Below are 57,671 nucleotides of genomic sequence, written 5' to 3'. Positions count from 1 at the left end.
GATCCTGATTCCAGTGGGCACCATGGTGGCCGGCTTCCTGTGGACCCTGTCGCCGCGCGTATGGCGCAATCTGCTGCCGGAAAACATGGCGGCCTTCGGGCTGTTGCCGCTGCTGTTCGTGCTGCTGTGGCTGGATGTGACCATCGCCGGCCAGGTCGAGCAGTGGTGGTTCGACGGCGACCTCCGTCAGTGGCTGTTCAGCCACTACGGTATCGACTATGCCCAGCGCAATACCCTGGTGACCGGCATGGCGCTGGGACTGGCGGTGATGCCGACCCTGTTCACGCTCAGCGAGGATGCCCTCTCGTCGGTGCCGCGCGGTCTGGCCGCCGGCTCCGCGGCGCTTGGCGCGACGCCATGGCAGAGTCTGCGCCGCGTCATCCTGCCTGCCGCCGCCGTCGGGCTGTTCTCGGCGATGATGATCGGCATGGGGCGCGCCGTCGGTGAGACGATGATCGTGCTGATGGTGGCCGGCAATACGCCGCTGGTGGATGCCAGCCTGTTCGAGGGCCTGCGCTCACTGGCCGCGACCCTGGCCATCGAGCTGCCGGAGGCTGAGGTCGGCAGCAGTCACTACCGCTTGCTGTTCCTCGCTGCCCTGGCATTGTTCGTCTTCACCTTCGTGGTCAATACGCTGGCGGAAGTGCTGCGACAGCGCTTCACGCCGCCCAATCAGGGGAGCTGGGGATGAGTCATCCTGACACCAAGCGTGCCAGCTCCTCCTTGCTGCGCCCGCGCGAGCCGCTGGTCGGACGTCTGCAGCGCTACTGGCGCGACGGCGGCCCGTGGGGCTGGCTGAATGCCATGGCGGTCAGTGTCTCGCTGGTGCTGGTGCTGGGTCTGCTCAGCCTGCTGGTGGTGGGCTCCTTCAGTCACTTCTGGCCCTCCCGGCTGGTCGAGGTGGAGCTGACGGCACAGCCTGGCCAGAGCCCTACGGCCCTGACCACCACGCGGGGTGAGCCGGCGGCCGACAATCGCCATCTGCTCGGCGAGCTGATGCACGAGGAGATGCGCCGTGTCGCCTCGGGCGAGGGAGATGACGCTCGCCAGCAATGGTGGTTGCTGCAGACATCCTCGCGTGACGGGGCCGCGGCCAGCTGGCAGTGGCTGCCGGAGACGCTGCTCGACAGGATGGCCTTCCCAAGCCAGGCGCTGATGCTGGAAATGCGCGATGGGCGCACTCTCTACGGCATGCCACGGGCGCTGAGTGACCCGATGACAGGGGAGATGGACCACACGCCTGATGTCGACGACGGGCCTGCCCGGCCCTTGTCCGAGGACGCCGAACCGCTGTTTGCGCGCCTGAAGATGATCGAGAGCGAGCGCCGCCAGTTGCAGGCGCTGCGCCTGGACAGTGAAGCCTTGAGCAGTCGCTATCAGGCGCTGCAGCAGTCTCTCGAATCACGGCGCAGCGCCATTGCTGACGGCGACGCGGCGCAGACTCAAGAGGACGCTGAGCTCGAACAGGAGATGCAGGAGGAGTTGGTGGAGGTACGCAGCGCCTTCATCGAGCGTGAAGGTCAGCTGAGTGCCCTGCGTGATGCGCTGGCGGGTGGTCAGTTGCTGCTGGGCGGCAATGGCGGCTACGAAGGCCGCATCGCGCTCGATGATATCCGCAATGCCTGGCGACCCAATGCGATGGGCTTCAGCGGCCGGCTGATGATGACGCTCAAGCGTTTCCGCGACTTCGTGGCCGGCGCGCCCACCGAGGGCTTCGGTGGCGTCTGGCCCGCCATCTTCGGCACTGTGCTGATGGTGGTGCTGATGTCGATCATGGTGATGCCCTTCGGCGTGATGGCGGCGCTCTATCTGCACGAGGTGGCCCACCAGGGACGCCTGACGCGCCTGACGCGCATCGCGCTGCGCAACCTGGCCGGGGTGCCCTCCATCGTCTATGGCGTATTCGGTCTCGGTTTCTTCGTCTATGGGCTGGGCGCCGGAATTGACGAGCTGTTCTACTCCGAGCGGCTGCCGACGCCGACCTTCGGGACCGGCGGCATTCTGTGGGCCTCGCTGACGCTGGCCCTGCTGACCTTGCCGGTGGTGATCGTCGCTACGGAAGAGGGGTTGGCGCGCGTGCCGCGTCGTCTGCGCGAAGGCGCGCTGGCGCTGGGGGCGACACGCCTGGAAACGCTAAAGCGCGTGGTGATTCCGGCCGCCTCGCCGGCGCTGATGACGGGGCTGATTCTGGCCGTGGCGCGTGCGGCGGGTGAAGTCGCGCCGCTGATGCTGGTCGGGGTGGTCAAGCTGGCCCCGGATCTGCCACTGGATGACAGCTTTCCATGGTTGCATCTGGACCGGAAATTCATGCATCTGGGGCATCAGGTCTATGATCTGGCCTTCCAGAGCAGCGATGCCTTCAGCAGTCGGCCACTGGTCTACGCGACCGCGCTGGTGTTGGTGGTCGTGATTCTATGCCTCAATCTGAGTGCCATTCGCCTGCGGCACATGCTGGCACAACGCTACAAGGGAGCCACCGAATGAGGCGTGACTCTGAACAGCCCAAGCCCCAGTTGTTTCTTGAGGAGACGCCTGCGCGGCCGGCTGAGGACATCTGCCTGGAAACCCGTCACCTGAGCCTCGATTATCAGGCACGTGTCGGCAAGGAGAACCAGACACGCCGCGCACTGGAGGATGTCAGCCTGCAGATCGCACGCAAGCGCGTGACGGCCTTCATCGGCCCTTCCGGCTGCGGCAAGTCGAGTCTGTTGCGTACCTTCAATCGCATGACCGATCTCGACGAACAGTCACGTCTTTCCGGCAAGGTACTGCTCGAGGGCGAGGACATTCATGCGCGCGGCGTGGACGTGCCGATGCTGCGCCGCCGGATCGGCATGGTCTTCCAGACGCCCAATCCCTTTCCGATGTCGGTCTACGAGAACGTGGCCTTCGGACTGCGGCTGGTCGGCGAGAATGACAAGCGCCACCTCGATGACAAGGTCGAAGCCTGCCTGCGCTCCGCGGCGCTGTGGGAAGAAGTGAAGGACCGCCTGCACGACAGCGCGCTGGGGCTCTCGGGGGGCCAGCAACAGCGGCTGGTGATCGCGCGGACACTGGCGGTCGAGCCGGAGGTGCTGCTGCTGGATGAACCGGCCTCGGCGCTGGACCCCATCTCGACCCTCAAGATCGAGGAACTGATCCGTTCGCTGCGCTCGCGCCTGACGCTGATCATCGTCACGCACAACATGCAGCAGGCCGCGCGGGTGTCAGACGATACCGCCTTCCTGCACGAGGGCCGGCTGGTGGAATTCGCCCCGACCGACCAGCTGTTCACCAATCCGCGGCGCCGTCAGACGGAAGACTACATCACGGGGCGTTTCGGTTAGCGTTCTCATGCGCGAATGTGCAGCCAGGTAGCCTTTTCGCCCTGATATTGCTGACGATGGCGGCCAGATACCGCTTTCGCGCCATGGGTGAAACATTACTGCAATCAAGTGTCGGCATGCTGAGGGGGAGCCCGCTGTGTCAGTCAGCAGTGGGCCATACTTGTCACGTCATTCATGTCACGCCCCCTGACTCGGTGGGCGACTTTCCGGGAGAGGGAAATGGATATCACCAGCGATTCGCACGGCAAGCATATCTCAGAGCAGTTCAATCACGAGCTGGATGCACTGAAGACACATCTGCTGGCCATGGGCGGACTGGTAGAGAAGCAGCTGCAGGATGCCGTCACGGCATTGCTGGAAGGCGACAGTGAAACCGCCACGCGGGTGCGCGACAACGACAAGGCTGTCAATGACATGCAGCTCAAGATCGATGACGAGTGCACTCGGGTGCTGGCCCGCCGTCAGCCGGCGGCCTCCGACCTGCGCCTGGTGCTGGCCGTCATCCGCGCCACCTCCGATCTCGAGCGTATCGGTGATGAATCGAGCAAGATCGCACGCAACGCCATCTCGCTGGTCGAGAATGGCCAGAGTCCGCGCGGCATGGTCGAAGTGCGTCATCTCAGTCAGCACGTGCGCAGCATGGTGCGTGACTCCCTGACGGCCTTCGCGCGCTTCGATACCGACCTGGCGCTCAAGGTGCTGCGTGAAGATGCCTCGGTGGATCTGGAATATCAGAGCGCCATGCGCTCGCTGATGACCTTCATGATGGAAGACGCGCGCCAGATCACGCCGGTGCTCAACGTGATGTGGATTCTGCGTGCGCTGGAACGTATCGGGGACCACGCCGACAACCTGGCCGAGTACGTCATCTTCCTGGTCAAGGGCGTGGACGTGCGTCACACCGATACCCATGACCTCAAGCCGCAGGACCTGGACAAGAAGTGAGCTGACACGCTTCCCTGCCCCTGTGTCGCCTCTTTCGCCTCTTTCGCCCCGCACCTGCCCACCGGCAGGCCGCGGGGCGATTGCGTCGTGGGAGCGCGAGCGGTGTCAGTCGGCCGACAGCTGCGCCGCGCAGGCGGGAGTGCTAGGGTGTGGCTCCGGTCAGCCCGCTGGCTGGCCGGTTCTTTTGAGATGACGAGGACGTCGCATGATTGATGCCGTATCGGCGCTGGTCCGCGGGACCCGCATGGTCTATACCCCCGGGCTGCGCCGCTTCGTATTCGTACCGCTGGCGATCAACCTGGTGCTCTACAGCATCACGCTGTGGGTGTTGTTCAACCAGTTCGGTGGCTGGATCGATTACTGGATGCTCAAGGTACCGGCGTGGCTGGACTGGCTCAGCTGGTTGATCTGGCCGGTGCTGGTAGTGAGTCTGTTGCTGGTGGTGTTCTTCACCTTCAGCCTGGTGACCAACCTGATTGCCGCGCCCTTCTACGGCATTCTGGCCGAGAAGGTCGAGCATCGTCTGGATGGCACCCTGATCGATGATGACCGTGGCCTGATGAAGATCGGTGTCGACTCGCTGGGGCGTGAAATGGCCAAGCTGGGCTACTTCATCCCGCGCATGATCGCGCTGTTCATCATCGGCTTCATCCCGGGCCTGAACCTGCTCTCGCCGCTGTTGTGGGGGCTGTTCTCGGCCTGGAGCATGTCGATCCAGTATCTCGACTACCCGATGGACAACCATCAGGTCAGCTTCGGTGACATGAAGCAGCGCCTCAAGGCGCGCTGGTGGCCCTCGTTGACCTTCGGTGCCGCGGTGTTCGTCATGACGCTGGTGCCGCTGGCCAATCTGCTGTTCATTCCGGGCGCCGTCGCCGGGGCGGTGTTGATGTGGCAGAGCCACTACCGTCAGTTGCCGGCACCGCGTCGCTGAGACAGCCTGTCGCAGCTGGTTCATCGCTGAACTGGCTTGTCGCTGTACTGGCTTGTCGTCGAGGTCGCCGCAGCGTCGTCTGGCGGACCAAAGGAAACGCCCCGCAATCGCCTCCTTTCGAGGTGGCTGCGGGGCGTTCTGCATTGGGCTGGCGTCCGCTCAGGGACTGATTCAGGCCATCACTGGGCTAGCGCACTGCTGGCTTGGGAAGCGCTCGCCTGGCAGGCGCGCTCGCCGGGGAAGTGACAGCGGAAGCGCGCGCCCTCACCGGGGTGGCTGTCGATCTCCAGATGGCCCTGATGGCGAATCAGCACATGCTTGACGATGGCAAGTCCGAGGCCGGTGCCTCCCGTGGCGGTGCTGCGGCCCTTGTCGATGCGATAGAAGCGCTCGGTCAGGCGCGGCAGGTGGACCGGGTCGATGCCATCCCCGTCATCTTCCACCTCGACCAGCAGACCCTGGTCATCCGCCTTCCAGCGCAGGGTGATATGGCAGTCTTCGGGGGTGTAGCGCACCGCATTGAAGACCAGATTCGAGATCGCGCTGCGCAGCTCCTGCTCCTCACCGCGCAGAGACAGGCTGGTATCGGCCTCGATGGTGAAGGTGTGGCGTCCCTGGGACAGGCCTTCAGCATCGTCGCGGATATGGGCGAGCAGGGCACTCATGTCGATGCAGCGACCGTTGTCGGACAGTTCGTCGGTTTCCAGGCGTGACAGGGTCAGCAGGTCCTCGACCAGGTGCTGCATGCGGTCGGTCTGGCTCTGCATCTGACCAAGCCCACGCTGCCAGCGTGGGGGCAGGTCATCGGCGTAATCGGAATAGGTCTCGAGATAGCCGGCCAGCACGGTCAGCGGCGTGCGCAGTTCATGGGAGACATTGGCCACGAAGTCGCGGCGCATCTCTTCAAGACGATAGAGGCGGGTGACGTCACGCAGCATGACCAGACGCTCGTTGTCACCGAACAGGGTGATGGAGATCTGCAGCGTCAGGTTGTCAGACAGCGGTGACTGGAGTGTCAACGGCTCGCGATAGGCCAGCCGATTGAAGTAGTCGATGAAGACGGGGTCACGCAGGTAATTGGTGATGTGCTGGCCGCGGTCGTGGCTGGCCTTGAGACCGACCAGCTGCTCGGCCGCGCTGTTCCACCATTCCATGTCACCGTGGTTGTCCAGCATCACCAGGCCGTCGCGCATGGCCTCTGAGGATTCCTGGATACGGTTGAGGATGCTGCGCAGTCGCTCCTGAGCCTGACGCTGGCCCTTCTGGTAGCGGTAAAGACGATCGAGCAGGTCTCCCCAGACGCCATCGCCGGGCGGTGGCTCTTCATGGGGATTGGTGATCAGCCAGGTGTAGAGGCTCTTCAAATGCTTGAGATGGACGAACAGATACAGCGAAAGCCCCAGCGCCAGGCCCCAGCCAAGATGGCCCAGCAGGCCACCGATCAGGCCGAAGCCACCGGCAAGGTAGCCGAGGCGCCATAGCTCGTTGGTCCAATAGCGCATGAATTCCTCAGGCCTGAGCGCTGAAGCGGTAACCGGTGCCGCGGACGGTCTGGATCAGATGCTGATGGCCTGTGCCCAGCGCCTTGCGCAGGCGGCGGATGTGCACGTCCACGGTGCGCTCCTCGACATAGACGTTACCGCCCCATACCTGGTCGAGCAGCTGGCTGCGCGTGTAGGCACGCTCCTGATGCGTCATGAAGAACTGCAGCAGGCGATATTCGGTCGGGCCGACATCCAGCGAGTTGCCGTGGGCGGTGACGCGGTGGCTGGCCGGGTCGAGCATCAGGCCTTCGACTTCCACCGCCTCCTCGACTCCCTTGGGCGTGGTGCGACGCAGCACGGCCTTGAGACGGGCGACCAGCTCGCGCGGCGAGAAGGGCTTGGTGATGTAGTCATCGGCGCCGGCTTCCAGGCCTTGAATCTTGTTGTCTTCCTCGCCCTTGGCGGTCAACAGGATGATCGGCAACTCCGAGGTAGTCTCGTCTCGCTTGAGACGCCGCGCGAGCTCCAGGCCACTGGTGCCCGGCATCATCCAATCCAGCAACAGCAGATCGGGCTTTTCATCGACGACGATGGCGTGGGCGTCCTGGGCATTGTCTGCCTCCAGTACGCGGTAATCCGCCATTTCGAGGGCAACGGCGATCATCTCGCGAATCGAGGATTCATCGTCGACAATCAGTACGGTCTTGGAGCTCATCGCTAGATCCCATGCAGCAGTCGGCGCACGCGCCAGAATGACAAGTCGATGACGATTACAACCCGCTTATATGACAACGAGATGACAACTGCCAGCATGGCAGCTTGCACGCAAGCCTGCCAGCCGCCTCTGAAGGGTGGGCGGCCGGCATGAACCGTGGGCTGGGGAGTAACCGGGGGCAGGGGTCGCTTTAAATCAAATAAAACTGATGTTCATGCAGACGTCAGCTCATCGGCCAGGTCGCCAGGGCGATACCGGCGAAGATCAGCAGACCCGTCCAATGATTGTTGAGGAAGGCCTGGAAGCAGGGTGAACGCTCACGCTCACGGATCAGACGTTGCTGCCAGACGAAGGTGACAGCGGCGGCAGCCAGCCCCAGCCAGTAGAAGATACCCAGCGCCAGGTGCAGGCCGATGCCGATCAACACCGCCAGCATGCCCAGCTGCAGAAGGCCGATCATCAGCTTGTCGGCACGCCCGAACAGCACGGCGGTGGACTTGATGCCTACCTTGAGGTCGTCGTTGCGATCGACCATTGCATAGGCGGTATCGTAGGCCACCGTCCACATCAGATTGGCCGCGAACAGCCACCAGCCGTAGGTCGGCACTTCCTCCAGCGTCGCGGCGAAGGCCATCGGAATCGCCCAGCCGAAGGCGGCGCCCAGCACCACCTGGGGCAGATGGTGGAAGCGCTTCATGAACGGGTAGCTGGCCGCCAGCAGCACGGCGACGATCGACAGCAGTACCGTGGTCAGGTTGGTGAAGCACACCAGCACGAAGGCGGCCGCGACCAGCCCCCCGAACAGCGTCAGCGCCTCGCGCTCCGAAATGCGACCCGAGGTCAGCGGCCGGTCACGCGTGCGCTCGACATGCTTGTCCCAATGGCGGTCGGCGTAGTCGTTGATGACGCAGCCGGCGGCGCGCATCAGATAGACCCCGGCGATGAATATCAGCAGGGTCGTGCGCTCGGGAATGCCATCTGCCGCCAGCCACAGCGCCCATAGAGTCGGCCACATCAGCAGCCAGGTGCCGATGGGGCGATCCAGCCGTGTCAGGGCGAGGTAGTCGGCCAGTCTGGAAGGACGCGAAGCGGCGGAAGTGGATGACGCGGTCATCGGGGCTCCTGGGCGGGTGGTAGTGGGCAAGGAAAGAGAGGGAAGCGAGGCCGGTCGGCCGCAAGACTCAGGCCAGCTGCAGCGCGTGCTGGAAGGCTGGGGTGAAGCCCTCCTGCACCAGCACCTTGAAGCGACCATGCGAGAACATCGAGCGGCGCATCCACAGGCTGGTGGTTCGGGCCAGCGGTCTGCGGCTCGAAAGCACCAGCGGGGCGCGGCTGACATCGATGGCGCTGCGGGTCAGGTCCGGCTGGCGAAACAGCCAATGGCCCAGCGAGCGCTCGCCCAGCGTCGAGAGGCGATGACCGTGAGCCAGGTCCAGCGCCGCCAGCGAACGTGCGATCACCCATGGCGTATCGCCATGACAGAGCGCCACTTCACGCCGCCAGACATGCCGACGTGGGCCGATGCCCAACAGGCGCGCTTCATCCAGGCGTGCGGGGCCGGTGTCCTGCAGCAGCAGGCGCACGCGCACGCCCTGAATGGGCTGGTCATTGCGTTCATCCTGCTGCTGCATGGCGCTGGCAAGACGCTGGGTCAGCGAGTCCGTCGATGAGAGCCACGCCCACCAGCCGCCCGGCATGACCCCCTGCAGCGCGGCAGCCGGCTGCCAATGACGGCGCACCGCTGCTGAAGCAGCGGGCGCGGCGCGCGTGGATGAGGGCCAGCGAGTCGCAGGCTGGCACAGGGACTTGGCTGACGAATGAGGCGCCTCACAGGTGGAGGTCAGTGACGTGAGCGCTGCGCGATGAGGCTCGCCTGCTGGGCATCGGACCACGGTGAATTCCCTGTCAGGATGACGAAATGGCGAGTCTAGCATGGCAGGGCGACAAGGCCTCCCGCTCAGGCATGCCGGCACTGCTGGTGGGCTGGTATGCTGGGCGCATTCTTTGGCGTTCATGACTGACGCTGCTGGCGCTCTTTCATCAGCGCTTCTCTCGGATCGATCTCAGGAGATGGTGCCATGCGCGACCCTCGCACCCTTGTCATCATTGGTACCGGCATGGCGGGCATTGCTCTGGCGCGCGCGCTGCGTGCGCGTGACAAGGACAGCCGGCTGATCCTCATCAGCCAGGACAGCGGCCACGATTACGCCAAGCCCATGCTGTCCACCGCCTTCGCCAAGAAGATGTCGGCCACCGACCTGTCGCGTCAGGCACCGGTGGCGCTGGCGGACGAGCTGAATGCCGAGCTGCGTACCCATCAACGCGTCACTGCCATCGATGGTGATGCCCGCCAGCTCTGGCTGGGCGAGGAGTGTCTGGCCTATGACGAGCTGGTGCTGGCACTCGGTGCCGCGCCGCGTCGTCCCTTCTCCGTCGCTGCGGAAGTGGCTTCGCGGGTGCAGAGCATCAATGATCTCGACGACTATGCGGCCTTCTGCGCGACGCTGGCGAAGGCCCGCGAGCGCGGGGAAGACGGGCACGTGGTGATTGTCGGTGCCGGGCTGGTCGGCTGTGAATACGCCAATGATCTGACGGCCGCCGGCCACCGCGTCACGCTGGTCGCGCCGGAGGATACTCCGCTGGACGGATTGCTGCCGCAAGCGCTGGGGCAGCGTCTGGGGGCGGCGCTGGATGGACTCGGCGTGACGCGTCGCCAGGGCGAGATGGTCGAGACCATCGCCGCCAGCTCGGGCGAGGAGGCCGAACGCCAGGCTGCGCCGGTCGAAGTGCGCCTGCAGAGTGGTCGTCGCCTGACGGGCTCCGTGGTTCTGCTGGCCACCGGCCTGGCACCGCGCATTCGTCTGGCGCAGGCCGCGGGCCTGAGTGCAGGTGGTGACGGCATCCGTGTCGACCGCCACCTGGCCACCTCTCAGCCGCATATCTGGGCACTGGGCGATTGCGCCAGCGTCGAGGGCGTCAATGCCATGTACGTCCAGCCGCTGCAGATGGCTGCGCGCACCCTGGCGGCCAACCTGTGTGGCGAGCCGAGCGTGCTCGACTGGAGGGCGTGGCCGGTACTGGTCAAGACACCGGTCTTGCCGGTGGTGGCCTATCCGCCGCGTTCGGCCGTGGCGCGCTGGGAAATCACCGGTGAAGGCGATGACCTCGAAGCGCGTGCACTAGATATGAACGAACGCTTGATTGGATATGCGTTGACAGGCGCCGCCGTTCGCAGGAAAGTCGAGCTAGCGCGGCAGGCGCCGCCGTTGCTAGGCTAGGCGATGCCATGATCGATGGTCGTAAATCCCTTGCTGCCAGCGCGGTCAGGCACGATAGTGAATGCTCCGTCAGACATGCTGCTCAGCGTGCGTCGTCTGACAGATTGCTGCCATCGACAGGTTGATACGGCAAAGCTTGCCGGGAGCGGATCGCGTCGCCGCCATACGCCACCGCTAGCAAGTGCAAGAACAACAATGGAAACGGCGGCTTGGCCGCCCGTGCAGAATGCCAAACCAGGAGGGCTTTTCATGCGCAAGCCAGAACTCGCTGCGGCCATCGCCGAGCGTGCGGATCTATCCAAGGACAAGGCCAGTCAGGTACTGAACGTGATTCTCGATGAGATCACTCATACCGTGGCCAAAGGCAATGACGTCTCACTGATCGGTTTCGGGTCATTCACCGTGCGCCAGCGTGCGGCGCGTACCGGCAAGAACCCTCAGACAGGCAAGCCGCTGACCATCCCGGCCAGCAAGACCGTTGCCTTCAAACCCGGCAAGTCGTTGAAGGATGCAGTGACCAAGTAACCTCGGCTCGTGCTTCAGCGCAGACCCGGGGTGGCTGTCGCCATGGCTTTCAATCGTCGTCATCAAAAGCCCTGTCGGCTGTCATGCTGATGCCATCGGTTCCGCCCTGCGGGGCCGGTGGCATTTTCATATGGCCTGCGTGAACGACGCTTCGCGATTCAAGGAATGACACCATGAAGCTCAAGATATTGCTGTGGGTGCTGGGTCTGCTGCTCAAGCGGGCCTTCAAGCGCGACCCCGAATTTCGTGCCGAGCTGGAAAAGCGCCCGCTGGACTGGGGCGTCGCGACCGAAGACATGAGCATCGCGCGTCACTACCGCATGTCCCACGCGGGCGTCACCACCGGCAGTGGCCTGCCGGTGGATACCGAGCTTGAGCTGCGCTTCGCCGATAGCGACAGTGCGGTGGCCTTTCTGCTCAAGCCCTCGCCGCGTGCCTTCCTGCAAGGCCTGATGGACCAGCGTGTGCGTCTGGTCGGCGATTCGGCCCAGCTCAACCGCTTGCAGTCATTGCTCAAGCGCATTCGCTGAATGGTCCTGTGTCGTGCCTGCATGAACGAAAGACGCCCCGCTGATTCTCTCAGCGGGGCGTTCTTTTTTGCGATGAACCTTTTTGCCACGAGGCTTTCGTTTGTCGCGAGCCTTTCTTTTGTCGCGAGGCTCTCTTGGGGGGCGTCACAGCAGCTGCTTGAGGCCCGGAATGCCTTCGAGCACCTGATCGACCACGCCATCGCCGGCTTCTTCGCGAGCATAGCTCAGCGTCTCATCAGCCACGCCACGCGCCTGGTCCATGTTCAGGTCCAGCCCCATCAGTTTCTGGCCCAGTTCCAGCGCACCGCCACCGCTGCCGCCGGTGAAGGCGCTGACGGCGCCCATCAGGCCGCCCATGAGGCCACCGCCACCGGACTCGGCGGCTTCCTCGCCTGCGCTGCCGATCAGGCCTTCCGCTCCCGGAATGGCGCCCAGCAGTGAAGCGGCCGGGCCATCCGGCCCCTGCTCACGCACGAACTTGAGAACCATGCCGACCGCCTGCTCGGCGATTTCCGGTGACAGCCCGAGGGAGCCAGTGACGCGTTCGATAAGAGGATGCATCGGTATTCTCCATGAAAGCCAATGAGGTCAGGATTCTTCAGAGTGGCACGTCGCGGCGATTCGACATTCGACGCGCCTGCCAACGCTTGCATGCGCCATGGCTCTCGGACACGGCAGAACGGGGTGTTATGCTAGCGATATAAATCTAAAGTCTAATGCGCTGCCCTGCGCTCTGGTCACGGAACACTTCATGACACGCTCTCTCTTGGACTCCCTCATGCACTCCCTGCGTCGTCTGTGGACGCTGGATGCCTTCAGCTATTCGCTACGCATGTTGATCGCGCTGGGTGGCGTGATGGCGGTGGGGTTCTGGCTCGACGAGATGGCGGTGGTGATTCCGCTGTTTCTGGGCGTGATCGCCTCGGGGCTGGCGGAAACCGATGATCACTGGCGCGGCCGACTGCGCGCGCTGGGCATGACGCTGGCCTGCTTCAGCATCGCCGCCGTCTCGGTGGAGCTGTTGTTCGGCATGCCGCTGCCCTTCGTGATCGGGCTGGCGCTGGCCACCTTCGCGATGCCGATGCTGGGCGCCATCGATGCCCGCTACGGCGCCATCGCGCGCGCCTCGTTGATTCTGGCCGTCTACACCATGATCAGTCTCGAGCAGCAGCATGGTGATGGTCAGATCGCGGTGCTGGAGCGCAGCCTGCCCGAATGGCTGCGGGAGCCGGGGCTGGGCATCAATCTGGTGCAGCCGCTGCTGCTGGTGGTGGGCGCGACCTGGTATGGCCTGCTCTCGGTCGTGTGGTGCGCGCTGTTCTCGCGCCAGCCGCTCAAGCACAGCATGGCGACGCTCTACCGTGAGCTGGGGCGCTACCTGATTCTCAAGGCGCAGCTGTTCGAGCCGCTGCGCAATGTCGACCAGTCCGCCCGGCGTCTGGCGCTGGCCGAGCAGAACGGCCGCGTGGTGGTGGCGCTCAATCAGACCAAGGAGATGGTCTTCCGGCGACTCGCCGGGCGGCGCGATACCACCAAGCTTGACCGCTATCTGCGGCTCTACTTCATCGCCCAGGACCTCCATGAGCGCGCCAGCTCCAGCCATTACCCCTACGGCCAGCTCACCGACGCCTTCTTCCATCACGACATCCTGTTTCGCTGTCAGCGCCTGCTGGAGCAGCAGGGGCGCGCCTGTCGCGGGCTCGGCAAGGCGCTGTTGATGCGCCAGCCCTTCGATGCCAGTGACAGCCAGCAGGCGCTGGAAGACCTCAATGCCTCGCTCGTCTATCTCAAGCAACAGCAGCGGCCCGAGTGGCACCATCTGATGCAGGCGCTGGAAGCCCTCGCCAGCAACCTGCGCCTGATCGAAGGCCAGATCGCGCGCCTGAATGATCTCGAAGCCGTCAGCAATGAAAGCGACAACAGCCTGCTGGACCGCTCGCCCCACGGCACGCGCGACATGTTCGAGCGTATCCGTAGTCACCTGACGCCACGCTCGCCGATCTTCCGTCATGCGCTGCGTCTGACCGCGACGCTGGTGGCCGGCTATGGCGTGCTGCTGGCGGTGCACCCGACCCAGGGCTACTGGATTCTGCTGACCGGGCTGTTCGTGTGCCGTCCCAGCTACGGCGATACGCGCCGCACGCTGGCGCAGCGGATTCTGGGCACGCTGATCGGTCTGGTTGCCGGCTGGGCGCTGATCAGTCTGTTCCCGGCGCCCACGATCCAGGCCGGTATCGCCGTGGTCGCGGGGGTGCTGTTCTTCGCTACCCGTGGCTCGCGCTATACCCTGGCCACGGCCGCCATCACGCTGATGGTGCTGGCGTGCTTCAATCAGGTCGGCGATGGCTTCGATCTCATCTGGCCGCGCCTGTTCGATACGCTGGTCGGCGGCCTGCTGGCGGGGCTTTCGGTGGTGTTGATCCTGCCGGACTGGCAGGGCCGCAAGCTCTACCGACAGGCCGGCGTCAGTCTCAAGACCAGCGGTCGCTATCTGGGCGAGGTGCTGTCCCAGTACCGTCACGGCAAGCGCGATGATCTGGCCTACCGCCTGGCACGCCGCAATGCCCATAACGCCGATGCGGCTTTCTCCAATCTGCTGGCCACGGCCCGCAAGGAACCCGGCCACTTCCGTCGCGATGTCGAGCCGGGCTTCGGCTTCCTGCTCCACGCGCATACCGTGCTCGGTTATCTCTCGGCACTGGCAGCGCATCGTGGCGAACTGGAATCGACCGCCTCGGCCAGCAGCGGCATCGAGACGCTGCTGCGCCATGGCGAGCGCCTGAGTCAACAGCTGACGGCACTGGGGGAACAGTTGGAAGCGGGCGGCGAGGTCGCCGTCACGCTGGACAGCGACGATGAGATCGCGGCACTGGAAGCCGAGGTCGAGCAGGTCGAATCCACCACCGGGCGTCTGGCGCTGTCACAGCTGATTCTGGTGCTGCGGCTGTTGCAGCCGCTGGAAAGCGCCGGCACCCAGCTGATCAAGGCCAGCCGCGCCAGCTGAGTCGCTGGCGCGTAGCGGGAGGGAGATGGCGCTCAGACGGCGCCGTATTGCCCGGCCGCCTCGCCCAGCCAGCGGCGGATCAGGGGCTCCGCGGCCTGCGGGGCCTCGCTGAGGATGGCATCGGCCAGCGTGGTGGTCGGGGCGATCAGGTCACTGTCGCGCTCGAGATCGGCGATCTTCATCCCCGCCAGCCCCGTCTGACGCGTGCCCAGCACTTCACCGGGTCCGCGTAGTTCCAGATCCTTCTCGGCGATCCTGAAGCCATCGGTGGTCTCGCGCATCACCGCCAGGCGCTGCTTGGAGTGTTGCGACAGCGGCGGATGATAGAGCAGCACACAGAAGCTCTCGGTGCTGCCGCGCCCGACACGGCCACGCAGCTGGTGCAGCTGCGACAGGCCGAGACGCTCGGGATTGTCGATCACCATCAGGCTGGCATTCGGCACATCGACCCCGACCTCGATCACCGTGGTCGCCACCAGCAGATCATGCTCGCCGTCCTTGAATGCTGCCATCACCTCGGCCTTCTCCGCCGCCTTCATGCGGCCATGGACCAGTCCGATGGACAGCTCCGGCAGTGCCTCGGTCAGCTCGTCACGCGTCACCTCGGCGGCCTGACAGGTCATCACCTCGGATTCCTCGATCAGCGTACACACCCAATAGGCCTGACGACCCTCGGAGCAGGCGGCGCGGATGCGCTCGACCACCTCGGGCCGGCGCGGGTCGGCCACCGCGACGGTCTGCACCGGGGTGCGTCCCGGCGGCAGCTCGTCGATCACCGACAGGTCGAGATCGGCGTAGGCGCTCATCGCCAGGGTGCGCGGAATCGGCGTCGCGGTCATGATCAGCTGGTGCGGTGTCAGGCCACCGGCTTCCCCCTTCGCCCGCAATGCGAGGCGCTGATGCACGCCGAAACGGTGCTGCTCATCGACGATCGCCAGCCCCAGGCGCTGGAAGGTCACATCGGCCTGAAACAGTGCATGCGTGCCGACTACCATGCGTGCGCGGCCATCGGCGATGGCGGCCTTGGCATCCAGCCGCGCCTTGCCCTTGAGCTTGCCGGCCAGCCACGCCACCTCGATGCCCAGCGGCTCCAGCCATTCGCGGAAGTTGCGGTAGTGCTGCTCGGCGAGAATCTCGGTGGGCGCCATCAAGGCCGCCTGACAGCCGCCGCCGATGGCGATCAGCGCCGCCATTGCCGCCACTATCGTCTTGCCCGAGCCCACGTCGCCCTGTACCAGACGCAGCATCGGGACCTCGCGCGCCAGATCACGGCGCACGTCATCCAGCACGCGGCGCTGGGCACCGGTCAGCGAGAAGGGCAACTGGGCAAGAAAGCGCGTGCTCAGGCCACCGCTGGCGCTCAATGAGGGCGCGCCGTCCTGCTGGATACGCGCGCGCACCTGACGCAGGCTCAACTGATGGGCGAGCAGCTCTTCCTGGGCGAGACGCCGCTGACTGGGATGCACGCCATCGCTCATCTGATCGACGGGGGCATCGGGGGGCGGTTCATGCAGAAAGCGCAGACACTCGATCACGCCGGGCAGGCGAAAGCGTGTGCGCAGCGCCTCGGGAATCAGGTCCGGCAGTTCGTGGGGTGTTTCCTCGAGCTGCTTGAGCGCCTGGGCGATCAGGGCGCGCAGGCGCGCCTGATTGAGGCCTTCGGTGGCCGGATAGATAGGCGTGAGGTGGTCTTCCACCGGCGCGGCGCCCTGGCCGAGCAGGCGGTATTCCGGATGGTAGATCTCGAGACCGGTGGCCCCGGCGCGTGCCTCGCCGAAGCAGCGCACGCTATGGCCACGCTGGAATTGCTGCTGCTGGGCAGGAGAGAAGTGGAAGAAGCGCAGACTGAGGATGCCGCTGCCGTCGCGCAGGCGTACCAGCAGACTGCGGCGGCGGCCCTTGACGATGTCGCAGGCCGTCACCTCGCCTTCCACCACCGCCTCCATGCCGCTCTTGAGCGTGCCGATGGGCGTGACGCGGGTCCGGTCCTGATAGCGCAGCGGCAGATGGAACAGCAGGTCTGCGACGCGTTCCAGTCCGAGGCGCGACAGCTTCTCGCTCAGCGCGGGGCCGACGCCGCTCAGGCTGTCCAGCGGTTGGGCCAGCGCGCCGGTGGCGAAGACACCGGCGCTGGCGGGCCCGGCAGATGAGGCTTCCGTGCCCGCCCTGCTCATGCCGGTTCGTGGCTCTGGGAAGCGGAACCCTGCATGCCGTTCTCATTGCTCTGGCGCGCACGATTGGAGCACTCGGCGATCGCCTGACTGATCACGTCGATGGCCTTGGGGCGCGGGAAGCTGGCACGCCATGCCAGCGCCACGCTGCGGCTGGGGGCCGGGTCCTTGAAGGGACGCGTCTCGAGCACGCCGCTCTCGTAGTGACCGGTACCGGTCGCCGAGTAGGGCAGCACGGTGATGCCGAGACCGGAGGCGACCATGTGGCGGATGGTTTCCAGCGAGCCGCCTTCGGCGATCAGCGTATTTTCGGGGTTGTTGATCTGATTGCCGATGGCCGGGCAGGCCTCGAGAATCTGATCACGGAAGCAGTGGCCCTCGCCGAGCATCAGCAGACGCTCGTTGATCAACTGCTCCTTGGCGATGCTGTCCTGCTCGAGCAGGGAGTGGCCGGCCGGCAGCAGGACTTCGAAGGGCTCTTCGTAGAGGATCTTGGTCAGCACGTCGGTCTCGGTGAACGGCAGCGCGACGATGATCACGTCCAGCTCGCCATTACGCAGCTTGCGACGCAGGTCGCCGGTCATGCCTTCCTCGATGTAGAGCGGCATCTTCGGCGCACGCCGCGTCAGTTCCGGCACCAGGTGCGGGAAAAGATACGGTCCAATGGTATAGATGGCGCCGATGCGCAGGGGGCTGGAGAGCTGGTCCTTGCCGGAATTGGCCAGTTCCTTGATCACGCTGGACTGCTCCAGCACGCGCTGGGCCTGCTGAACGATCTTCTCGCCGAGCGGTGTGACCTGTACGGTGGACTTGGAACGCTCGAACAGTGCGACTCCCAGCTCTTCCTCAAGCTTCTTGACGGCCACCGACAGGGTGGGCTGCGAGACGAAGCAGCGCTCTGCGGCGCGTCCGAAATGACGCTCCTGGGCCAAGGTTACGATGTAGCGGAGTTCTGTTAGAGTCATGATTCCTGCCCGGAACTGGCATCCTGGGATGCGGTGGGTACCGATTCGTTTTACCAAGGAGCACGGCAAAGGTGAAGAAGACGAGTCTCATCCTCGGTTGTGGCGACGTTGGCAGCGCGCTGGCGCGCGAACTGCTCAAGGCCGGTCAGCACGTCATTGGTGTCAGGCGCGATGTGTCCAGGCTTGCGGATCTCGGCATCGAGACGCTGGCGTTGGACATCACTGCCGAAGGTGCACTGGCCAGCTTGCCAGATGCCGACACGGTGGTACATGTGCTGAGCGCCGACCGTTTTGACGAAGAGGCCTATCGTGCCGCTTACGTCGACGGCATTCGGGCGCTGGTGACGGAGCTCGAGTCGCGCGCCAATCCGCCGACCCGCGTGCTGTTCGTGTCCTCGACCTCCGTCTACGCCCAGAAGGATGGCGAGGAAGTCGACGAGCAGTCGCCCACCGATGCCACCAGCTTCTCGGGCCAGTTGATGCGCGAAGGCGAGCAGGCTCTGCTCGATTCCTCGCTCAACGGCACCGTGGTGCGCTTCTCCGGCATCTACGGGCCGGGCCGCGACATGCTGATCCGCCAGGCGCGTGATGGTCGCATCGCCGCCAGCAACCCGCCACTCTACTCCAACCGCATCCACCGTGACGACTGTGCGGGCGTGTTGGCGCACCTGATCGCGCTGAGCCTCGAGGGCAAGCCGGTCGAGCCGATCTATCTGGCCACCGACTGTGACGGCGCACCGCTGCACGAAGTGATGGCCTGGCTGGCGCGTCAGCTCAAGGTCGAGTCCACCGAGGTGATCCAGTCACCGCTGCGGCGTCGTTCCAGCAAGCGCTGCGGCAACGCCCTGTTGCTCGAGAGCGGCTACACCTTCCGTTACCCGACCTTTCGCGAGGGCTATGCCGAGGTGCTCAAGGAGCACGGCGTGACGGTGCCGAAGAGCGAATTGTCGGGCCGCTGATCTTTCACTTGTCCACATGCGGTTGCGCCTCGAGCCGTTTGACCGGGTGTGGATAAGTTGAAGGTTGATCAAGCATTGACCGATAACTGACAGTGCCCGCCCCGGATTCCCGGGGCGGGCACTGTCGTCTCTGCGTCAGTCACTCCTCTCGGGTGACCTGCCATCGTCAGTGAGCGGGTACTCAGTCACCGATGACCATCACGCCTTCGGCTTCGAAGGCCACGCCCTTGGGCAGCGCCTTGACGCCGACCGCGGCACGCGCCGGGAAGGGCGCGGTGAAGAACTCTTCCATCACCGCGTTGACGCGCGCGAAGTCGTCCAGATCGGTCAGGTAGAGGTTGAGCTTGACGATGTCGCCCAGGCTGCCGGCGGCTTCTTCGCACACGGCATTCAGGTTGGTGAAGACCTGACGCGCCTGCGCCTCGATACCGCCCTCGACGACTTCCATCGTCTGCGGGTCCAGCGGAATCTGGCCGGACAGATAGACGGTGTTGCCCGCCTTGATCGCCTGGGAATACGGACCGATGGCAGCAGGGGCCTTGTCGGTGTTGATGATCGCGCGATTGCTCATGACATGCTCCTTGTGACTGCGCTCAAGCCTTGCCGGTTGCGAGTGTTGTGCGGTGGCGGCCTTCAGCAGCGGGTTACGATTGTGGTTATAGGGTCTCGCCATCCATGGCGAGTTCGGTCGCGGTCAAGATCCTGCATTGCCTCGAGCTGACCTACCGTCGAGTTGACATGCATGGCCCTGGCCGCGACACGGGTGTTCAAGAAGAACGTGTCCGATGGCCGCTCTGCGGCAGCCTTGAAAACAAAAACCGCGCCGCCCGCCAGTGGCGGACGACGCGGCCAGTACGGTAGATCAGCTGAGGACGCGGGTGATTCGCTCCACGTGCAACAGGTTGCGCATGCGCTTGATGATGCGCGCCAGATGAATGCGGTCACGCACGGCCAGCGTCAGATTGACGATGGCCAGATGGGCGTCGCGTTCCTCGATGCCGATGCGCTCGATATTGGCTTCGGCATCGGTGACAAGCTCGGCGAGTTCGGCGATCAGGCCGCGCTGGGTCTGTGCCTCGATACGCAGCGCCACCGTGAAGTCGCCTTCGACCTGATCGGCCCAGGTCAGCGGGAAGACGCGTTCCGGATCGCTGGCCAGTTCGGTGATGTTGCTGCATTCCTGGCGATGGACCACCAGGCCCTTGCCGGCCGACAGATGACCCATGATCGGCTCGCCGGGCAGCGGGTGACAGCAGCGCGCGTAGCTGGTGACCATGCTGTTGCCACCGCTGACCTGCATCGGGCTGTTGCCGCTGTTCTCCGCCTGGACGTTGCCGTCCTTGGCCGAGAACTTGGGCTGCTGAGTCATGGCGCTGGTCGTGTCGCTCAGAAGGCTCTGGGCCACGCTGTAGGCGGCGCGGGTGCCGAGCCCGATGGACTCGAGCAGATCATCACGCCCGCCTTCCAGTTCCAGCTCCGCAGCCAGCGTATCGAGACGCTTGGACGGCAGCTGCTCGAGGGAAGAATCCAGGCCGGCGAGCGCCTTGTTGAGCAGGCGCTGGCCCAGGGTCACGGATTCGCTGCGCTGCTGATGCTTGAGGTAATGACGCACGGCAGAGCGCGCCTTGGCCGTGGTGACGAAGTTGAGCCACGCCAGATTGGGCTTGGCGCCCGGCGCAGTGATGACTTCGACGGTCTGGCCACTCTCCAGCGGCGAGGACAGCGGCGCCAGATGACGATCGATGCGGCAGGCGATACAGCTGTTGCCGACATCGGTGTGCACCGCATAGGCAAAATCGACCGCCGTCGCGCCGCGCGGCAATTCCATGATGTCGCCCTTGGGGGTGAACACGTAGGTATCGTCGGGGAAGAGATCGTTCTTGACGTGCTCGATGAACTCGAGCGAGTTGCCGGCATGGCGCTGCATCTCGAGCAGACCCCGTACCCATTCGCGGGCACGCGCATGGCTGCCGGCGCCGATGGGACGGTCGGTCTGGCCGGCCTTGTAGAGCCAGTGCGCCGCGATGCCGTTGTTGGCCATCGCTTCCATCTCGCGGGTACGGATCTGTACCTCGATGGGCATGCCGTTCATGCCGAACAGCGTGGTGTGCAGACTCTGGTAGCCGTTGGCCTTGGGGATCGCGATGTAATCCTTGAAGCGACCCGGCACCGGCTTGTAGAGATTGTGCACCACGCCGAGGATGCGATAGCAGCTGTCCACGTCATCGGTGATGATGCGGAAGCCGAACACGTCCATCAATTCATTGAAGGGCTTCTGCTGGTCACGCATCTTGCGATAGATGGACAGCAGATGCTTCTGACGACCGATCACCGAGCCGGGCAGCTGATCGCGCTCCAGCGCGTTCTGCAGACTGGCCTGGATCTCGCGCATCAGGGTGCGACGATTGCCACGCGCGGCGGTGACGGCACGCTTGATGCGTTCGGAACGCATCGGGTGCAGCGCCTGGAAGGAGAGGTCTTCCAGCTCGACGCGAATGGTGTTGATACCGAGGCGGTTGGCGACGCGGGCGTAGATCTCGAGCGTCTCACGGGCGATGCGACGCTTCTTCTCTGGGCGCAGGGCGCCGAGGGTACGCATGTTGTGGAGACGGTCGGCCAGCTTGACGATGATGACGCGGATGTCCTGGGACATCGCCAGCACCATCTTCTGGAAGTTCTCGGCCTGGGCGACGGCCTTGTCCTCGAAGGTGATCTGGGTCAGCTTCGAGACGCCATCCACCAGCAGGGCGACGGGTTCGCCGAACTGGCCTGCCAGTGCCTCGAAGGTCACGCTGGTGTCTTCGATGACATCGTGCAGCATGGCGGCCATCAGGCTCTGATGGTCCATGTGCATGTTGGCGAGAATGTTCGCCACCGCCAGCGGGTGGGTCACATAGGGCTCACCGGAACGCCGGCGCTGGCCATCGTGGGCCTGCTCGGCGTAATAGAAGGCGCGCCTAACCTGACGGATCTCTTCCTCGGGAAGATAACCGCCCAGGCGGTCTGCCAGGTCATCGATCGTGAACATTCAGCGGCCTTGGCTCAGAGTGATTCCGGGCCCGCACCCCGTGCTCCGGCCGCGAGGGCGGGAGTGGCAGAGGTGCGGAAGCACACATGCAGTCGGCAGGTTGAGCGTGGGCTCAGTCTTCGATCTGCGGCATTACCGGCTTGCGCTGGATCGGAGCTTCGACCGGCTCGTTCAGGATGTCACGACCGACCAGACCGGCCGCCACTTCGCGCAGGGCGAGGACGGTGGGCTTGTCGTTTTCCCACGGCAGTTGGGCGTTGCGGCTGCCGCGTGACAGCTGACGGGCACGACGAGTGGAGATCATCACCAGCTGGAAGCGGTTGTCGACGTTCTCGAGGCAATCTTCTACGGTTACGCGAGCCATGGCGGTGCACCTATCAATAGCGGGATATTCGGGGTTCGCTGTCGGCGTGTAATCAGCGCAGAGTGCCGCGACCGCTAGGGGTCACTTACCCTGATCATCTGACAGTATCTCGCACACGACGCAAGCACAATGCCGCTGAGCCGGCCCGCCAGGGGCGAGACGGCTCAGCGGCCAATGATTCTGAAAGGGAATCGAGTCTACTCGACGCCGTCGTGACATGACAAGTCAGGCGCGATCAACTCCTTCGCCTGGCGCGTCTGTCGGCGGCGTACGCGACCACAGCGCGCATGATCAGGACGAAAGCCGGCAAGTCCTGCCCGACTGTCAGGCTGTCCGAACTGCTGTCAGAACGGCTGGCCGCGCGGCTGACTGAGCGTCTGACCGAGCAGCGGGATTCCCGCCGCCGTCATCAGTCGGCCAGCAGGGAGTCGAGCAGTGCCGCGTGGCGATGCTGCACGCGCGGCAGACGCGCACGCTGGGCATTGACGAGTCCGCACAGCTCGTCGAGGGCCTGCTCGAAGTCATCATTGATGACGATCAGGTCGTATTCGTCATAGTGGGACATCTCGCTGACCGCATCGCGCATGCGACGCGCGATCACGTCCTCGCCATCGGTACCGCGACCGGACAGACGCTCGAGCAGCGCTTCACGCGACGGCGGCAGGATGAAGATGGAGACGGCCTCCGGCACTTGGGTGCGCACTTGCTGGGCACCTTGCCAGTCGATCTCGAGGATGACGTCCTCGCCCTTGCTCAGGCGAGCTTCGACCGCCGGACGCGAGGTGCCATAGAAGTTGTCGAAGACCTGGGCGTGCTCGAAGAAGTCGCCCTGCTCGATCATGGTCTTGAAGTGATCGACATCCACGAAGTGGTAGTTGACGGCATCCTGCTCGCCCGGGCGCTGGCCGCGGGTGGTGTGCGAGACGGACACGCCGATACCGTCCATGCGCTCCAGCAGTGCCTTGACCAGGGTGGTCTTGCCGGCGCCGGACGGCGCGGAAATGATGTAGAGCGTGCCACGTGCGTTGCTGGCCGCCGAGGAAGATGCTGAAGAAGTCGAAGACATGGAAGTGATCCGCTTGCTGTCGCTGAATCGCGGCATTATCGCATAATCCACCCCGCTTGGGCTGCACGCGCGCATGACAGCCCCGTGATGCAATGTTGCAGCTCGGGCATCACAGTTGTCGTCGCGAAGTGGCTGGGTTGGCGTGGCGTTATCTGCAACAATGGTCGTATATTTAAGTTATCACTCAAGCGTCGGTCAGTTCTCGCGCCGGCCTTTGGGCTTGAAGGGACACACGGTTTGCCGCCGCCTCGCCATGCTGGCCTGAGCTCGCGCACTCCCGTGATTTCCATCGCGCCTCGCCACTTGCCAGACGCGTACATAAGTCGATAGAGCAGCGCCAGACGTGCCGCAGGCCTCCGCCAGAGAGGCCGCGCACGAGCGCATCACCCGTTACCTGTCCCGCGCGCCATTCATTCCCGCCTTCCGGCTGATGATGAATGGCGCGCGGTCTTTTGCCCTGCGTAGCGCCAGCCATGCGCGGGCAATGTCAGCCGTGGCCTGCCCCTGATTGTGGCGCCACGGCTGAGTACGGCCACGGGTGATACCCCCTTTTCAAGTTTCAGGAGACCCGGACATGTCTGCCTCCCCCGTTGCGCGCCATCCGCGCATCGCCGAACTGGCGCTGGCGCTCGGTGCCTTTGCCATCGGCACGACCGAATTCGTGATCATGGGTCTGATGCCCAACATCGCGGCGGACTTCAATGTGTCATCCCAACAGGTCGGCTACGCCATCAGTGCCTATGCGATGGGCGTGGTGGTCGGCGCGCCCCTGATCTCGGCGCTGGGTGCACGCCTGCCGCGTCGCGGGCTGCTGATCGGTCTGATGCTGCTGTTCGCGGTCAGCAACGTGGCCAGCCTGCTCGCACCGTCGCTGACCAGCTTTGCCGCGCTGCGCTTCATCGCCGGCCTGCCACATGGTGTCTATCTGGGCGTCGCGGCCCTGGTGGCGGCGGATGCTGCCCCCGCCGGCGAGCGCGGGCGGGCCGTCGGCCGCGTGATGATGGGCCTGACGGTGGCGATTCTGATCGGGGCGCCAGCGGCGACCTGGTTCGGTAGCCTGTTCGGTTGGCATTCCGCCTTCCTCGTCGTCGGCCTGCTGGCGCTGGCCACGGCGCTGCTGGTGCGTGGCTTCGTGCCCTATCAGGCCGGCAATCAGGACGCGACCCCGCTGACTGAGCTGGCAGCGCTGATCAAGCCGCGGGTGCTCTATACCCTCGGTATCGCCTGCATCGGTTTCGGCGGCATGTTCAGTGTCTACAGCTATGCGGTGGAGACGCTCAATGTCCAGGCCGGGCTGTCCCAGAATCTGGTGCCGATGGTGCTGGCCGTCTTCGGGGTGGGTACCATCATCGGCAACCTGATCGGTAGCCGTGCCGCGGACATCGACCTGATGCGCACCATTCCTGCCGTGCTGATCTGGAGCGCGCTGGTGCAGGGCGGCTTCTACTTCGCCGCCGATGGTGTCTGGAGCGGTATCCTGTTCGTCGGGCTGGTCGGTACCGGCATCGGTCTGGCACCGGCGCTGCAGATGCGCCTGATGGATGTGGCGGAAGACGCCCAGACCATGGCAGCGACGCTCAATCATGCGGCCTTCAACATCGCCAATGCACTGGGCGCCTGGTGTGGTGGCATGGCCTTCGCCTATGGTCCGTCGCATTCCTCCATCGGCCTGGTCGGGGTTGCGATGGCCATCGCGGGCTTGATCGTCTTCCTGCTCGGACAGCGGCATGAGCGCCGCGAGCTGCAGACGGCTTCTGCCTGATGTGGGCCTGAAGCGAGGTTGTGAACGCGAGGCCAGACAAGTGAGATAAGAAAGCCCCGTGAGCACAAGCCGCAACGCAAGACGCCGCCCTTCGGGGCGGCGTCTTGCGTTTCCGTGGCGGAACGTCCGTGGCGGCATGTCTGTGGAGGACAGTCTGTAGTGGGCCGTTTGTTCAGGGCCGTCTGAGAAGCGGCGCCGGCAAGTCAGCGGCGGGGTACCGTCAGCGCTGCTGACGTGCGCGCGTCGGCGACATGCCGAAGTAATCGCGGAAGCAATGGCTGAAGTGGGTAGTGCTGACGAAACCACAGGCCACGGTGACCTCGGTGATGCTGGCGTTGCCCTGTGTCAGCAGCTGGCGTGCACGGGTCAGGCGCAGCTCCAGATAGTAGCGCGAGGGCGTGGTATCCAGATGGCGGGTGAACAGGCGCTCGATCTGGCGGCGTGACAGCGTCACGCAATGCGAGATCTCACTCATGCTCAAAGGCTCCTCGAGATTGTTGCTCATCAGCTCGAGAATGGTGCGCAGCGCCTCCGGGTGCTGGCTGTCCGGCGCGGGCAGCGTCTGGTCCGGGTGCCAGGGGCTGGGCGTCGCGGGGCGCTCGCAGGCGAGGATTTCCTCGACACTGCGCGCCAGGTCATCGCCGTGACGCTGGCGCATGGCTTCCAGCATCATGTTCAGAGCGCTTCCGGCATTGGTGCAGCTGAAGCGTGCCGCTTCCACCACCAGCGGGGCACGTGACAGCTCCAGCTGGGGGAATGACTCGCTGAACAGCGCCGCATTCTCGGGATGGATGGTGCAGCGATGGCCCGCCATCACGCCGGCGGCCGCCAGGAAGTAGCTGCCGTTCCACAGACTGCCGAGGCGACAGCCCTGGTGGTCGGCTCGGCGCAAGACCTCGCTCAGCAAGGAAATCTCGTCCAGCTGCACCCGGTAGCCGCCGCACACGATGATCATGTCGATCTGCGCCTGCCCCAGCGACTCGAGCCCGGCGCTGGCCATGATGTCGATGCCCAGATCACTGCGTACGCTGCCCGCCGTCACCCCGAAGGTGTGAATGCGATAGAAGGGAACGTCTCTAAGCAGATTGGCCGTGACCAGCACATCGAGGGCGCTGGTGAAGGCGGGCATCGAGAAATGCTCCAACAGAATGAAGGCGACATTGAGCGGTGCGCTCTGGGTACAGGTCACGTCCTTGAGCAGATGCTGATTGCGACGCTTCATCGCGGGGGTGAAGTCGCGGCGGCGGGGCGAGGTCATGGCTTGCGTTCGTTGCAGGGGCCGCGAGCGGCAGTGGATCGAAGGCGACCGGCAGGGTGGGCCACCGTGAGACTCCATCCTCGCAGCTGCGCGATCCCGCGGCGAGCCTCACGCTGGTGGTTACGGGGTGGCAGGCATGTAATGAGGCTGTTGGCTTGATGATACGTCGCGTTACATGGGTGTAAAAACAATCACTTGTGGCATATTCGGCGCTTTCCCACCTGTTAGACTGCCCCGTCACTCAGATCATGCCCCGAGGCTGACTAATGACGGATACCACCCGGACTGCCTTGTCCGGCTCCGCAACCCAAGCAGCTCCCCTTTCCGATCACGCCGCATCTGTTGCTGATCACACCGCATCCTCTTCTGATAAAGCAGCTTCACTTCCTGATTCCGAACTTACCGCGCTCAACAGCTCCCGCAGTCTGGATTGGCCGGTCTTCCTCCTCAGTGGAGGCGTGATGGCGCTGTTCGTCGCCGCCGCGCTCATCGACCTGGACGGCGTGTCGGCCCTGATCAATCATGCCTTCGACTTCTCGACCACCTACTTCGGTGCCTATTGGCAGGGCTTGATGATCGTGACCTTCCTCGTCGCCGTCGGCATGACCTTCGGGCGCACGGGGCGCGTGGTACTGGGCGGGTTGGCGACGCCTGACATCTCCACACCGCGCTGGATGGCGACCATTCTGTGTACCCTGCTGGCCGGTGGTGGTGTGTTCTGGGCCGCCGCAGAGCCCATCGCGCACTTCGCCTCGCCGCCGCCCGTCTTCGGGCCGGATGCGCCGGTCGGCAATCTCGATGCGGCCTACAATGCGCTGGCGCAGAGCTTCATGCACTGGGGCTTTCTTGGCTGGGCAGTGCTGGGCAGCCTGACGGGTGTCGTCTTCATGCACCTGCACTATGAGAAGGGCCTGCCGCTCAAGCCGCGCACCTTGCTCTATCCGTTGCTCGGCGAGCGTGTGATGCATGGGCCGATCGGCGCGCTGGTCGATGCCTGCTGCGTACTGGCCGTCATCGCGGGCACCGTGGGGCCGGTGGGTTTCCTGGGTATCCAGGTCAGTTATGGGCTCAATGCGCTGTTCGGCATTCCCGATACCTACGCGACGCAACTGGTGCTGCTGGCCATCCTGACTCTCGTCTACACCCTTTCTGCCGTCAGTGGCGTGATGCGCGGCATCCAGTTCCTGAGCAGTGCCAATGTGCTGATCGGCGGGGCGATGCTGTTCTTCATCGTGCTCTTCGGGCCGACCGAATTCCTGCTCAAGGCCTTCCCGCTGGGCATGGTCGACTACCTGGACAACATCGTGCCGATGGCGGTCTTCCGCGGCGACAGTGGCTGGCTGGATAGCTGGACGCTGTTCTTCTGGGGCTGGTTCATCGGCTTCGGCCCGCTGATGGCGATGTTGGTCGCGCGTATCTCACGGGGACGTACGCTGCGTCAGATGGTGCTGCTGATCACCATCCTGTCGCCGCTCGCGACCTGTGTCTGGTTCACCATTCTTGGCGGCAGCGGCCTGGCCTTCGAACTGGCGAATCCGGGCAGTGTCTCGGGGCCGTTCACCGGCTTCAACCTGTCGGCGGCCTTGATCGCCATCACCCAGCAGCTACCGTTCGGCTTCATCATGTCGGTGCTGTTCCTGATCCTCTCGGCGCTGTTCGTGGCCACGACCGGGGATTCGATGACCTACGCCATCTCGATGGTGATGAGCGGACACGACAATCCGCCACGCAGCGTGCGTGTGTTCTGGAGCCTGATCATGGGTGTCGTGGCAGCCATCCTGATCTCGATGGGCAATGGCGGCATCAATGCGCTGCAATCCTTCATCGTGGTGACCGCGGTGCCTGTCTCGCTGGTGCTGTTGCCCAGCCTGTGGAATGCCCCACGTATCGCGCGGCAGATGGCGCGTGAGCAAGGGCTGTAACTGGCTGTGCCTGGACTTGAAAAAGGCCGCCCACTCGGGCGGCCTTTTCGTGTCGCCATGCACGGATCAGTCTGACATGGCCCAAAGAGGGCAGCCGAGGGAGGTCATGAGTTGTTATCACCGATGCCCGGATGTAAAACGGCTGTAGGCTTGGTGATACGTCGCGTTACATAGGTGTAAAAACAACGTCTTGTGTCATAGTTCAGCGTTTTACGGCTGATACACTGCACCGTCACTCAGATCATGCCCAGAGGCTGACTAATGACGGATTCTTCCCGGACTGTTTCGTCCGGCTCCGCCACACCGGTAAATCCCCCCGCTGAACCCGCCCACACCCCGCAAGGTATCGACTGGCCCGTCTTCATCATCAGTGGTGGCGTATTGGCATTGTTCGCCATCGCCGCACTGGTGGATCTCGAGGCTGTCTCCGCGCTCATCCAGAGTGCCTTCGGTGTCTCGACCCAATACTTCGGTGCCTATTGGCAAGCGCTGATGCTGGCGACCTTCGTCATCGCCATCGTGCTGACCATCGGCCGTACCGGGCGGGTGCGCATGGGCGGACTGGCGGCGCCGGATATCTCGACGCTGCGCTGGATGGCCATCATCCTGTGCACGTTGCTGGCTGGGGGTGGTGTCTTCTGGGCAGCGGCAGAGCCGATCGCTCACTTCACCTCACCGCCGCCGGTGTTCGGCGCGGACGCCCCGACGGGCAATGCCGATGCCGCCTACAACGCGCTGGCGCAGAGCTTCATGCACTGGGGCTTTCTGGCCTGGGCGATGCTCGGCAGCCTGACCGGCATCATCTTCATGTACCTGCACTACGAGAAGGGCCTGCCGCTCAAACCGCGCACGCTGCTCTATCCGCTGTTCGGCGACCGCGTCATGCGTGGCCCCATCGGTGCACTGGTCGATGCCTGTTGCGTGCTGGCAGTGGTGGCTGGAACCGTCGGCCCCATCGGCTTCCTCGGTCTGCAGGTCAGCTATGGGCTCAATGCGCTGTTCGGCATTCCCGATACCTACGCGACCCAGCTCACGCTGCTGCTCGTGCTGACCGTCATCTACACCCTATCCGCCGTCAGCGGCGTGACCCGTGGTATCCAGTTCCTGAGCAGCACCAACGTCCTGCTCGGCGGCGCGCTGTTGCTGTTCATCCTGATCATGGGCCCGACCGGCTTCCTGCTCGAAGCCTTCCCGCAGGGCCTGGTGCGCTACGTCGGTGATTTCGTCGCCATGTCCACCTTCCGGGCTGACGATGGCTGGCTGAATGGCTGGACGCTGTTCTTCTGGGGCTGGTTCATCGGCTATGGTCCGCTGATGGCGATGTTCGTCGCGCGTATCTCGCGTGGCCGCACCCTGCGTCAGATGGTGCTGTTGATCGCGGTCATTTCGCCACTGGTCACCTGCCTGTGGTTCACCATCATCGGTGGCAGTGGACTGGCGTTCGAGCTGAGCAATCCGGGCAGCGTCTCTGGCCCGTTCACCGGCTTCAACCTGCCGGCAGCACTGATCGCCATCACCCAGCAGCTGCCGTTCGGCTTCACCATCTCGGTGTTGTTCCTGGTGCTGACCACGCTGTTCGTCGCCACGACCGGGGATTCGATGACCTACGCGGTCTCGATGGTGATGAGCGGCCATGACAACCCGCCGCGCGGCGTGCGCGTGTTCTGGAGCCTGATGATGGGCGTGGTCGCGGCGCTGCTGATCTCGATGGGCGATGGCGGCATCAACGCGCTGCAATCCTTCATCGTCGTCACCGCCGTGCCAGTGTCGCTGATTCTGCTGCCCAGCCTGTGGAACGCTCCGCTGATTGCCCGCCGCATGGCGCGCGAGCAGGGCGTCTGATCGGCTCGCACGCTCAAGCGCAATGAGCGCGTCGCACCATCAAAAACGCCGCCCCGAGGGGCGGCGTTTTCGTGTCTGGCTATCAGTCGTCAGTGATCAGACGCTGACGTTCAGCGTCACATCGATGTTGCCACGCGTCGCGTTGGAGTAAGGGCACACCTGGTGCGCCTTCTCGACCAGTGCATCCGCCTCGGACTTGTCCATGCCCGGCAGGCTGATATCCAGCGCCACCTCGATACCGAAACCGGCCGGAATCTGGCCGATACCGACCTTGCCGGTGATCTCCAGGCCTTCCGGCAACTTCACGCCATCAGTGCTGGCCACGTGCTTCATGGCACCGATGAAGCAGGCAGAATACCCCGCCGCGAACAGCTGCTCCGGGTTGGTACCTTCACCGCCACCACCGCCCAGCTCCTTCGGTGTGCTCAGGGTGACATCCAGCGCACCATCGGAAGAACGCGACTTGCCCTCACGACCCCCAGTGGTAGTGGCTTCTGCACGGTACAGCACTTGTTCGATAGACATGCCTGACTCCTTGAGCGGAAAAGCCCTCAGTCGAGGGATGCAGACAAGATTGTGGCTGTGGGGCTGAGTTTCAATTGCTAGGACACGGGAGCCAGCCATTCACAGTAGATGTGCGCGATAGCTTTGCGGATTGAGCGTCAATTGCGGGTAAAGATCCCCCCTCAAGCAGTACATGTTGGGTTGGGTTAAGAAGCTAAAGATGCGGAAAAGATGGTAGTGCTCAGGATTGGCTTGCGAGCATTTGAGTTCATTTGGCGTGATGAAAAAAGCGCACTCTTTGGCGAATGCCGTCGTCTTCACCTCGATCCAGCGCTCTCGTCCATCCGCATCAAAAGACAGGACGTCATAGCCCAATCCATCGCCCTGGGTTTCCGCCACATGCTCGACCTTCTCGGCCAGCGATGTGTGGCCTTCTTTTCTGAGGCGCATCTTTTCAAAGGCCACCACAAAGCGCTCGCCAGCACTCCCTAGAGCATGGTTGCGGGCTTCTCGCGCCAAGTAGTCGCGCTTAACCGGCGTGGGCGTCACGTAACGCTGTTTGGATTCCTGCACGCTGGTCTGAGGTGTTTTAGACTCCGGCGGTGTGACAATAATGGAAGTATCTTTTGGGGCCGGCGCATCAATGACTGGCCGGTCTGCTGCATTGCGTGCTGCCTGATCGAATAGCTCAGTACGAAGTAGGTGGCGCTCAACAACATCGACCAGCATGCCCTGATAATTGCTCATCGGCTTGTAGCCATTGATATAGGGGCAGTCAGCATCTCGTAGTACGGCACTGATGTTTTGATGCTTAAATTCGATAGAAGCCTTTGAGCGATTATTTAATTTCTCGGCAAGCTCACGATTGTGGTCTGTTTTCACGTAATGCTGGCCACACAGTTCTGCAACCAGCATCTTCTTGTACGTTTCGACAATCGCTGTGACTTCTTCACCACTCCATGGTTCGGGTCTGCTCATCCGGCTAACTCCTTTGGCGGGATATCACTCGATATTCTGAATCTGCTCACGCATCTGTTCGATCAGCACCTTGAGCTCGACGGCGCAGCGCGTGGTGTCGGCGACGACGGATTTGGAGGAGAGGGTGTTGGCTTCGCGGTTGAGTTCCTGCATCAGGAAGTCGAGGCGGCGGCCAATGGGGCCTTTCTGGGTGAGCTGACGACGGACTTCGCCGACGTGGGTGTCGAGGCGGTCGAGCTCTTCGTCGACGTCGGCCTTCTGGGCCATCAGGGTCAGTTCGGCTTCCAGGCGTTGCGGGTCGAGGGTGGCGCGGACTTCTTCGAGGCGGGCGAGCAGGGTTTCGCGCTGACGGGCGAGGATGTCCGGCATCAGGCGGCGGACTTCGGCGACGTGGGTGTCGACGCCATCGAGGCGTGCGCTGATCAGCTCGGCGAGGCGTTCGCCTTCGCGGGCGCGGCCTTCGATGTGCTCGTCCAGTGCGCGCTTGAACAGGCGGAGGGCATCGGCCTTGATACGCTCCTGATCGGCGCCTTCGCGCACCAGCACACCGGGGTAGTCGAGCAGGGCGAGGCGTGAGGGCTGAGGGGCGTCCGGGCAGTGCTGGCCGACTTCGGCGAGCACGCGGCTGAGTTCGCCCAGGCGTCTGGCATCGACGGCGAGGCTGTCGGCACCGGCTTCGGCGTCAAAGCGCAGCGAGAGTTCGACCTTGCCGCGATTGAGGCGTTTGCGCAGGCCTTCGCGGAAGGCGCTTTCCAGTTCGCGCAGGCTGTCGGGCAGGCGGAAGTGCGGTTCGAGATAGCGCTGATTGACCGAGCGCAGCTCCAGCGTCAGGGTGCCGTAGTCGGCTTCGTAGGTCTGGCGGCTGAAGGCGGTCATGCTGTGGACCATGACATGCTCCTTGTCGGTTGGCTGTCGAGAGAGAGGCGGCGCAAGAGCGACCGCGCTGATAGCCTGAAGTGTACGCGTGCCGCTCTTGAGCGCCCAGTGATCAGGGGCAGGACCGGCCCGCGCGGCGCGAAGGTCGTCGCCCGTGGCTGCGGCGTGTAGACTCTGGCCTCCCGAATACTGCAACAAGGAATCCCCATGAGCGAAGCCAACGTGACCCGTCCCAGTGGCCGTACCCCGGAGCAGCCGCGCGAGATCCGCCTGACCCGTGAGTTCACTCGTCACGCCGAGGGTTCGGTGCTGGTGGAGTTCGGGGAGACCCGCGTGCTGTGCACCGCCTCTGTCGTGGCGGGCGTGCCGCGCTGGCTGCGCGGTTCCGGCAAGGGCTGGCTGACCGCCGAGTACGGCATGCTGCCGCGGGCGACCCATACCCGTAATGATCGTGAAGCGGCGCGTGGCAAGCAGGGTGGCCGCACGGTGGAGATCCAGCGGCTGATCGGCCGTGCACTGCGCGCCGCGGTGGACCTCAAGAAGCTGGGCGAATACACCATCACCATCGATTGCGATGTGCTGCAGGCCGATGGCGGCACGCGTACCGCGGCGATCACCGGTGGCTGTGTGGCGCTGGTCGACGCGCTGCAGGGCCTGCAGCGTGAGCGCAAGATCAAGACCGACCCGCTGGTGAGTCTGGTCAGCGCCGTGTCGGTCGGCATCTACAAGGGCGTGCCGGTCACCGATCTCGACTATCCGGAAGACAGCAAGGCCGATACTGACATGAATGTCGTGATGGCCGAAGGCAAGGGGCTGATCGAGGTGCAGGGCACCGCAGAAGGCGCGGCCTTCGATCGTGCCGAGCTCAATGCCCTGCTGGATCTCGCCGAGCGTACCGGTGAGCAGCTATTCGCCGCGCAGCGCGCCGCACTCGGCATGCCGGCCGACGCCTGAGCCCTGCGGCACGGCCGCTGTGTCATGAGTGCCATGTCATGAGCGCTGCGTCATGAGCGCTTGACGCCAGACAGAAAACGCCCCCACCGCTTGCGCGATGGGGGCGTTTTCGTCAGTGCCCGAAGGCACATCATGCGACTGGCAGGGTGGCCCGAGGCCGAACGCTCAAGGGGTGACAGCGTGCATCACAGCTCGAGGTCGTACTCGACGATGACCGGTGCGAACTCGCTGAAGGTGGCATCGGTGTCGATCCAGGCGTCCTTGATATGACGACGCAGGTTCGGGTCGATGACCTGATAGTCGAGGCGCCAGCCTTCCTGACGGGCGCGCGGCTGGTCACTGTCCAGCGCTGGCCACCAGGAGTACTGGTCGGCATCGCGATTGACTTCGCGGAAGGCGTCGATGAAGCCGATCGGGCCGAAGACCTGATCCATCCATGCACGCTCTTCCGGCTTGAAGCCCGGGGTCATCTGATTGTCGGACCAGTTGGCGAGGTCGACAGTCTTGTGGGCCACATGCCAGGTGCCGCAGATCATGTAATCACGACGCTTGCGGCGCAGCTTGCTGAGGTATTCCTGGTACTGCTCCATGAAGGCGCCCTTGGCAGCCGGATCACTGCCGTCAGGCATCAGGAAAGAGCAGATGCTGAAGCGGTCGTAATCGGCCTGCAGGTAGCGGCCTTCGTTATCGCACTGCTCGAAGCCCAGTCCATACATGATGGCCTTGGGAATCTGGCGGCAATAGAGGCCAACCCCTGAGAAGCCGTCTTTTTCGGCGTCCAGGAAGTAGCCTTCGTACCCTTCCGGGTAGAGGATGCTGTCGTCGAGCTCGAAGCTCTTGGCCTTGAGGTTCTGGATGCAGACGACGTCGGCGTCCTGACTGGCAAGCCAGTCGAGGAAGCCGCGGCTGACCGCTTCTCGAATACCATTGACGTTAACTGTAGCGATTTTCATACGTGGTCCCTGGTTCGTCGCGCCTGTATGATACCCGAGCTTTAGACGATTTGGTAAATGGCTAACGAATTCAAAGGTGATATCGGATGCAGGACTACCAGCGGGAGTTCATTGAGTTTGCCATCGAGCAGGACGTGCTGCGGTTTGGCGAGTTTACGCTCAAGTCCGGGCGGGTGAGCCCCTACTTCTTCAATGCTGGTCTATTCCGCTCCGGACAGGCCCTGGCACGTCTGGGACGCTTTTACGCGCGTGCCATCGTCGAATCAGGCCTGGAAGCCGATGTGCTGTTCGGCCCGGCGTACAAGGGTATCCCGCTGGGCGCCGTGACGGCCGTGGCGCTGGCGGATCATCATGATCGTGACATGCCGTTTACCTTCAATCGCAAGGAAGCCAAGACCCACGGTGAAGGGGGCTCGTTGGTCGGCGCGCCCCTCGAAGGCCGCGTGATGATCATCGATGATGTCATCACCGCCGGCACCGCCATCGGCGAAGTGATGGAGATCATCCACGCCGAGAGTGCCAAGGCTGCGGGCGTCGTGATCGCACTGGACCGTCAGGAGCGCGCTCCCGATGGTCAGGGAGGCCTGAAGGCGAACAGCGCCATTCAGGAAGTGGAGGCACGTTTCTCCATGCCCGTGGTCAGTATCGTGACGCTCGACCAGGTGCTCGAATATCTGGAACAATACGCACAGCAGGAACTGTCTGGGCATGCGGTCGCGATTCGCGACTACCGTGCGCAATACGGTCTCCAGGGCGCCTGAGAGCGTTCATGACCCGCGCAGCATTACCTTCCCAGTCACGTACAGAGGTGCATACATGACAGCTCACCGTAACATTCTCGGCCTTTCGGCAGCCATCCTCGCGGCCAGTCTGTCCGCCCCGGCCATGGCCGGCAACGCTGACCTCAACCTGAATACTGAAGCCGTTCAGGGCGAAATCAATGGCGAGATCAGCAATGGCGTCCAGCTCGGCGGCGGTATCCTGTCCAGCGATGACCACGACGACGTCACTGCCGGCCACGTCCAGCTGCTGGGCACCGAGCGCACCAGCGAATACGACGTGGGCCTCGGCGCACGCTGGAGCCAGTACGACACCGACCACGGTGACGGCGGCGGTCTGGGCCTCGGCGGCTACGGCTACTACTACCTGCCGGGCGCACCGCGCGTCTCGCTGGGTGGCTACGGCTACGTGACCCCGGACGTCGCGACCAGCAACGACCTCGAGCACAGCTATGAATACGGCCTGCGCGCACGGTATCAGGTCATCGACAACGTCGAAGGCTATGTCGGCTACCGCAAGGTGAAGGCCGACTTCGAGAACCGTGACGAACGCACGCTGGATTCCGGCCCGCTGGTCGGCATGCGTCTGCAGTTCTGAGCATGGTTCTCGGCAACGCGTGCTCCGCGTGAGCCACGCATTGCGGTAAGATGGCGGGCCCTTCGGGGCCCGCTTTGCGTTGTCATGGCCAGGTGAGCATGCCAGGTGAGCATCGCCGGCCAGCCCCCTGTTGTCGCCTTCTGCCGCGAGTCTGCTCATGCTCGATATCGTGCTCTATCAGCCCGAGATTCCGCCCAATACCGGCAATATCATCCGGCTGTGTGCCAATACCGGTTACCGCCTGCATCTGATCGAGCCGTTGGGGTTCGAGCTGGATGACAAGCGCCTGCGCCGCGCCGGTCTCGATTATCATGAGTGGGCGCGTGTGCAGCGTCATGCCAGCCTCGATGACTTCGTCGCAACCGTGAAGCCTGCACGCATCTTCGCGCTTTCGACGCGTGGCCGCACCGCGCCGCATGAGGCCAGTTTCCAGGCCGGTGATGCGCTGGTGTTCGGCCCCGAGACACGCGGTCTGCCACAGGCGATGCTCGACAGTCTGCCCCGCGAGCAGGTGTTGCGCCTGCCAATGCTGGCCGACAGCCGCAGCATGAACCTGTCGAATGCCGTCGCCGTGGTCGCCTATGAAAGCTGGCGTCAGCTGGATTTCGCCGGCGCCGTGCAGCTCGATTGATCTGACGCATAGCGTTTGAGATGACCCACTTCCCCTCGCCCAGCAGGACACCGTGATGACCGAGATCCGTGATCGCCTCGCCAAGCTCAACCCCCGCCAGCAGGAAGCCGTGCGCGCCATCGATGGCCCCTGTCTGGTACTGGCCGGTGCCGGATCAGGCAAGACCAGCGTGATCACGACCAAGATCGCCTATCTGGTGCAGGAATGCGGCATGAAGGCACGCAACATCGCCGCCGTGACCTTCACCAACAAGGCGGCGCGCGAGATGAAGGAGCGTGTCGGCAAGATGCTCAAGGGTCGCGAGGGCCACGGGCTGATCGTCTCGACCTTCCACACCCTCGGCCTGACCATCATCCGCGGCGAGCTGAAGACGCTGGGCTACAAGCCGGGCTTCTCGCTGTTCGACACCGATGACGCCAAGGTGTTGATCAAGGAGCTGATGCACAAGGAAGCCGACACCGACGCCGAGCAGATCAACGCGGTGCAGAGTCAGATCTCCACCTGGAAGAATGATCTGATCCTGCCCGGGGCGGCGCTGTCGCATGCCGAGGATGAAGACGCCCAGTACGCCGCGGTGATCTACGAGGCCTACAACCGGCACCTCAAGGCCTACAACGCGGTCGACTTCGATGACCTGATCCTGCTGCCCGTGGTGCTGTTCCGTGATCACCCCGAGGTGCTGGCGCGCTGGCAGCGGCGCATCCACTACATGCTGGTCGATGAGTATCAGGACACCAACATCAGCCAGTACCTGCTGGTGAAGATGCTGATGCAGGAGCGCCAGACCTTCACGGTGGTGGGCGATGATGACCAGTCGATCTACGCCTGGCGCGGCGCGCGCCCCGAGAATCTCGTCACTCTCGGCGAGGACTTCCCGCGCCTGAACCTGATCAAGCTGGAGCAGAACTATCGCTCCACCGGCATCATCCTGCGCGCGGCGAACACCCTGATCGCCAACAACCCTCACGTCTACGACAAGACACTGTGGTCGCAGATGGGCGATGGCGACCCGATCCGCATCATCATGAATCGCAACGAAGAGGCCGAGGCCGAGCGCGTGGCGGGCGAGATCCTCACGCGGCGCATCAAGGAAGGCGCCGAATGGCGTGACTTCGCGGTGCTCTATCGCGGCAACTTCCAGGCGCGCCTGCTGGAACTGAAGCTGCAGCACTACCAGATCCCCTACAAGCTCTCCGGCGGCACCTCCTTCTTCGGGCGCAACGAGATCAAGGACGCGATGGCCTACCTGCGTCTGCTGATCAATCCGGCGGACGACAACGCCTTCCTGCGTATCGTCAACGTGCCGCGGCGGGAAGTCGGGCCGGGCACGCTGGAGAAGCTGGCCAACTACGCCACCGGGCGTGGTGTATCGCTCTACGCCGCCTGCAGCGAGATGGGCCTGCGCGAGCAGCTCAGCGAGCGTGCGCTGGAACGCCTCGGCCGCTTCACCCATACGCTGGACCGCGTGCGCCGCGAGATGGATGCCGGCCAGTCGATCAGCGCCATCCGTGAGCTGTTCCGCGAGGTGGATTACGAAGGCTGGCTGTACCAGAACGCCAGTGCGCCCAAGATCGCCGAGCGGCGCATGGCCAACGTCTGGATTCTGGTCGATCAGCTCGAGAAGTCGATCAGCGGCAATCCGCAGGAAGAGGTGGAGGAGCTGGAAGGCAGCGAGGCGATGATCGGCGATACCGAGACTGGCGATGTCGCGGCGGCCATCTCACGTCTGGTGTTGCGCGACATTCTCGAGCAGCAGGCCGAGGAAGATGACTCGGACCGCGTGCAGCTGCTGACGCTGCATGCCTCCAAGGGCCTGGAGTTTCCGCATGTCTACGTGCTGGGGCTGGAGGAAGACCTGCTGCCGCACCGCAACTCCATCGAGATGGACACGGTGGAGGAGGAGCGCCGCCTCGCCTACGTGGGCATCACCCGTGCTCGGCGCACGCTGGTGCTGACACTGGCGCGCCAGCGCAAGACCTACGGCGAGATGATGGACTGCGTGCCGAGCCGTTTCCTGGACGAGCTGCCGCCGGAAGACCTCGAGTGGGAAGGGCGGGCCGACAAGCCGCAGGATCAGGAGAAGAAGGTCGCCCGCGGGCGAGATGCCATCGCGGGTCTGCGCTCCCTGTTGGGCTAGCGTTCATCGCTGGGCTAGCGCTGTTCAGCGAGACTCAGCGTACCGAGTCGACCAGGTAGTCCACGGCGGCTTTGACTTCATCGTCCGACAGGCCCGGATTGCCGCCCTTGGCCGGCATGGCATTGAAGCCTTCGATGGCGTGGGTGTAGAGCGTCTCGTCGCCCTTGGCGAGGCGGCCTTCCCAGTCGCTGGCCTCGCCCAGACGCGGGGCACCGGCGGCGCCAGTGGTGTGACAGGCCATGCAGATACCACCGTAGACCTTCTCGCCGTCTATCGCGCTGGCGGCATTGGCTTGCCCGCCAGCGCCGCTCTCCGCCGGCTGCGAGCTCGCTGCTGAGCCATCACCGGCGCAGGCATCACCTTTTACGCATAGCTCGCCCACCGGCTTGAGTCGCTCGGCAATCGCCTCGCGGGAGTTGTCTGCGGACTGTGCGGACGCGCTGACTAGCACGCTGAACAGCATCGCGCTCAATGAAAGTGACAGGGAAGAGCGCTTGTGGGGAAAAGCGGCTGGCCGGCGAGCTTGCATGGCGTGCACCTTTTGGGGCTGTGTACCGAGCCAGTATAGCGCTCGCCGGAGGCGCAGCAACCGCGTGGCTGGCGGGATATCTCGACATCGTAGAATCAAGACGTTACCATAAGCGCGCCTCGGTTCACTGCAACCTTGGCATGCGCGCCCATAGCTCAGCTGGATAGAGTACTGCCCTCCGAAGGCAGGGGTCGCAGGTTCAAATCCTGCTGGGCGCGCCAACGAATTTCCGTCACCGGCGCCATTGCCGGTCGACACCCGAAAAGCCCTCGTACCTCACGGTGCGGGGGCTTTTTGCATTGCGGCGCGCGGCAGCGGCACAGGCGACTTTCTTTGACGCCATCAAACGAGTGTTCTAAAACGGGATGAGCCACGCTGGCGATTCTTCTCGCGCCGGCCGCTGTCGCTTGGCACGCCATACTCGTGGCTGTCTGCCTTCGCTGCTGGCTTCGCCGGCCCTCACTGGATGTCCTCATGACGCCTGCTTCCCCTGTAGACCCCCGTGCTGTTGACGACCTGCCTGCCACCTCAGGCGCCGCGACTGCCTCATCAGACCACGAGGGAGAGGCCGAGATGGCTCGCATGCGTGAGTTGCTGGATGCTCAGCGAGCAGCCTTCGCCCACGCGCCGATGCCCAGCGCCAACGAGCGCCTGGCCTGGCTGACCTCACTGCGTGATGCGCTCAAGTCACACGAGGAGGCCTTGATCACGGCGATCAGCGCCGATTTCGGCCACCGCAGCGCCCATGAGACGCGTCTGGCCGAACTGGTACCGAGCTATGAAGGCATTCGTCATGCACGCCGTCATCTGAAGGGCTGGATGAAGCCCTCGAAGCGTCATGTCAGCGCCGCCTTCCAGCCGGCCTCTGCGCGTGTCGTCTATCAGCCGCTGGGCGTGGTCGGCATCATCGTGCCCTGGAACTATCCTCTCTATCTGGCGATCGGCCCCTTGATCAGCGCACTGAGTGCCGGCAATCGGGTGATGATCAAGATGAGCGAGTTCACCCCCGAGACCGCCGAGGCGCTGCGTGTGATGCTGCTCGATGCCTTCGATGAGGTGCAGGTGGCCGTCGTGACGGGTGAGGCCGATGTGGCGGCGGCCTTCTCGGCCTTGCCCTTCGACCACCTGCTGTTCACCGGCAGCACGGCGGTCGGCAAGCATGTGATGCGTGCCGCGGCGGACAACCTGACCCCCGTGACGCTGGAACTGGGTGGCAAGTCGCCGGTGATCATGTCGCGTGAGCTGATGGCGGATGAGGCGCAGCGTCGTGAAGCGGCGGGGCGGCTGGCCTTCGGCAAGGGCATGAACGCCGGCCAGACCTGCGTCGCGCCGGACTACGTGCTGTGCAGTGACGACCAGGTCCCGCTGCTGGTCACGGCGCTGGGCGAGGCCTTCCAGCGCTTCTATCCTCGCTTCTGCGAGACGCAGGACTATTCGCGCATCATCAATCAGCGTCAGTACCAGCGCTTGCGAGAGGTGCTCGAGGACGCCCTGGCGAAGGGCGCGACGCTCAGGCCTCTGGTCGACAGCCCCGACTGGAATGACCCGGCGCTGGTCGAGAAGCGTCTGATGCCGCCGCTGGCGTTGCTCGATGTGACCGATGAGATGCGCGTGATGCAGGAGGAAATCTTCGGCCCGCTGCTGCCGATCGTCGGCCTGGCGGTCGCGGGGGCAGCGGATGAGGCGGATAGCGAGACGAGCGAGAAGGGCAAGTTGCTGGATGCAGCGGCGGATGCGCTATCCGTCGCGATGGCCTATGTGAACGCCCGGCCCCGGCCACTGGCACTGTATTACTTCGGCCACGACAAGCACGAACAGCAGCGTGTCACCGAAGGCACGCATGCGGGCGGAATGTGCCTGAACGACACCCTGCTGCATGTGGCGCAGGATGACATGCCGTTCGGCGGCATCGGGCCGTCCGGAATGGGCCATTATCATGGCAAGGAAGGTTTCCAGACACTCAGCAAGGCCAAGGGAATCTTCGCCAAGGGTCGCATGAATGGCGCGCGGCTGATGTACCCGCCCTATGCGGACGGACCGACAGCGCGCGCCATCCATGGTCTGATTCGCCGTCTGCTGATGCGCTAGGCGCTGTCAGCGGTGCAGGTCGCCGGCACTTTCCGGCTGGTAATGCAGCGCCTCGATACGTACCTCATGCAGGCTGCCATCCGGCAGCCGCCACTCGATGAGACTGCCGACCTTGAGGCCGAGCAGGGCAGCTCCCAGTGGCGCCAGCACCGACAGGCCATCCTGCTGGCCGGGCAATGCATGCGGATAGACCAGCGTGCGCACCAGAGTCTGCTGGCGGGTCAGGTCCGTGAACTCCACGCGGCTGTTCATGCTGACGATATCGGCGGGCACCTCGTGAGGCTCGACGACCTCGGCGCGCTCCAGCTCGTCCTCAAGCTGTTCTGCCACCTGACGGTCGGTGGCGGCAACGCGATCAATCAGGCGCTCGAGGCGTTCGGCGTCCAGGCGATTGATGATGATCGAGGGAAGTGTGGCCATGAGACCTCCTGTCAGTCGTGGTGTCAGCCCCTTGCGAGCAAGGCCTTGCTGGACACCAAAAAAACAGTCCTCCGCCGGGAAGGGCGAAGGACTGTGTGCAGAAGTCATCATATAAACTTCGCTCGACGATGGATAGCCCATTCAGGCAACTTGTGGTCAGTGCGAGGGCATTGACTGGACAGGGGGTGGGCACTGGAAGAGCCGGGAGAGAGCAGGGGGAGGCCCACTCACTCCCGCGTCAGGCGCTGGAGCTGACGAACAGCCAGTCAGTGATCTCGTCGCGATTGAGCACGACCAGCTGCTGGGCGCGCGGAGACTCTTCCAGATGGTCCGGATTGATGCCCAGCTCGCGCAGGACGTATTGCACCAGAGCGCCGCGTGTCGGCAGGTGCAGCTCGCCATCCACCATGCCGTGGTCCTGTTCAATCAGGCCGCGTTCGGCGGGTGTCAGGCGCGGGTCGGCGCCCAGCTTCAAGGTGACTCGCGTCTCCCAGCCTTCATCACATTCGCGCTGGCTGCCCTCGAGGGCTTCACCGAATAGCTCCGGCACCGCGCGGAATCGAGACAGCACGAAGTCGCGAAAAGCCCGGTTCTTCTCGCAGAAAGCGCGCACATGCCAGCGGCCAGCGGCGTAGACCAGCGTATGCGGACACAGGATGCGTTCCTCCCCCTGGGGAGAGTTGAGAGAGGCGTAGGTCACCTCGAGACGCGCGCCCTGACTGGCGGCTTCGATCAAGGCTCTGACCACCGGCGGGCTGGCGCTGCGTGACGGCAGGCGCAGGGCCTCGGTGTTTGCCTGACCTAGCCCCAACCCGGTGAAATGCGGATTCAGATTGTCGTGATTGCCCAGCAATTGCAGGTATTCATCGACTTCGCCCCGCGTCAGCATGGGGCAGAAATTTGCCGACGGACGGTAGCCCTTGATGACGGGGTCATACTCGAGATTGTTCTCGGCGACCGTCTCGCGGTAGGTCTTCATGACGCGCGAGGCTTGCTGTCTGGCGATACCGAAGGCGTTGCCCAGATGACGCGAAGTGACTCGCCCCTCCCACAAGGCGATGATCTCGATCAGGCGGTAACGCGCCAGCGTGTCCCATGGCAGGACTTCGAGGCGTTGCTTGATGCTCATTGCTGAATCCTTTCAAACGGGTCTTCTGGAGCGTATTCGTGACGCATTGCACACACCTGGCTTGGCAATGGCGACACATGGCGAGTGCTCACGAGGATCGGTAAGAGGACCCTGCTCCGGGTGGCGTGTGGCGAACAAGTCTTCGTTAACTGCAGGATATGCATAAAGAAAGCTCCGGCAGAAGATACCTGCTCCGTTGCGTTGACCCTAGTGACTGCGCATCGACGTCTCGTTTTTGCGTCGTTCAAACGCGACGCATCATTAGAATTCGACGATTTATCCTCGCTCGGTGTCGTGTGATTGCGCGCTATCAACGGATCAAGACATTAGGTTGCGCAGGGGCGTTGGCCGCGAGTGGCATGCTCTGGATGAAGACGCTTTATGCGCAACACGAATATGCGTCATATAACTCTCATTTAAGTGTTAGAGATGCCTCAGGCCAAGGTATCGCGCAAAGTTCCCTTATTCTGCGAGCCCTAATAGCGACGCACTTCCTGCAATGACATGCATAAGTATTAGAGAGATGGTCATGCTGCCCTTTGCGGCAACAGCGAAAAGTGCTCAAACGCAAAAGACCCGCCGAGTTGGCGGGTCTTTTGCGTTTGAGCACGATGCCCCCAGCCATCAGGCAGGGGGCAGGCTGGGCCAGCTTACTTGCTGGCGCGCTTGCGCTCGTTCTCTTTCAGGTACTTCTTGCGGATACGGATGTGCAGCGGAGTGACTTCCACCAGCTCATCGGAATCCAGGAACTCGATCGCCTGTTCCAGGGTGAAGCGAATCGGCGGCGTCAGCACGATGTTTTCATCGTTGCCGGTAGAACGCATGTTATCGAGCTTCTTGGCCTTGGTCGGGTTGACGACCAGGTCATTGGCGCGGTTGTGGATACCGACCAGCATGCCTTCATAGACTTCGGTACCGTGACCGATGATCAGCTTGCCGCGCTCCTGCAGAGTGTACAGGGCGTAGGACAGTGCCTTGCCCGGCACCATGGAGATCATGACACCGTTGCGACGCTCGACGCCTGCGCCTTCCTTCAGGTCACCGTAGTGATCGAAGCGGCTGGTCAGGATGCCGGTACCGGAGGTCAGGGTCAGGAACTGACCACGGAAGCCGATCAGACCGCGAGACGGGATGATGAAGTCCAGACGCACACGACCCTTGCCATCCGGGTTCATGTTGGTCAGCTCGCCCTTGCGGTAGCCCAGCTCTTCCATGATGGAGCCCTGGTGCTGCTCTTCACAGTCGATGATGACTTCTTCGTACGGCTCCTGCTTCTTGCCGTCGATTTCCTTGATGATGACTTCCGGACGGCCCACGGCCAGCTCGAAGCCTTCACGACGCATGGATTCGATCAGAACGGAGAGGTGAAGCTCACCGCGACCGGAGACGACGAATTTCTCCGGCGTCTCGCCCTGTTCGACGCGCAGTGCGACGTTGTGGATCAGTTCCTGGTCCAGACGCTCACGGATGTTGCGGCTGGTGACGAACTTGCCGTCCTGACCGGCGAACGGAGAGTCATTGACCTGGAAGGTCATGGAGACGGTCGGCTCATCGACGGTCAGCGGCGGCAGCGCCTCGACAGTGGCGGTGTCGCAGATGGTGTCGGAGATCGCGAGGTTCTCGATACCGGTGATGCAGACGATGTCGCCGGCAGTCGCCTTGTCGGTCTGCACGCGGTCCAGACCCATGTGAGTCATGACCTGGCCGATCTTGCCCTTACGGACAGCGCCTTCCTTGGTGATGATGGAAACCTGCTGACCCGGGCTGACAGCGCCACGCTTGATGCGACCCAGACCGATGACGCCGACGTAGCTGTTGTAGTCCAGTGCGGAGATCTGCATCTGGAACGGGCCGTCCAGCTCGACCTTCGGCGGCTCGACGATGTCGACGATGGACTGGAACATCGGGTCCATGGTGTCTTTCAGGTCTTCCGGATCCATACCGGCAATGCCGTTGAGGGCAGAGCAGTAGATGATCGGGAAGTCGAGCTGCTCGTCAGTCGCGCCCAGGTTGTCGAACAGATCGAAGATCTGGTCAACGACCCAGTCAGGACGAGAGCCCGGACGGTCGATCTTGTTGACGACGACGATCGGCTTCAGGCCCTGGGCGAATGCCTTCTGGGTCACGAAGCGAGTCTGCGGCATCGGGCCATCGACGGCATCGACCAGCAGCAGCACGGAATCGACCATGGACATCACGCGCTCGACTTCGCCACCGAAGTCAGCGTGCCCGGGGGTGTCCACGATGTTGATGTGGTAATCGTTCCACTGGATCGCGGTGTTCTTCGCGAGGATGGTGATGCCGCGCTCTTTTTCCTGGTCGTTGGAATCCATGATGCGTTCCTGACCCTCGGCCTTGCGGTCCAGGGTGCCGGACTGACTCAGGAGCTTGTCGACCAGGGTAGTTTTACCGTGGTCAACGTGGGCGATGATGGCTATGTTGCGAAGTTTCTCGATCACGACGGGAACCTGTGCGGAAAATGGGCGCTCGCGTACCGGGCGCTTGTGATTTGGGGCGCATTATAGGGGGCATGGCATGCCTCCTGCCAGCATCGTGCATTCACGAGGCGAGTCAGCGAGTGCCTTCAACTGGCCTGAAGTGCCCAAATGATTGTCTCTCAAGTCTTTTCCGCCTCCTTGTCGCGGACGAAAAAAACTTGTGGATTGAGGCAAACGCGAGGAGGAAAGGAAGAAATGACCGCAATGTGATGCTGACGTGATCATCGAGTGGGAGTGGAGAAATACCGCGCGTTCAGCATTTTGCACCAATGTAGAGCAATGGCGTTTTTTGGTGCACTCAAATGATGAATCTGCACTGCGCGACAAGAATTTTTGCACCTTGTCGGCTCATCTTTGGTCGGTTTTTTGCGCTTGATGCATGAAGATGGTGATGTTTTTTTTCAACATATTCATGAGCTTACTGAAATGGCCGATGAGGCGTGCGCCATTCTGGCACGCTCGCTGCATTGTTAGAGCATCCTGTCTGATGGCTGGCATAACGACGCCGACCATGAGAGAAAAGGCTTACAAAATAGAGCAATAACCCCAGACAACGCTGACACCAACTGTAACCAGAGCCGCCGGCTCCATCGGAGAATTACCATGGCTGAGAAGACACTTGCCCTGATTGAAGAACACGAAGTCAAGTGGGTTGATCTGCGCTTCACCGACACCAAGGGCAAGGAGCAGCACGTCTCCATCCCGGCGCGTTCAGTGGATGAGGAATTCTTCGAGAACGGCCAGATGTTCGATGGTTCCTCCATCGAAGGTTGGAAGGGCATCAACGAATCCGACATGATCCTGATGCCGGACGACGGTACTGCCTTCCTCGACCCGTTCACCGAAGACACCACCCTGGTGCTGCGCTGCGACGTCATCGAGCCGGCCACCATGCAGGGCTATGAGCGCGACCCGCGCTCCGTCGCCAAGCGCGCCGAGGAATACCTGAAGTCCACCGGTCTGGGCGACACCGCCTTCTTCGGCCCGGAGCCGGAATTCTTCATCTTCGATGAAGTGCACTGGAAGAACGAGATGAACGGTTCCATGTTCAAGATCTCTTCCGAAGAAGGTGCCTGGGCGACCGATTCCACGCCGGAAGGCGGCAACCTGGGTCACCGTCCGCGTCTGAAGGGCGGCTACTTCCCGGTCCCGCCGATCGACAGCTTCCACGATATCCGTGCTGCCATGTGCAACACCCTGGAAGCCATCGGTCAGGAAGTCGAAGTTCACCACCACGAAGTGGCGAACGCCGGCCAGAACGAGATCGGTGTCAAGTTCAACACCCTGGTCAAGAAGGCCGATGAGGTTCAGGAACTCAAGTACGTGATCCACAACGTGGCTCACGCCTACGGCAAGTCCGCGACCTTCATGCCCAAGCCGCTGGTCGGTGACAACGGTTCCGGCATGCACGTTCACCAGTCCTTCTGGAAGGATGGCGACAACCAGTTCGCCGGTGACGAGTACGCGGGTCTGTCCGAAATGGCCCTCTACTACATTGGCGGCATCATCAAGCACGCTCGTGCCCTGAACGCCTTCACCAATGCGTCCACCAACTCCTACAAGCGTCTGGTGCCGGGCTTCGAAGCGCCGGTCATGCTGGCCTACTCTGCCCGCAACCGTTCCGCTTCCATCCGTATCCCGTACACCGCCAGCCCGAAAGGCAAGCGTGTCGAGGCGCGTTTCCCGGATCCGACGGCCAACCCGTACCTGGCGTTCTCCGCGATGCTGATGGCCGGTATCGACGGTATCAAGAACAAGATCCACCCGGGCGACGCGATGGACAAGAACCTCTACGACCTGCCGGCCGAGGAAGCCAAGTCCATCCCGACCGTGGCCGAGAGCCTCGAACAGGCCCTGACCGCACTGGACGGCGATCGTGAGTTCCTGACCCAGGGTGGCGTCTTCACCGACGACATGATCGATGCCTACCTCGAGCTGAAGGGCGAAGACGTCCAGCGCCTGCGCATGGCGACTCACCCGCTCGAATTCGACATGTATTACAGCGTCTAAGTACAGCAGCGTCCAAGCGCTGCAGAGGTTGAGGCAGCCATTCGCTAGCCACGTCATCTGACGGAGGTGCCTTCCAGGTGAAGGCAAGCCCACGACGATGACGACAGCAGGGCCATACCGACAGGTGTGGCCCTGTTTTTCGTTGTGGCCCTGTTTTTCAATATGGCCCTGTTTCGTTCTATCTCAGTGCTCTGATCCTTTGCTCTGCCCCTGATCCTTTTCCCTGAGATCGGCCATGCTGCTGACAGATATGCAGGGCGCGGTGGTAGCCTTGCGTGACAGTCAATGCACACAGGCATCTTGTCGAAGGCCCCAAATGCTGGCATCAACGCGGTAAGCTTTGTAACTTGTTAGCCTTGTCTTCAGGCAGCAGGACGCCTGCCGATAGACCCAACCCGCTGGAGCTGCCTGCGGCTTCTGGCCTCCCATGACTCTCTTCAGGAATCTTCGGATGTGGCCCTTCGTATCCTCCTTGCGCGTCGCGAACCCCGCGACTGACTCGCGTGTACTGCCAGCAGCGCGCCCCGAGCCACTGCAGTGCCTGTTGCTGGCAGCGACGCTGATGCTGTCGAGCCTGTCGTTCGATATTCAGGCGGCCCAGGTCTATCGTCACGTCGATGCCAACGGCAACGTGGTCTTCAGTGATCAGCCTGCGGGCGGCAGCAAGGTGCAGCTGACGCCGCTCAGCGTGGTGCCGTCGACGGAATCCCTGCCGCCGCGGCGCAGCACGCCGTCGCGCGTGAGTACTGCCTCATCCAGCGAGAGCACCCGCACCCGGGCACCTGCGGTGGATGTGGCCTTCCGTGGCTATACCACCTTCACCATCCAGAGCCCGTCCAACGAGGAAACGCTGCAGACCGGGCAGGCGGGCAATCTGGCGGTACGCCTGGGGATCGAGCCCAAGCTGCGCCCGGAAGACAAGGTGCGCGTGACCGTGGACGGCGCGCCGTCTCAATCCGCCATGCACAGCACTGTCTTCATGGTGCCGGCGCTGGAGCGTGGCAAGCATGTCATCCAGGCGGAGTTGCTGGATTCCACCGGTCGCGTACGCCAGACCAGTGAGCCGAAGGTGGTCTATGTGCAGCGCGCCAGCGTCAATCTGCCTCGCAACCCCAACAATCCTGCCAATGCAGGCGGAGGCTAGCAGCGTAAGGGCGGCCTGCGTTCTTCGTGCGTTTCTCCTTCGCTGACAGGCCGCCTTCGGGCGGCTTTTTCGTGTCTGGGCCAGTCGATATCGGGCCATCTGGTGGCGGAATGAGGCAACGCGAGCTCGAGCACGATTTTTCGTCTGCACCATTTTGGTGCCAATATGAGGGGCCAGAAATGGTTGCACAGCATCGGACGCCGTGTTCTCGGTGCCTGCACCAGACTGGCGCGGTTATTGCAGAACAGGGAGACGTATTGCAGATGGCGAACAAACCCATGCATCAACGACTGCTCGAACACCTGAACACTGCCGTGGTGGTGCTGGACTCACAGCTGCAGATGGTCTGGATGAATCCCGCCGCGGAGACGCTGCTGGCGGTGAGTCTGGTGCGCGTGAAGGGCAGTACGCCCGACAACATGACCGGGCTGGATGACACCCTGATCAATGTGCTGCGCAAGGCGCTGGAGGAACAGCACCCCTACACCCAGCGTGAGGCCGAGATCATCAACGCGGCCAATGAAGCGCTGACGGTGGATTTCACCGCGACGCCCATCAGCGCCAATGAACTGCTGGTCGAGATAGAGCCGCGTGACCGCCTGATGCAGATCTCGCGCGAAGAAGCGCTGATCGCCCGCCAGGAGGCGGTCAAGGTGCTGACGCGTGGTCTCGCGCATGAGGTCAAGAATCCGCTTGGCGGCATTCGTGGCGCCGCCCAGCTGCTCGAACGTGACCTGCCCGAACCGCAGATGGTGGAGTTCACGCGCATCATCATCGAGGAGGTGGACCGTCTGCGTGATCTGGTCGATCGCATGCTCGGGCCGAACCGGCCGCCGCTGCAGGCGCCGGTCAATGTGCATGCGGTGACCGAGCGGGTGCGGGCCTTGCTGCAGGCGGAAGGCAGCGCCATCACCTTGAGCGCTGACTATGACCCGAGCCTGCCGGAGGTGATCGGCGACGAAGGCCAGCTGATCCAGGCGGTGCTCAACATCGCGCGCAACGCCACCCAGGCCCTCAATGAGCAGCCACAGCCCGATTCACCGCAGCCCGATGCCGCCCCCTACGAGATCACGCTGCGGACCCGTGCTCGTCGTCAGTTCACGCTGGGCCACGAGCGCCACCGGCTGGTCTGCGAGCTGGCGATCATCGACAACGGTCCCGGCATTCCGGAGAGCCTGCGCGAGACGCTGTTCTACCCGATGGTCTCGGGGCGCGCCGAAGGCTCAGGGCTCGGGCTGTCGATCGCCCAGGGCATCCTGCACCAGCATCAGGGGCTGATCGAGTGTGACTCGCGCCCCGGCCATACCGAATTCCGATTACTCATTCCGCTAGCCGGCACTTCTGGAGATCACACATGAGCGAGACTGCCCGCGTCTGTATCGTCGATGACGACCGTGCCATTCGCTGGGTGCTGGAGCGCGCTCTGGCACAACCCGACCTCGAGGTGGAAACCTTCGAGCGGGCCGATCAGGCCGAAGCCAGCATCATGCGTCAGTGCCCGGATGTCCTGATCACCGATATCCGCATGCCCGGAACCGATGGCCTCGATCTGATGGCGCGCGTGCGCGAGAAGTACCCGGACCTGCCCGTCATCGTGATGACGGCGCACTCCGACCTCGACAGCGCCGTGGCCTCCTATCAGGGTGGCGCCTTCGAATATCTGCCCAAGCCGTTCGATGTCGATGAGGCGCTGGCGCTGGTACGGCGCGCCGTGGCACATGCCCGTGAGTCCAAGGCGCCCGCCGCCGTGCCGGAAGGGCTGACCAAGGAAATCATCGGCGAAGCGCCGGCGATGCAGGAAGTCTTTCGCGCCATCGGCCGCCTGTCTCAGTCGCATATCACCGTCTTGATCAACGGTGAGTCCGGTACCGGCAAGGAGCGTGTGGCCCAGGCGCTGCATCAGCACTCGCCACGTGCCGCCAAGCCGTTCATCGCGCTCAACATGGCCGCGATTCCCAAGGACCTGATGGAATCGGAGCTGTTCGGCCACGAGAAGGGCGCCTTCACCGGCGCCACGGCGCTGCGCCGCGGGCGCTTCGAGCAGGCCGATGGCGGCACGCTGTTCCTCGATGAGATCGGTGACATGCCCGCCGAGACCCAGACCCGTCTGCTGCGCGTACTGGCCGATGGCGAGTTCTATCGTGTCGGTGGCATCACGCCGGTCAAGGTCGACGTGCGCATCATCGCCGCGACGCACCAGCACCTGGAAAAGCTGGTCGAGGATGGGCGTTTCCGTGAGGATCTCTTCCACCGCCTCAACGTGATTCGCGTGCACCTACCGCGCCTGTCGGAGCGTCGCGAAGACATTCCGCGCCTGATGAGCCACTTCCTGGGCGAGGCCGCGCGTGAACTGTCGACCGAGCCAAAGGTGCTGACGGAGGCCGCGGAGAAACACCTGACGCGCTTCGACTGGCCGGGCAACGTGCGCCAGCTCGAGAACACCTGTCGCTGGCTGACGGTGATGGCCTCGGGACGTGAAGTGATGATCGAGGACCTGCCGCCGGAGCTGCGCGATGCCAGCGGCACCGAGGCGGCCTCCGGCGATTGGCGTGGTGCCTTCCGCGAGTGGGCGGACCGCGCACTCGCCGCCGGCCACACCCATCTGCTGGAAGAGGCGGTGCCCGATTTCGAGCGCATCCTGATCGAGACGGCCCTCAAGCATACCGGTGGTCGCAAGGGTGAAGCCGCCGAGCTGCTGGGCTGGGGGCGCAACACCTTGACCCGCAAGCTCAAGGTGCTGCTGCCGGCGCTGGCCGAGGACTGAGGACCGAGGACTGAGGACAGCCTGAGCGGTCTGGAGAGAAAGAGAGCAGGGTGCCACAATCCCTGTTCTCTTTTTTTATGCGCGTCATTCACCTGTTATCTGCTCGCCGGCGCCAGTACACGGCGCCTGCCAAGGAGTTGCCTGATGTCATCGATGAGCTGGGAGCGACTGCTGGAACCGAGTCGCCTGCATGACGCACCGGGCACCGTATCGCGGGAGATGGGGCGGACTCCCTTCCACAAGGACCACGACCGCATCGTGTTCGCGGGTTCCTTCCGTCGCCTGGGGCGCAAGACCCAGGTCCACCCGCTGACCGACAATGACCACATCCACACGCGTCTGACCCACTCGCTGGAAGTCGGCTGCGTCGGCCGCTCGCTGGGCATGATGGTCGGCGAGAAGCTCAAGGAGCAGTTGCCCGACTGGATCACGCCGTCGGATCTCGGCGTCATCGTCCAGACCGGCTGCCTGGGGCATGACATCGGCAACCCGCCTTTCGGGCACGCCGGGGAGTACGCCATCCGCGACTGGTTCGCCGCCGAGGCCGCCAGTGATCACGGTCGGCTGGCCGGGCTGAGCGATGCCGAGCGCGAGGACCTGCTCACCTACGAAGGCAATGCCCAGGGCTTTCGTATCGTCACCCAGATCGAATACAACCAGTTCCATGGCGGCATGCGCCTGACGGCAGCGACGCTGGGCACGCTGCTCAAGTACCCGTGGACGGTGGAGCACGCCACGGCCGGCGGCAAGTTCGGCTGCTATCAGAGCGAGCGCGTGCTGTTGGATCAGGTCGCCGAGCGTTGCGGGTTGCTGGCGCGAGCCGATGGCCGCTGGTGCCGTCACCCGCTGGCGTGGCTGGTCGAGGCCGCCGATGACATCTGCTATGCACTGCTGGACCTGGAAGATGGCCTCGAGATGGGCATCCTGCAGTTCGAGGAAGTGTTCGAGATTCTCACCGGCATCAGCGGGGGTGAGCCACGCGAATATCAGGAGATGGTCGCCCGCGGCACCTCCCAGCGGCGCAAGGTGGCGGCGTTGAGAGGCGCGGCGATGGAGCGTGCCGTCAATGATGTCGCTGAGGCTTTCGTGCAGCGCGAGGCGGAACTGCTGGCCGGCACGCTCAGTGAAGACCTGCTCGACCTGTGCCACCCCGACCTCGGCTGGGGCGTGCGAGAAGCCAAGAATCTGGCGCGCCAGAAGATCTTCCGCAACGAGCGCAAGGCCAAGCTGGAGATCGGCGCCTACACCACGCTGGGGATTCTGCTCGAGGCCTTCATCGGCGCTGCGCATGAGCTGCATACCAAGGGGCGTTCCAGCTTCAAGCATCAACGTGTGCTGGCATTGATCGGCGAGAACACACCGACCAAGGACTGGGATCTCTACCGCAGCTATCGGCGCATGCTCGACTTCATCGGCGGCATGACGGACCACTTCGCGGTGGACCTCGCCCAGGAGATGGGCGGGCGCCTGCGCGGCGACTGAGAGCGAGGCGCCATCAGCTCGATCATCTCAAGTCTGATTACTTCCACCAGGAGACGGCAGCAGTGCCGTTCCCTGGTGGATGCCTGCTGTCCGGTCTGACATCTGCTGCCTTGCTGCGCCTTCCCTGCGTCTTACCCCTCTGTGGCTGCCCACCTCTGCGCTGCCTGTTCTGGCTGTGTCTTCCCTGCTGATTTGCCTGTCGCTCTCAGCCCTGTCGTTGTGCTTCCTGTTCCTCCCTTGGCCTCAACGCCAAGGACTGCCATGCGCTAATAAATGACTTGCTTGCGTTAAATTATCTTTACGTAAGCGCTTGGATCGTTGTACTAGGATTGTACGCAGTGGAGATGCGTGTATCGCAATCACTCATGATAAGCTGTTATCATGTATGGCAATAACGATAAGTGAGGCTTATATATGAGCAAGGAAACCCGAAAGGTATCCGCCAGAACGGAGGGGGATCGGTCTGAAAAGCCCTTCGACATGATCGACAAGCCGACTTTCTTCGGCTCGATCTTTCTGCTGTTGGCAGTGACGCTGCCGCTGGTCATCTTCCCCGAGCAAGGCGCGATGTGGGTATCGGCGGCCAAGAACTTCGTCACCAGCAAGCTCGGCGTGCTCTATCTGCTGCTCGGCGTGGGGGCCGGCGGCTTCATGATCTACATCATCTTCAGCGACATCGGTCAGATAAAGCTCGGTGATGCCGAGGAGAAGCCCGAATTCTCCATCGTGTCGTGGGCGGCGATGCTGTTCTGTGCCGGTATCGGGGCCTCCATCCTGTACTGGTCGATGATCGAGTGGGTCTACTACTACCAGTCGCCCCCGTTCCATGTGGAAGGCCGGACGCCGGAAGCTGCGGAATGGGCCGCGGCCTATGGCATCTTCCACTGGGGACCGCTGGCATGGGCGATCTACCTGATTCCTGCCGTGCCGATCGCCTACTTCTACTATGTGCGTCATCACAGCGTCCTGAAGATTTCCGAAGCGCTGATGCCGGTGCTGGGCGAAAAGCTGGCGCATGGCTGGCTGGGCAAGCTGATCGATATCAGCTTCATCTTCGGTATGCTGGGCGGCGGTGCGACCACGCTGGGTCTGGCGGCACCGATGATCAACGAGGGGGTGCACGAGCTGTTCGGGGTGCCCAAGTCGCTGACCACGCAGATCGTGGTGCTGCTGGTGTGTACCGCCCTGTTCGGCTACAGCGCCTACGTGGGGCTCAAGAAGGGCATCAAGCTGCTGTCAGACATCAACTTCTGGCTGGCGGTCGGCCTGTTGCTGTTCATCTTCATCGCGGGGCCGACCCTGTTCATGGCCAACACCGGTCTGGATGCGCTGGGCCGCGTGATGAGCAACCTGATCCACATGGCCACCTGGCTTGAGCCGTTCGCCGAGTTCAAGGGCTTCGAGGACACGCACTTCCCGCAGGACTGGACCATCTTCTACTGGGCCTGGTGGCTGGTGTTCGCGCCCAGCGTGGGGCTGTTCATCGCGCGTATCTCGCGGGGCCGCACCATCCGCGCCATGGTCGCCGGTTCGATGTTCTTCGGCACCATGGGCTGCTTCCTGTTCTTCATGGTGATGGGCAACTACGGCCTCTACCTGCAGCTGTCCGGTGAGCTGGACGTGGTCACCATCCTCAATGACCAGAGCCCGACCGCGGCCATCTTCGCGATGCTGCACACCCTGCCGCTGGACTATGTGGTGATCTTCGCCTTCACGCTGCTGGCGCTGATCTTCACCGCGACCACCTTCGACTCCATCTCCTACATTCTGGCCGCTGTGGTCCAGAAGGAAGTTGACGAAGAGCCGATGCGCTGGAACCGCCTGTTCTGGGCCTTCGCCCTGTCGTTCATGCCCATCGTGCTGATGTTCATCGGCGGGCTGGAGACCCTGCAGACGGCCTCCATCATCGGGGGTGTGCCGCTATTGGCAGTGGCCTTGATGCTGTGCATCTCCATCGTGCGTGCCGCGCACTATGACCTGCGCTACCAGCCCGATTACACGGTCAAGGAAATCAACATCGAGGAGTTCCCGGCAGACGACCCCTGGACCGAAGAAGGCACTTGGGAAATACCCGACGAGGACGTGCCGGCAGCAGGCAAGCCGCGGCAGGACCCGCCCAAGGATCATATCGAAGGCGACCCGCATAGCCGTCCCTCACGCCTGTGAGGAGATAAACCGGCTGGCCAGTTGAATGGTCAGTACCAGACGACAAGACGCCGCCCATTGGGCGGCGTCTTGTCGTTCAGGGCAGGCAGGGGCGCAACATGATGACGCGCCCACAAGATGTCAGGCGGTTTCCTTGAGTGTCGCGCGGCGCATGCGGCGTGGTGTCAGTAGCGGCGTCGTCGGGTCCTTGTCGTCATTGTCGAGGGCCAGATAGCGACTGATGGCGGCACCGATACGCCGTGAACTGTCCTGAATGCCCTGATTGCCGAACAGGCGATTGAACTCGAACACGACGGGATAGCCATCAACCATCGCGATATCGAAGCCGGCATGATCGACACCCAATGCCTCGGCCAGGTGCAGCGCCAGCTCGATGGCGGGCTCCGGGATGTTGTCATAGGCCGTCTCGCCGCCCTGGCTGACATTGGAGCGATAGCCACCCAGCGGCGTGACACGCCAGTAGGCGGTGATGACTTCGCCACCCACCACCACGATGCGCAGATCGCGGTCGATCTCCAGGCGCGGCTGGGCATACAGCACTGGATGCTCCGCTGCATGCGCTTCCAGCTCGCCGCGCGACTGGATCAGTTTCACGCCGACACCCATCGAGCTTTTGACTTCCTTGACGATCAGCGGGTAGCCGAAGCGCGCCTCGATATCGTCGATAGCCTGACGGCTGGCGCCACGAATCTCGGTCGGCGGCACATTGTCCGGGCAGATGGCCTGAAAGACGCGTGTCTGCTCGACCTTGTCATGGCCGATCGCGTAGCTGGGCAGGCTGGGGAAGATGCGTTTGCCGAGGCCGTAGACCAGGGTGGTGATCTGCCAGTATTCGGGAAACAGCAGGATATCGGCGGCGCGGATCTCGTCGAGGTGATCCAGCATGCGCTCCGGCTTGATATAACGAACACCGGGAATGCCGAGGGTACGAAAAGCGTCGAAGGTGATGAGTTTCATGCGGGATATGTCGCCAATAGCGCCATCATTGCGATAGCGCGCTAAGGTTGCCAAGGCTGGACCGGCGCGTATTTAACGACGGGCGGGTCGCCTTGGCAAGCCTTTGTCCGGCGCTGCCATGCTCCGAGGGAGTGAAGCATGGCGGAGGATCAACTGGTGGCGAGGCGCTCGGCCTGAACGCGGTCGAGAATCGCCTCATTGATGCGCTGCTTGAGGGCGTCATCCAGGGTCGGGCAGCCATCTTCGGGAGCCATGCAATGGGTGCTCAGCCAATCGGCCAGGCCCTCGCCATTGACGACCTCGGGGTCGTTCTCGCGCTGGGCACCTTCGCGCACGATCTGCCAGCCGGGCAGTGCCAGCAGCCCTTGCACCGGCACGTCGACGCCACATTCGCGCTTCAGCCAGGCCGCGGTCCAGTCGCGCGCGGTACGTGTCTCGCGCAGCGGCTTGCGCTCGCGATAGCCCGGGAAGTACAGGCGACCATCCTTGAGCTTGACCTCATCCTTGAGTGCGCCCAGTGCATCCAGCGGCCGCGAGCGCGCCTTGGTGCGAATGGCGTAGGCACCGGCGGGGGTGACCACCAGATGATCGATGTGGAAGCCGTCGGCAGGCACGTCGTGATAGACCATGCTGGTCAGCTGTTCGGGGCGGATGAGCTGGTCGAGCTCCTGACCGATGGACAGCTCGCAGGCCAGCCCCAGCTTGAGCTTGCGGATACGCTGGAAGTGCCGCGTCAGGCGCAGCGCGAAGATCAGCACGAACAGCGCACAGGCGAGGCCATAGCCTGCCCACTCGAGCCAGTTCTGCTCTTCGCTGAACACCATGCGCCCCATGCCGTAGACCAGCGGACTCAAGGTGATGAGCGGCCCGAGTGCCCCGTCGAGAAACAGCGCCTGGAAGGCATCATCGAGACGGTCACGCAGGCTCTGGCCCGGTTCACGCAGCTGGCGGCGGGTCAGTGGCGACTGGATGCGCCGCTCATGCAGACCACGCATGCCCAGCACCACCAGCGCGATGGCACCCAGTGGGGTAAGGAAGAAGACAGGTAACAGGTATTCCAGCCAATCCATTGGAGTGTCCTATCTATGGGCTATGAGCCATTGCCCCGGAGAGATGGGCGTGAGCAGCTCAGGAGCCCGGTGCATGATCAATGCCCCAGTGCCCGCGGCAGCGGCGTGAGCGGGATCTCGACCTCACCCTGCGAGGTGCTGGCGTCACCCAGCACCGGCACTGCGCTGTCATTGATCCAATACAGGCGTCCATCGCTGCGCACATCGGCTTGCAGCGCGTAGCGATGGCCTTCCTCGATGGCGTTGCGATCGTACTGCAGGCTGACTGGGAAAGGCCCTTCACGCAGGCCGCCATAGCGGGTACTGGCAATCAGTCCGGCCTCGGTGTCGGCGCGGGAGACATCCACCAGGCGCACTTCCAGCATCGCATCCGCCGGTGCCGTGAAGGCCTGCTGTGGCACCACGCGCGCCTCCAGCTGCGTGAAGTCCGGGCCGGTCATGCAGCCACCCAGCCCGAGCGTGGCCAGCAGCAGGCCAGAGAGCGAGAGCGCGTGAGCCGAAGGTCGGCGTGGCGTGATGAAGTTCAGCATGGGAATCCCTTGTGCAGCGAGATGGAAGGCAATGGTGCGGGCAGCAGGCGTTCAGCCACCGGCCAGCTTGACGGTATAGCCCATCCGCGTGAGTTCAGCCTTGAGCGTCTCGCGATGATCGCCCTGGATCTCCACGATGCCATCCTTGAGGCTGCCGCCAGTGCCGCACCGCTGCTTGAGAGTCTTGGCCAGGGCCTTGAGTTCCTTCTCGGCGAGCGGAATCCCGCTCACGGTGGTCACTCCCTTGCCCTTGCGACCGCTGGTCTCGCGACGGATGCGCACCACGCCATCGAGGCTTGCCAGGCGTTCACGCTCGGCGAGGTCGGCACATTCGCACTCGGCTTCGGCACGCCGACACTCAGGGCAGGTTGCGCCATGTTCGGTGGAATAGACAAG

At 63.4% G+C, this 57,671-nt stretch carries 49 protein-coding genes and 1 tRNA gene (2 of these 50 running past the window's edge); 26 read left to right on the top strand and 24 right to left on the bottom strand.

Annotated elements, in window-relative coordinates; translation table 11 throughout:
* The 5 genes from F8A90_RS17240 to cysZ all read left to right on the top strand — a co-directional run.
* Positions 1–691 carry the 3' end of an ABC transporter permease subunit gene (locus F8A90_RS17240; protein WP_200018205.1) on the top strand. The gene continues 1,571 nt to the left of window position 1, outside the view, so 691 of the gene's 2,262 nt are visible here — the last part of the coding sequence; the start codon falls outside the window, past its left edge; the stop codon is at positions 689–691.
* A complete protein-coding gene (gene pstA, locus F8A90_RS17235) occupies positions 688–2,484 on the top strand; it encodes a phosphate ABC transporter permease PstA (protein ID WP_200018204.1) in 1,797 nt (598 codons plus the stop codon). The genes F8A90_RS17240 and pstA overlap by 4 nt, the downstream gene beginning before the upstream one ends.
* Positions 2,481–3,326, top strand: coding sequence for a phosphate ABC transporter ATP-binding protein PstB (pstB, locus tag F8A90_RS17230; RefSeq protein ID WP_200018203.1), 846 nt, complete (start codon positions 2,481–2,483; stop codon positions 3,324–3,326). Before pstA ends, pstB begins: the two co-directional genes overlap by 4 nt.
* A gap of 219 nt (positions 3,327–3,545) precedes the next feature.
* Positions 3,546–4,271 carry a phosphate signaling complex protein PhoU gene (gene phoU / locus F8A90_RS17225; RefSeq protein ID WP_043331737.1) on the top strand — a complete coding sequence of 242 codons (726 nt, stop codon included), beginning with the start codon at positions 3,546–3,548 and terminating at the stop codon, positions 4,269–4,271.
* Positions 4,272–4,476: 205 nt separating this feature from the next.
* The gene (gene cysZ / locus F8A90_RS17220) at positions 4,477–5,205 is read left to right on the top strand and encodes a sulfate transporter CysZ (protein WP_107335789.1); all 729 of its coding nucleotides are present in this window, start codon (positions 4,477–4,479) and stop codon (positions 5,203–5,205) included.
* Between the two features lie 179 nt (positions 5,206–5,384).
* Here cysZ and phoR read toward each other — a convergent pair whose 3' ends face one another.
* From phoR to F8A90_RS17200, 4 genes are all read right to left on the bottom strand, one after another.
* Entirely contained in the window at positions 5,385–6,707 is a 1,323-nt protein-coding gene (gene phoR / locus F8A90_RS17215; protein ID WP_200018202.1) for a phosphate regulon sensor histidine kinase PhoR, read from the bottom strand.
* 7 nt (positions 6,708–6,714) lie between these two features.
* A complete protein-coding gene (gene phoB, locus F8A90_RS17210) occupies positions 6,715–7,404 on the bottom strand; it encodes a phosphate regulon transcriptional regulator PhoB (RefSeq protein WP_043331741.1) in 690 nt (229 codons plus the stop codon).
* Between the two features lie 223 nt (positions 7,405–7,627).
* Complete coding sequence (gene ubiA / locus F8A90_RS17205; RefSeq protein WP_200018194.1) at positions 7,628–8,518, bottom strand: 4-hydroxybenzoate octaprenyltransferase; 891 nt, start codon at positions 8,516–8,518, stop codon at positions 7,628–7,630.
* A 67-nt stretch (positions 8,519–8,585) separates the two neighbouring features.
* Positions 8,586–9,143, bottom strand: coding sequence for a chorismate--pyruvate lyase family protein (locus F8A90_RS17200; protein WP_267906749.1), 558 nt, complete (start codon positions 9,141–9,143; stop codon positions 8,586–8,588).
* A gap of 339 nt (positions 9,144–9,482) precedes the next feature.
* On the opposite strand from F8A90_RS17200, the gene F8A90_RS17195 reads away from it, so the two are divergent.
* The 3 genes from F8A90_RS17195 (at position 9,483) to F8A90_RS17185 (ending at position 11,737) form a co-directional block, all read left to right on the top strand.
* On the top strand, positions 9,483–10,682 hold the full coding sequence (locus tag F8A90_RS17195; RefSeq protein ID WP_200018185.1) for an NAD(P)/FAD-dependent oxidoreductase: 1,200 nt from the start codon (positions 9,483–9,485) through the stop codon (positions 10,680–10,682).
* Between the two features lie 249 nt (positions 10,683–10,931).
* Positions 10,932–11,207, top strand: coding sequence for an HU family DNA-binding protein (locus tag F8A90_RS17190; protein ID WP_024952843.1), 276 nt, complete (start codon positions 10,932–10,934; stop codon positions 11,205–11,207).
* A 173-nt stretch (positions 11,208–11,380) separates the two neighbouring features.
* Positions 11,381–11,737 carry a hypothetical protein gene (locus F8A90_RS17185; protein WP_054556348.1) on the top strand — a complete coding sequence of 119 codons (357 nt, stop codon included), beginning with the start codon at positions 11,381–11,383 and terminating at the stop codon, positions 11,735–11,737.
* 144 nt (positions 11,738–11,881) lie between these two features.
* Here F8A90_RS17185 and F8A90_RS17180 read toward each other — a convergent pair whose 3' ends face one another.
* Positions 11,882–12,298, bottom strand: coding sequence for a DUF2780 domain-containing protein (locus F8A90_RS17180; protein WP_054556347.1), 417 nt, complete (start codon positions 12,296–12,298; stop codon positions 11,882–11,884).
* Positions 12,299–12,488: 190 nt separating this feature from the next.
* Between F8A90_RS17180 and yccS the strand changes: the two genes are divergently transcribed.
* Positions 12,489–14,741 carry a YccS family putative transporter gene (yccS, locus tag F8A90_RS17175; protein ID WP_200018183.1) on the top strand — a complete coding sequence of 751 codons (2,253 nt, stop codon included), beginning with the start codon at positions 12,489–12,491 and terminating at the stop codon, positions 14,739–14,741.
* Positions 14,742–14,773: 32 nt separating this feature from the next.
* Here the strand turns inward: yccS and recG are convergent, their stop codons facing one another.
* Both recG and F8A90_RS17165 read right to left on the bottom strand, forming a co-directional pair.
* Entirely contained in the window at positions 14,774–16,915 is a 2,142-nt protein-coding gene (gene recG, locus F8A90_RS17170) for an ATP-dependent DNA helicase RecG (protein WP_200018179.1), read from the bottom strand.
* Positions 16,912–17,877: a hydrogen peroxide-inducible genes activator gene (locus F8A90_RS17165; RefSeq protein ID WP_200018171.1), complete on the bottom strand. Its 966-nt coding sequence runs from the start codon at positions 17,875–17,877 to the stop codon at positions 16,912–16,914. Before F8A90_RS17165 ends, recG begins: the two co-directional genes overlap by 4 nt.
* A gap of 71 nt (positions 17,878–17,948) precedes the next feature.
* On the opposite strand from F8A90_RS17165, the gene F8A90_RS17160 reads away from it, so the two are divergent.
* The gene (locus F8A90_RS17160; RefSeq protein WP_200018163.1) at positions 17,949–18,836 is read left to right on the top strand and encodes an SDR family oxidoreductase; all 888 of its coding nucleotides are present in this window, start codon (positions 17,949–17,951) and stop codon (positions 18,834–18,836) included.
* Between the two features lie 181 nt (positions 18,837–19,017).
* Here F8A90_RS17160 and F8A90_RS17155 read toward each other — a convergent pair whose 3' ends face one another.
* From F8A90_RS17155 to gmk, 4 genes are all read right to left on the bottom strand, one after another.
* Positions 19,018–19,407 (bottom strand): RidA family protein, encoded by a 390-nt coding sequence (locus F8A90_RS17155; protein ID WP_043331752.1) that lies wholly within the window; start codon positions 19,405–19,407, stop codon positions 19,018–19,020.
* A gap of 291 nt (positions 19,408–19,698) precedes the next feature.
* Positions 19,699–21,864: a RelA/SpoT family protein gene (locus F8A90_RS17150; protein ID WP_200018162.1), complete on the bottom strand. Its 2,166-nt coding sequence runs from the start codon at positions 21,862–21,864 to the stop codon at positions 19,699–19,701.
* A 112-nt stretch (positions 21,865–21,976) separates the two neighbouring features.
* Complete coding sequence (gene rpoZ, locus F8A90_RS17145; protein ID WP_043331755.1) at positions 21,977–22,228, bottom strand: DNA-directed RNA polymerase subunit omega; 252 nt, start codon at positions 22,226–22,228, stop codon at positions 21,977–21,979.
* Positions 22,229–22,637: 409 nt separating this feature from the next.
* A complete protein-coding gene (gene gmk, locus F8A90_RS17140) occupies positions 22,638–23,294 on the bottom strand; it encodes a guanylate kinase (RefSeq protein WP_200018159.1) in 657 nt (218 codons plus the stop codon).
* A 574-nt stretch (positions 23,295–23,868) separates the two neighbouring features.
* Here gmk and F8A90_RS17135 point away from each other — a divergent pair.
* Positions 23,869–25,056, top strand: coding sequence for an MFS transporter (locus F8A90_RS17135; RefSeq protein ID WP_153636713.1), 1,188 nt, complete (start codon positions 23,869–23,871; stop codon positions 25,054–25,056).
* Positions 25,057–25,276: 220 nt separating this feature from the next.
* Here the strand turns inward: F8A90_RS17135 and F8A90_RS17130 are convergent, their stop codons facing one another.
* Positions 25,277–26,314, bottom strand: coding sequence for a GlxA family transcriptional regulator (locus F8A90_RS17130; RefSeq protein WP_200018157.1), 1,038 nt, complete (start codon positions 26,312–26,314; stop codon positions 25,277–25,279).
* 266 nt (positions 26,315–26,580) lie between these two features.
* On the opposite strand from F8A90_RS17130, the gene F8A90_RS17125 reads away from it, so the two are divergent.
* Positions 26,581–28,236 (top strand): BCCT family transporter, encoded by a 1,656-nt coding sequence (locus tag F8A90_RS17125; protein ID WP_200018155.1) that lies wholly within the window; start codon positions 26,581–26,583, stop codon positions 28,234–28,236.
* 261 nt (positions 28,237–28,497) lie between these two features.
* On the top strand, positions 28,498–30,078 hold the full coding sequence (locus F8A90_RS17120; protein ID WP_200018153.1) for a BCCT family transporter: 1,581 nt from the start codon (positions 28,498–28,500) through the stop codon (positions 30,076–30,078).
* A gap of 96 nt (positions 30,079–30,174) precedes the next feature.
* On the opposite strand, the gene F8A90_RS17115 is transcribed toward F8A90_RS17120, so the two are convergent.
* The 3 genes from F8A90_RS17115 to F8A90_RS17105 all read right to left on the bottom strand — a co-directional run bounded on the left by F8A90_RS17115 (position 30,175) and on the right by F8A90_RS17105 (position 32,448).
* Entirely contained in the window at positions 30,175–30,603 is a 429-nt protein-coding gene (locus tag F8A90_RS17115; RefSeq protein ID WP_200018151.1) for an organic hydroperoxide resistance protein, read from the bottom strand.
* Positions 30,604–30,702: 99 nt separating this feature from the next.
* Positions 30,703–31,560, bottom strand: coding sequence for a DUF3883 domain-containing protein (locus F8A90_RS17110; RefSeq protein WP_200018149.1), 858 nt, complete (start codon positions 31,558–31,560; stop codon positions 30,703–30,705).
* A gap of 24 nt (positions 31,561–31,584) precedes the next feature.
* Positions 31,585–32,448 (bottom strand): YicC/YloC family endoribonuclease, encoded by an 864-nt coding sequence (locus tag F8A90_RS17105; RefSeq protein ID WP_200018148.1) that lies wholly within the window; start codon positions 32,446–32,448, stop codon positions 31,585–31,587.
* 195 nt (positions 32,449–32,643) lie between these two features.
* Between F8A90_RS17105 and rph the strand changes: the two genes are divergently transcribed.
* Positions 32,644–33,390, top strand: a complete 747-nt coding sequence (rph, locus tag F8A90_RS17100; protein WP_043331764.1) for a ribonuclease PH — start codon at positions 32,644–32,646, stop codon at positions 33,388–33,390.
* Between the two features lie 185 nt (positions 33,391–33,575).
* On the opposite strand, the gene F8A90_RS17095 is transcribed toward rph, so the two are convergent.
* Positions 33,576–34,343: an exodeoxyribonuclease III gene (locus F8A90_RS17095; RefSeq protein ID WP_043331765.1), complete on the bottom strand. Its 768-nt coding sequence runs from the start codon at positions 34,341–34,343 to the stop codon at positions 33,576–33,578.
* Between the two features lie 86 nt (positions 34,344–34,429).
* Here F8A90_RS17095 and pyrE point away from each other — a divergent pair, with 86 nt between their 5' ends.
* The 4 genes from pyrE to rep all read left to right on the top strand — a co-directional run bounded on the left by pyrE (position 34,430) and on the right by rep (position 38,488).
* Positions 34,430–35,104 (top strand): orotate phosphoribosyltransferase, encoded by a 675-nt coding sequence (gene pyrE, locus F8A90_RS17090; RefSeq protein ID WP_107335804.1) that lies wholly within the window; start codon positions 34,430–34,432, stop codon positions 35,102–35,104.
* A 55-nt stretch (positions 35,105–35,159) separates the two neighbouring features.
* Positions 35,160–35,720: a YfaZ family outer membrane protein gene (locus tag F8A90_RS17085; protein WP_192838994.1), complete on the top strand. Its 561-nt coding sequence runs from the start codon at positions 35,160–35,162 to the stop codon at positions 35,718–35,720.
* 157 nt (positions 35,721–35,877) lie between these two features.
* The gene (gene trmL / locus F8A90_RS17080) at positions 35,878–36,351 is read left to right on the top strand and encodes a tRNA (uridine(34)/cytosine(34)/5-carboxymethylaminomethyluridine(34)-2'-O)-methyltransferase TrmL (RefSeq protein ID WP_200018145.1); all 474 of its coding nucleotides are present in this window, start codon (positions 35,878–35,880) and stop codon (positions 36,349–36,351) included.
* A 55-nt stretch (positions 36,352–36,406) separates the two neighbouring features.
* Entirely contained in the window at positions 36,407–38,488 is a 2,082-nt protein-coding gene (rep, locus tag F8A90_RS17075) for a DNA helicase Rep (protein ID WP_200018137.1), read from the top strand.
* Positions 38,489–38,522: 34 nt separating this feature from the next.
* On the opposite strand, the gene F8A90_RS17070 is transcribed toward rep, so the two are convergent.
* Positions 38,523–39,017: a c-type cytochrome gene (locus tag F8A90_RS17070; protein ID WP_200018135.1), complete on the bottom strand. Its 495-nt coding sequence runs from the start codon at positions 39,015–39,017 to the stop codon at positions 38,523–38,525.
* 144 nt (positions 39,018–39,161) lie between these two features.
* Here F8A90_RS17070 and F8A90_RS17065 point away from each other — a divergent pair.
* Positions 39,162–39,238, top strand: a tRNA-Arg gene (locus F8A90_RS17065).
* Between the two features lie 352 nt (positions 39,239–39,590).
* A complete protein-coding gene (locus F8A90_RS17060; protein WP_233593373.1) occupies positions 39,591–41,105 on the top strand; it encodes a coniferyl aldehyde dehydrogenase in 1,515 nt (504 codons plus the stop codon).
* A gap of 6 nt (positions 41,106–41,111) precedes the next feature.
* On the opposite strand, the gene rnk is transcribed toward F8A90_RS17060, so the two are convergent.
* From rnk to typA, 3 genes are all read right to left on the bottom strand, one after another.
* On the bottom strand, positions 41,112–41,525 hold the full coding sequence (gene rnk / locus F8A90_RS17055) for a nucleoside diphosphate kinase regulator (RefSeq protein ID WP_200018131.1): 414 nt from the start codon (positions 41,523–41,525) through the stop codon (positions 41,112–41,114).
* Positions 41,526–41,763: 238 nt separating this feature from the next.
* Positions 41,764–42,654 carry a WYL domain-containing protein gene (locus F8A90_RS17050; RefSeq protein ID WP_043331776.1) on the bottom strand — a complete coding sequence of 297 codons (891 nt, stop codon included), beginning with the start codon at positions 42,652–42,654 and terminating at the stop codon, positions 41,764–41,766.
* Positions 42,655–43,304: 650 nt separating this feature from the next.
* Positions 43,305–45,113: a translational GTPase TypA gene (typA, locus tag F8A90_RS17045; RefSeq protein WP_043335760.1), complete on the bottom strand. Its 1,809-nt coding sequence runs from the start codon at positions 45,111–45,113 to the stop codon at positions 43,305–43,307.
* 642 nt (positions 45,114–45,755) lie between these two features.
* On the opposite strand from typA, the gene glnA reads away from it, so the two are divergent.
* The 6 genes from glnA (at position 45,756) to F8A90_RS17015 (ending at position 54,718) form a co-directional block, all read left to right on the top strand.
* Positions 45,756–47,162 (top strand): glutamate--ammonia ligase, encoded by a 1,407-nt coding sequence (gene glnA, locus F8A90_RS17040; protein WP_192838990.1) that lies wholly within the window; start codon positions 45,756–45,758, stop codon positions 47,160–47,162.
* A 451-nt stretch (positions 47,163–47,613) separates the two neighbouring features.
* Positions 47,614–48,306, top strand: a complete 693-nt coding sequence (locus F8A90_RS17035; RefSeq protein WP_225996596.1) for a DUF4124 domain-containing protein — start codon at positions 47,614–47,616, stop codon at positions 48,304–48,306.
* Between the two features lie 263 nt (positions 48,307–48,569).
* Positions 48,570–49,664, top strand: a complete 1,095-nt coding sequence (gene glnL, locus F8A90_RS17030; protein ID WP_264158090.1) for a nitrogen regulation protein NR(II) — start codon at positions 48,570–48,572, stop codon at positions 49,662–49,664.
* On the top strand, positions 49,661–51,070 hold the full coding sequence (ntrC, locus tag F8A90_RS17025; RefSeq protein WP_043335756.1) for a nitrogen regulation protein NR(I): 1,410 nt from the start codon (positions 49,661–49,663) through the stop codon (positions 51,068–51,070). Before glnL ends, ntrC begins: the two co-directional genes overlap by 4 nt.
* A gap of 144 nt (positions 51,071–51,214) precedes the next feature.
* Positions 51,215–52,552, top strand: a complete 1,338-nt coding sequence (locus F8A90_RS17020) for a deoxyguanosinetriphosphate triphosphohydrolase (protein WP_200018129.1) — start codon at positions 51,215–51,217, stop codon at positions 52,550–52,552.
* 480 nt (positions 52,553–53,032) lie between these two features.
* Positions 53,033–54,718: a BCCT family transporter gene (locus tag F8A90_RS17015; protein WP_233593372.1), complete on the top strand. Its 1,686-nt coding sequence runs from the start codon at positions 53,033–53,035 to the stop codon at positions 54,716–54,718.
* Between the two features lie 120 nt (positions 54,719–54,838).
* Here the strand turns inward: F8A90_RS17015 and F8A90_RS17010 are convergent, their stop codons facing one another.
* The 4 genes from F8A90_RS17010 to F8A90_RS16995 form a co-directional block, all read right to left on the bottom strand.
* Positions 54,839–55,675, bottom strand: a complete 837-nt coding sequence (locus tag F8A90_RS17010) for an ATP-grasp domain-containing protein (protein ID WP_200018125.1) — start codon at positions 55,673–55,675, stop codon at positions 54,839–54,841.
* A 149-nt stretch (positions 55,676–55,824) separates the two neighbouring features.
* On the bottom strand, positions 55,825–56,745 hold the full coding sequence (locus tag F8A90_RS17005; RefSeq protein ID WP_200018123.1) for a nuclease-related domain-containing protein: 921 nt from the start codon (positions 56,743–56,745) through the stop codon (positions 55,825–55,827).
* A 77-nt stretch (positions 56,746–56,822) separates the two neighbouring features.
* A complete protein-coding gene (locus F8A90_RS17000; RefSeq protein ID WP_200018121.1) occupies positions 56,823–57,275 on the bottom strand; it encodes a YbaY family lipoprotein in 453 nt (150 codons plus the stop codon).
* 51 nt (positions 57,276–57,326) lie between these two features.
* Positions 57,327–57,671, bottom strand: partial view of a translation initiation factor Sui1 gene (locus F8A90_RS16995; RefSeq protein ID WP_043335744.1) — the 3' portion only. Its footprint extends 30 nt past the window's final position; the window shows 345 of its 375 coding nt (coding positions 31–375); the start codon falls outside the window, past its right edge; the stop codon is at positions 57,327–57,329.

Source organism: Cobetia sp. cqz5-12 (assembly GCF_016495405.1).
In the GTDB taxonomy this organism is placed as follows: domain Bacteria; phylum Pseudomonadota; class Gammaproteobacteria; order Pseudomonadales; family Halomonadaceae; genus Cobetia.
Note: the sequence above shows the minus strand (reverse complement) of the source record. Positions and strands in the feature narration are given on the sequence as shown.

Bases quoted from the DNA above. Each gene is read 5' to 3' on its own strand.
- phoR (WP_200018202.1), bottom strand. From the start codon at position 6,707: ATGCGCTATTGGACCAACGAGCTATGGCGCCTCGGCTACCTTGCCGGT.
- glnL (WP_264158090.1), top strand. From the start codon at position 48,570: ATGGCGAACAAACCCATGCATCAACGACTGCTCGAACACCTGAACACT.
- F8A90_RS17060 (WP_233593373.1), top strand. From the start codon at position 39,591: ATGGCTCGCATGCGTGAGTTGCTGGATGCTCAGCGAGCAGCCTTCGCC.
- pstB (WP_200018203.1), top strand. From the start codon at position 2,481: ATGAGGCGTGACTCTGAACAGCCCAAGCCCCAGTTGTTTCTTGAGGAG.
- trmL (WP_200018145.1), top strand. From the start codon at position 35,878: ATGCTCGATATCGTGCTCTATCAGCCCGAGATTCCGCCCAATACCGGC.
- F8A90_RS17165 (WP_200018171.1), bottom strand. From the start codon at position 17,877: ATGACTCTAACAGAACTCCGCTACATCGTAACCTTGGCCCAGGAGCGT.
- yccS (WP_200018183.1), top strand. From the start codon at position 12,489: ATGACACGCTCTCTCTTGGACTCCCTCATGCACTCCCTGCGTCGTCTG.
- ubiA (WP_200018194.1), bottom strand. From the start codon at position 8,518: ATGACCGCGTCATCCACTTCCGCCGCTTCGCGTCCTTCCAGACTGGCC.
- F8A90_RS17130 (WP_200018157.1), bottom strand. From the start codon at position 26,314: ATGACCTCGCCCCGCCGCCGCGACTTCACCCCCGCGATGAAGCGTCGC.
- pyrE (WP_107335804.1), top strand. From the start codon at position 34,430: ATGCAGGACTACCAGCGGGAGTTCATTGAGTTTGCCATCGAGCAGGAC.
- F8A90_RS17085 (WP_192838994.1), top strand. From the start codon at position 35,160: ATGACAGCTCACCGTAACATTCTCGGCCTTTCGGCAGCCATCCTCGCG.
- F8A90_RS17000 (WP_200018121.1), bottom strand. From the start codon at position 57,275: ATGCTGAACTTCATCACGCCACGCCGACCTTCGGCTCACGCGCTCTCG.
- F8A90_RS17120 (WP_200018153.1), top strand. From the start codon at position 28,498: ATGACGGATTCTTCCCGGACTGTTTCGTCCGGCTCCGCCACACCGGTA.
- F8A90_RS17035 (WP_225996596.1), top strand. From the start codon at position 47,614: ATGTGGCCCTTCGTATCCTCCTTGCGCGTCGCGAACCCCGCGACTGAC.
- ntrC (WP_043335756.1), top strand. From the start codon at position 49,661: ATGAGCGAGACTGCCCGCGTCTGTATCGTCGATGACGACCGTGCCATT.
- phoU (WP_043331737.1), top strand. From the start codon at position 3,546: ATGGATATCACCAGCGATTCGCACGGCAAGCATATCTCAGAGCAGTTC.
- F8A90_RS17125 (WP_200018155.1), top strand. From the start codon at position 26,581: ATGACGGATACCACCCGGACTGCCTTGTCCGGCTCCGCAACCCAAGCA.
- F8A90_RS17110 (WP_200018149.1), bottom strand. From the start codon at position 31,560: ATGAGCAGACCCGAACCATGGAGTGGTGAAGAAGTCACAGCGATTGTC.
- F8A90_RS17185 (WP_054556348.1), top strand. From the start codon at position 11,381: ATGAAGCTCAAGATATTGCTGTGGGTGCTGGGTCTGCTGCTCAAGCGG.
- gmk (WP_200018159.1), bottom strand. From the start codon at position 23,294: ATGTCTTCGACTTCTTCAGCATCTTCCTCGGCGGCCAGCAACGCACGT.
- cysZ (WP_107335789.1), top strand. From the start codon at position 4,477: ATGATTGATGCCGTATCGGCGCTGGTCCGCGGGACCCGCATGGTCTAT.
- F8A90_RS17070 (WP_200018135.1), bottom strand. From the start codon at position 39,017: ATGCAAGCTCGCCGGCCAGCCGCTTTTCCCCACAAGCGCTCTTCCCTG.
- rep (WP_200018137.1), top strand. From the start codon at position 36,407: ATGACCGAGATCCGTGATCGCCTCGCCAAGCTCAACCCCCGCCAGCAG.
- F8A90_RS17155 (WP_043331752.1), bottom strand. From the start codon at position 19,407: ATGAGCAATCGCGCGATCATCAACACCGACAAGGCCCCTGCTGCCATC.
- recG (WP_200018179.1), bottom strand. From the start codon at position 16,915: ATGAGCAGGGCGGGCACGGAAGCCTCATCTGCCGGGCCCGCCAGCGCC.
- F8A90_RS17050 (WP_043331776.1), bottom strand. From the start codon at position 42,654: ATGAGCATCAAGCAACGCCTCGAAGTCCTGCCATGGGACACGCTGGCG.
- F8A90_RS17195 (WP_200018185.1), top strand. From the start codon at position 9,483: ATGCGCGACCCTCGCACCCTTGTCATCATTGGTACCGGCATGGCGGGC.
- F8A90_RS17020 (WP_200018129.1), top strand. From the start codon at position 51,215: ATGTCATCGATGAGCTGGGAGCGACTGCTGGAACCGAGTCGCCTGCAT.
- glnA (WP_192838990.1), top strand. From the start codon at position 45,756: ATGGCTGAGAAGACACTTGCCCTGATTGAAGAACACGAAGTCAAGTGG.
- F8A90_RS17005 (WP_200018123.1), bottom strand. From the start codon at position 56,745: ATGGATTGGCTGGAATACCTGTTACCTGTCTTCTTCCTTACCCCACTG.
- F8A90_RS17010 (WP_200018125.1), bottom strand. From the start codon at position 55,675: ATGAAACTCATCACCTTCGACGCTTTTCGTACCCTCGGCATTCCCGGT.
- phoB (WP_043331741.1), bottom strand. From the start codon at position 7,404: ATGAGCTCCAAGACCGTACTGATTGTCGACGATGAATCCTCGATTCGC.
- F8A90_RS17115 (WP_200018151.1), bottom strand. From the start codon at position 30,603: ATGTCTATCGAACAAGTGCTGTACCGTGCAGAAGCCACTACCACTGGG.
- pstA (WP_200018204.1), top strand. From the start codon at position 688: ATGAGTCATCCTGACACCAAGCGTGCCAGCTCCTCCTTGCTGCGCCCG.
- rnk (WP_200018131.1), bottom strand. From the start codon at position 41,525: ATGGCCACACTTCCCTCGATCATCATCAATCGCCTGGACGCCGAACGC.
- F8A90_RS17095 (WP_043331765.1), bottom strand. From the start codon at position 34,343: ATGAAAATCGCTACAGTTAACGTCAATGGTATTCGAGAAGCGGTCAGC.
- F8A90_RS17105 (WP_200018148.1), bottom strand. From the start codon at position 32,448: ATGGTCCACAGCATGACCGCCTTCAGCCGCCAGACCTACGAAGCCGAC.
- F8A90_RS17015 (WP_233593372.1), top strand. From the start codon at position 53,033: ATGATCGACAAGCCGACTTTCTTCGGCTCGATCTTTCTGCTGTTGGCA.
- F8A90_RS17135 (WP_153636713.1), top strand. From the start codon at position 23,869: ATGTCTGCCTCCCCCGTTGCGCGCCATCCGCGCATCGCCGAACTGGCG.
- rpoZ (WP_043331755.1), bottom strand. From the start codon at position 22,228: ATGGCTCGCGTAACCGTAGAAGATTGCCTCGAGAACGTCGACAACCGC.
- rph (WP_043331764.1), top strand. From the start codon at position 32,644: ATGAGCGAAGCCAACGTGACCCGTCCCAGTGGCCGTACCCCGGAGCAG.
- F8A90_RS17150 (WP_200018162.1), bottom strand. From the start codon at position 21,864: ATGTTCACGATCGATGACCTGGCAGACCGCCTGGGCGGTTATCTTCCC.
- F8A90_RS17180 (WP_054556347.1), bottom strand. From the start codon at position 12,298: ATGCATCCTCTTATCGAACGCGTCACTGGCTCCCTCGGGCTGTCACCG.
- F8A90_RS17190 (WP_024952843.1), top strand. From the start codon at position 10,932: ATGCGCAAGCCAGAACTCGCTGCGGCCATCGCCGAGCGTGCGGATCTA.